Source organism: Streptomyces sp. NPDC058371, assembly GCF_042723265.1.
GTDB lineage: Bacteria > Actinomycetota > Actinomycetes > Streptomycetales > Streptomycetaceae > Streptomyces.
Window position 1 is genome coordinate 1 of record NZ_JBHXJC010000003.1, and the last position, 55,196, is coordinate 55,196.

Annotated in this window: 53 protein-coding genes and 1 rRNA gene (1 of these 54 running past the window's edge); 21 read left to right on the plus strand and 33 right to left on the minus strand. The window is 70.6% G+C overall.

The features are described 5' to 3' along the window. Together rrf and ACFWM2_RS11535 are read left to right on the plus strand one after the other, a co-directional pair. Positions 1–97, plus strand: a 5S ribosomal RNA gene (rrf, locus tag ACFWM2_RS11530); the annotation flags it as partial. Positions 98–228: 131 nt separating this feature from the next. Next, positions 229–774, plus strand: coding sequence for a GNAT family N-acetyltransferase (locus ACFWM2_RS11535; protein WP_383276547.1), 546 nt, complete (start codon positions 229–231; stop codon positions 772–774). Positions 775–804: 30 nt separating this feature from the next. On the opposite strand, the gene ACFWM2_RS11540 is transcribed toward ACFWM2_RS11535, so the two are convergent. The 10 genes from ACFWM2_RS11540 to ACFWM2_RS11585 all read right to left on the minus strand — a co-directional run bounded on the left by ACFWM2_RS11540 (position 805) and on the right by ACFWM2_RS11585 (position 12,408). Further along, on the minus strand, positions 805–2,367 hold the full coding sequence (locus ACFWM2_RS11540) for a type IV secretory system conjugative DNA transfer family protein (RefSeq protein WP_383276550.1): 1,563 nt from the start codon (positions 2,365–2,367) through the stop codon (positions 805–807). 96 nt (positions 2,368–2,463) lie between these two features. Continuing rightward, the gene (locus tag ACFWM2_RS11545; protein ID WP_383276553.1) at positions 2,464–3,888 is read right to left on the minus strand and encodes an ATP-binding protein; all 1,425 of its coding nucleotides are present in this window, start codon (positions 3,886–3,888) and stop codon (positions 2,464–2,466) included. 14 nt (positions 3,889–3,902) lie between these two features. Next, on the minus strand, positions 3,903–5,462 hold the full coding sequence (locus ACFWM2_RS11550; RefSeq protein WP_383276556.1) for an SCO6880 family protein: 1,560 nt from the start codon (positions 5,460–5,462) through the stop codon (positions 3,903–3,905). After that, positions 5,459–6,787 carry a hypothetical protein gene (locus tag ACFWM2_RS11555; RefSeq protein ID WP_383276559.1) on the minus strand — a complete coding sequence of 443 codons (1,329 nt, stop codon included), beginning with the start codon at positions 6,785–6,787 and terminating at the stop codon, positions 5,459–5,461. The genes ACFWM2_RS11550 and ACFWM2_RS11555 overlap by 4 nt, the downstream gene beginning before the upstream one ends. Continuing rightward, complete coding sequence (locus tag ACFWM2_RS11560) at positions 6,777–7,625, minus strand: hypothetical protein (RefSeq protein WP_383276562.1); 849 nt, start codon at positions 7,623–7,625, stop codon at positions 6,777–6,779. Before ACFWM2_RS11560 ends, ACFWM2_RS11555 begins: the two co-directional genes overlap by 11 nt. A 204-nt stretch (positions 7,626–7,829) precedes the next feature. Further along, a complete protein-coding gene (locus tag ACFWM2_RS11565; RefSeq protein WP_383276565.1) occupies positions 7,830–8,138 on the minus strand; it encodes a hypothetical protein in 309 nt (102 codons plus the stop codon). Positions 8,139–8,600: 462 nt separating this feature from the next. After that, the gene (locus ACFWM2_RS11570; RefSeq protein WP_383276568.1) at positions 8,601–9,905 is read right to left on the minus strand and encodes a peptidase S8; all 1,305 of its coding nucleotides are present in this window, start codon (positions 9,903–9,905) and stop codon (positions 8,601–8,603) included. A 372-nt stretch (positions 9,906–10,277) separates the two neighbouring features. After that, entirely contained in the window at positions 10,278–11,186 is a 909-nt protein-coding gene (gene bla / locus ACFWM2_RS11575) for a class A beta-lactamase (protein WP_383278265.1), read from the minus strand. Beyond that, positions 11,180–11,551: a DUF397 domain-containing protein gene (locus ACFWM2_RS11580; protein ID WP_383276571.1), complete on the minus strand. Its 372-nt coding sequence runs from the start codon at positions 11,549–11,551 to the stop codon at positions 11,180–11,182. Before ACFWM2_RS11580 ends, bla begins: the two co-directional genes overlap by 7 nt. A gap of 11 nt (positions 11,552–11,562) precedes the next feature. Beyond that, positions 11,563–12,408, minus strand: a complete 846-nt coding sequence (locus ACFWM2_RS11585; protein ID WP_383276574.1) for a helix-turn-helix domain-containing protein — start codon at positions 12,406–12,408, stop codon at positions 11,563–11,565. Between the two features lie 209 nt (positions 12,409–12,617). On the opposite strand from ACFWM2_RS11585, the gene ACFWM2_RS11590 reads away from it, so the two are divergent. Beyond that, the gene (locus ACFWM2_RS11590) at positions 12,618–13,067 is read left to right on the plus strand and encodes an ATP-binding protein (RefSeq protein WP_383276577.1); all 450 of its coding nucleotides are present in this window, start codon (positions 12,618–12,620) and stop codon (positions 13,065–13,067) included. Positions 13,068–13,300: 233 nt separating this feature from the next. Then, positions 13,301–13,882, plus strand: a complete 582-nt coding sequence (locus tag ACFWM2_RS11595) for a Uma2 family endonuclease (RefSeq protein WP_383278268.1) — start codon at positions 13,301–13,303, stop codon at positions 13,880–13,882. Between the two features lie 50 nt (positions 13,883–13,932). Here the strand turns inward: ACFWM2_RS11595 and ACFWM2_RS11600 are convergent, their stop codons facing one another. Together ACFWM2_RS11600 and ACFWM2_RS11605 are read right to left on the minus strand one after the other, a co-directional pair. Beyond that, positions 13,933–15,291 (minus strand): cytochrome P450, encoded by a 1,359-nt coding sequence (locus ACFWM2_RS11600; protein WP_383276580.1) that lies wholly within the window; start codon positions 15,289–15,291, stop codon positions 13,933–13,935. Continuing rightward, a complete protein-coding gene (locus tag ACFWM2_RS11605; protein WP_383276583.1) occupies positions 15,288–16,271 on the minus strand; it encodes a hypothetical protein in 984 nt (327 codons plus the stop codon). The genes ACFWM2_RS11600 and ACFWM2_RS11605 overlap by 4 nt, the downstream gene beginning before the upstream one ends. A 413-nt stretch (positions 16,272–16,684) precedes the next feature. On the opposite strand from ACFWM2_RS11605, the gene ACFWM2_RS11610 reads away from it, so the two are divergent. Next, positions 16,685–17,461 carry a trypsin-like serine peptidase gene (locus ACFWM2_RS11610; protein ID WP_383276586.1) on the plus strand — a complete coding sequence of 259 codons (777 nt, stop codon included), beginning with the start codon at positions 16,685–16,687 and terminating at the stop codon, positions 17,459–17,461. A gap of 16 nt (positions 17,462–17,477) precedes the next feature. On the opposite strand, the gene ACFWM2_RS11615 is transcribed toward ACFWM2_RS11610, so the two are convergent. Continuing rightward, positions 17,478–18,131, minus strand: a complete 654-nt coding sequence (locus tag ACFWM2_RS11615) for a hypothetical protein (protein ID WP_383276589.1) — start codon at positions 18,129–18,131, stop codon at positions 17,478–17,480. Between the two features lie 228 nt (positions 18,132–18,359). Between ACFWM2_RS11615 and ACFWM2_RS11620 the strand changes: the two genes are divergently transcribed. Together ACFWM2_RS11620 and ACFWM2_RS11625 are read left to right on the plus strand one after the other, a co-directional pair. Continuing rightward, positions 18,360–19,367: an NlpC/P60 family protein gene (locus ACFWM2_RS11620; RefSeq protein ID WP_383278271.1), complete on the plus strand. Its 1,008-nt coding sequence runs from the start codon at positions 18,360–18,362 to the stop codon at positions 19,365–19,367. Positions 19,368–19,591: 224 nt separating this feature from the next. Next, a complete protein-coding gene (locus ACFWM2_RS11625; protein WP_383276592.1) occupies positions 19,592–20,293 on the plus strand; it encodes a phosphatase PAP2 family protein in 702 nt (233 codons plus the stop codon). Between the two features lie 61 nt (positions 20,294–20,354). Here the strand turns inward: ACFWM2_RS11625 and ACFWM2_RS11630 are convergent, their stop codons facing one another. Continuing rightward, on the minus strand, positions 20,355–21,926 hold the full coding sequence (locus ACFWM2_RS11630) for an FAD-binding oxidoreductase (protein ID WP_383276595.1): 1,572 nt from the start codon (positions 21,924–21,926) through the stop codon (positions 20,355–20,357). 93 nt (positions 21,927–22,019) lie between these two features. Next, positions 22,020–22,364 (minus strand): cupin domain-containing protein, encoded by a 345-nt coding sequence (locus ACFWM2_RS11635; RefSeq protein ID WP_383276598.1) that lies wholly within the window; start codon positions 22,362–22,364, stop codon positions 22,020–22,022. Between the two features lie 72 nt (positions 22,365–22,436). Here ACFWM2_RS11635 and ACFWM2_RS11640 point away from each other — a divergent pair, with 72 nt between their 5' ends. Continuing rightward, positions 22,437–23,417, plus strand: coding sequence for a GlxA family transcriptional regulator (locus ACFWM2_RS11640; RefSeq protein ID WP_383276601.1), 981 nt, complete (start codon positions 22,437–22,439; stop codon positions 23,415–23,417). A 22-nt stretch (positions 23,418–23,439) separates the two neighbouring features. Here ACFWM2_RS11640 and ACFWM2_RS11645 read toward each other — a convergent pair whose 3' ends face one another. Next, the gene (locus tag ACFWM2_RS11645; RefSeq protein WP_383276604.1) at positions 23,440–23,610 is read right to left on the minus strand and encodes a hypothetical protein; all 171 of its coding nucleotides are present in this window, start codon (positions 23,608–23,610) and stop codon (positions 23,440–23,442) included. Between the two features lie 118 nt (positions 23,611–23,728). Here ACFWM2_RS11645 and ACFWM2_RS11650 point away from each other — a divergent pair, with 118 nt between their 5' ends. After that, positions 23,729–24,571 (plus strand): hypothetical protein, encoded by an 843-nt coding sequence (locus tag ACFWM2_RS11650; RefSeq protein WP_383276607.1) that lies wholly within the window; start codon positions 23,729–23,731, stop codon positions 24,569–24,571. A gap of 121 nt (positions 24,572–24,692) precedes the next feature. After that, the gene (locus tag ACFWM2_RS11655; RefSeq protein ID WP_383276610.1) at positions 24,693–24,878 is read left to right on the plus strand and encodes a hypothetical protein; all 186 of its coding nucleotides are present in this window, start codon (positions 24,693–24,695) and stop codon (positions 24,876–24,878) included. Positions 24,879–24,965: 87 nt separating this feature from the next. On the opposite strand, the gene ACFWM2_RS11660 is transcribed toward ACFWM2_RS11655, so the two are convergent. Beyond that, positions 24,966–25,322 carry a metal-sensitive transcriptional regulator gene (locus ACFWM2_RS11660; RefSeq protein ID WP_383276613.1) on the minus strand — a complete coding sequence of 119 codons (357 nt, stop codon included), beginning with the start codon at positions 25,320–25,322 and terminating at the stop codon, positions 24,966–24,968. 236 nt (positions 25,323–25,558) lie between these two features. Between ACFWM2_RS11660 and ACFWM2_RS11665 the strand changes: the two genes are divergently transcribed. Both ACFWM2_RS11665 and ACFWM2_RS11670 read left to right on the plus strand, forming a co-directional pair. After that, complete coding sequence (locus ACFWM2_RS11665; RefSeq protein ID WP_383276616.1) at positions 25,559–26,179, plus strand: DUF47 domain-containing protein; 621 nt, start codon at positions 25,559–25,561, stop codon at positions 26,177–26,179. Between the two features lie 7 nt (positions 26,180–26,186). Next, positions 26,187–27,185 (plus strand): anion permease, encoded by a 999-nt coding sequence (locus tag ACFWM2_RS11670; RefSeq protein WP_383276619.1) that lies wholly within the window; start codon positions 26,187–26,189, stop codon positions 27,183–27,185. Positions 27,186–27,434: 249 nt separating this feature from the next. On the opposite strand, the gene pstB is transcribed toward ACFWM2_RS11670, so the two are convergent. The 11 genes from pstB to ACFWM2_RS11725 form a co-directional block, all read right to left on the minus strand. Then, on the minus strand, positions 27,435–28,211 hold the full coding sequence (pstB, locus tag ACFWM2_RS11675; RefSeq protein ID WP_383276622.1) for a phosphate ABC transporter ATP-binding protein PstB: 777 nt from the start codon (positions 28,209–28,211) through the stop codon (positions 27,435–27,437). A gap of 47 nt (positions 28,212–28,258) precedes the next feature. After that, positions 28,259–29,323 (minus strand): phosphate ABC transporter permease PstA, encoded by a 1,065-nt coding sequence (gene pstA / locus ACFWM2_RS11680; RefSeq protein WP_383276625.1) that lies wholly within the window; start codon positions 29,321–29,323, stop codon positions 28,259–28,261. After that, a complete protein-coding gene (gene pstC, locus ACFWM2_RS11685; RefSeq protein ID WP_383276628.1) occupies positions 29,320–30,327 on the minus strand; it encodes a phosphate ABC transporter permease subunit PstC in 1,008 nt (335 codons plus the stop codon). Before pstC ends, pstA begins: the two co-directional genes overlap by 4 nt. A 100-nt stretch (positions 30,328–30,427) precedes the next feature. Next, entirely contained in the window at positions 30,428–31,555 is a 1,128-nt protein-coding gene (pstS, locus tag ACFWM2_RS11690; RefSeq protein WP_383276631.1) for a phosphate ABC transporter substrate-binding protein PstS, read from the minus strand. A gap of 338 nt (positions 31,556–31,893) precedes the next feature. Next, on the minus strand, positions 31,894–32,310 hold the full coding sequence (locus ACFWM2_RS11695) for an NUDIX hydrolase (RefSeq protein WP_383276634.1): 417 nt from the start codon (positions 32,308–32,310) through the stop codon (positions 31,894–31,896). A 71-nt stretch (positions 32,311–32,381) separates the two neighbouring features. Next, entirely contained in the window at positions 32,382–33,506 is a 1,125-nt protein-coding gene (locus ACFWM2_RS11700) for a CHAD domain-containing protein (RefSeq protein WP_383276637.1), read from the minus strand. Then, positions 33,487–35,853, minus strand: coding sequence for an RNA degradosome polyphosphate kinase (locus tag ACFWM2_RS11705; RefSeq protein WP_383276640.1), 2,367 nt, complete (start codon positions 35,851–35,853; stop codon positions 33,487–33,489). The genes ACFWM2_RS11700 and ACFWM2_RS11705 overlap by 20 nt, the downstream gene beginning before the upstream one ends. 287 nt (positions 35,854–36,140) lie before the next feature. Next, positions 36,141–37,106: a hypothetical protein gene (locus tag ACFWM2_RS11710; protein WP_383276643.1), complete on the minus strand. Its 966-nt coding sequence runs from the start codon at positions 37,104–37,106 to the stop codon at positions 36,141–36,143. Continuing rightward, positions 37,103–38,137 carry an ABC transporter permease gene (locus tag ACFWM2_RS11715; protein WP_383276646.1) on the minus strand — a complete coding sequence of 345 codons (1,035 nt, stop codon included), beginning with the start codon at positions 38,135–38,137 and terminating at the stop codon, positions 37,103–37,105. The genes ACFWM2_RS11710 and ACFWM2_RS11715 overlap by 4 nt, the downstream gene beginning before the upstream one ends. Then, positions 38,134–39,033, minus strand: coding sequence for an ABC transporter ATP-binding protein (locus ACFWM2_RS11720; RefSeq protein WP_383276649.1), 900 nt, complete (start codon positions 39,031–39,033; stop codon positions 38,134–38,136). Before ACFWM2_RS11720 ends, ACFWM2_RS11715 begins: the two co-directional genes overlap by 4 nt. Beyond that, entirely contained in the window at positions 39,030–39,416 is a 387-nt protein-coding gene (locus tag ACFWM2_RS11725) for a GntR family transcriptional regulator (protein ID WP_383276652.1), read from the minus strand. Before ACFWM2_RS11725 ends, ACFWM2_RS11720 begins: the two co-directional genes overlap by 4 nt. Before the next feature lie 152 nt (positions 39,417–39,568). Between ACFWM2_RS11725 and ACFWM2_RS11730 the strand changes: the two genes are divergently transcribed. The 6 genes from ACFWM2_RS11730 to ACFWM2_RS11755 all read left to right on the plus strand — a co-directional run bounded on the left by ACFWM2_RS11730 (position 39,569) and on the right by ACFWM2_RS11755 (position 44,900). Further along, on the plus strand, positions 39,569–40,162 hold the full coding sequence (locus tag ACFWM2_RS11730; RefSeq protein ID WP_383276655.1) for a hypothetical protein: 594 nt from the start codon (positions 39,569–39,571) through the stop codon (positions 40,160–40,162). Between the two features lie 63 nt (positions 40,163–40,225). Next, on the plus strand, positions 40,226–40,768 hold the full coding sequence (locus tag ACFWM2_RS11735) for an RNA polymerase sigma factor (protein WP_383276658.1): 543 nt from the start codon (positions 40,226–40,228) through the stop codon (positions 40,766–40,768). Continuing rightward, the gene (locus tag ACFWM2_RS11740; RefSeq protein WP_383276661.1) at positions 40,765–41,778 is read left to right on the plus strand and encodes a zf-HC2 domain-containing protein; all 1,014 of its coding nucleotides are present in this window, start codon (positions 40,765–40,767) and stop codon (positions 41,776–41,778) included. The genes ACFWM2_RS11735 and ACFWM2_RS11740 overlap by 4 nt, the downstream gene beginning before the upstream one ends. Next, positions 41,775–42,656 (plus strand): ABC transporter ATP-binding protein, encoded by an 882-nt coding sequence (locus tag ACFWM2_RS11745; RefSeq protein WP_383276664.1) that lies wholly within the window; start codon positions 41,775–41,777, stop codon positions 42,654–42,656. The genes ACFWM2_RS11740 and ACFWM2_RS11745 overlap by 4 nt, the downstream gene beginning before the upstream one ends. Continuing rightward, positions 42,653–44,194, plus strand: a complete 1,542-nt coding sequence (locus tag ACFWM2_RS11750; RefSeq protein WP_383276667.1) for an ABC transporter permease — start codon at positions 42,653–42,655, stop codon at positions 44,192–44,194. Before ACFWM2_RS11745 ends, ACFWM2_RS11750 begins: the two co-directional genes overlap by 4 nt. A gap of 31 nt (positions 44,195–44,225) precedes the next feature. Next, complete coding sequence (locus ACFWM2_RS11755; RefSeq protein ID WP_383276670.1) at positions 44,226–44,900, plus strand: ABC transporter; 675 nt, start codon at positions 44,226–44,228, stop codon at positions 44,898–44,900. A gap of 4 nt (positions 44,901–44,904) precedes the next feature. Here the strand turns inward: ACFWM2_RS11755 and mshD are convergent, their stop codons facing one another. Further along, the gene (gene mshD, locus ACFWM2_RS11760) at positions 44,905–45,831 is read right to left on the minus strand and encodes a mycothiol synthase (protein ID WP_383276673.1); all 927 of its coding nucleotides are present in this window, start codon (positions 45,829–45,831) and stop codon (positions 44,905–44,907) included. A gap of 188 nt (positions 45,832–46,019) precedes the next feature. Here mshD and ACFWM2_RS11765 point away from each other — a divergent pair, with 188 nt between their 5' ends. From ACFWM2_RS11765 to ACFWM2_RS11775, 3 genes are all read left to right on the plus strand, one after another. Beyond that, the gene (locus tag ACFWM2_RS11765; RefSeq protein WP_383276676.1) at positions 46,020–47,819 is read left to right on the plus strand and encodes a bifunctional metallophosphatase/5'-nucleotidase; all 1,800 of its coding nucleotides are present in this window, start codon (positions 46,020–46,022) and stop codon (positions 47,817–47,819) included. Between the two features lie 124 nt (positions 47,820–47,943). Beyond that, complete coding sequence (locus tag ACFWM2_RS11770; protein ID WP_383276679.1) at positions 47,944–49,167, plus strand: DUF2993 domain-containing protein; 1,224 nt, start codon at positions 47,944–47,946, stop codon at positions 49,165–49,167. 459 nt (positions 49,168–49,626) lie between these two features. Further along, positions 49,627–51,387, plus strand: coding sequence for an ABC transporter ATP-binding protein (locus ACFWM2_RS11775; RefSeq protein ID WP_383276682.1), 1,761 nt, complete (start codon positions 49,627–49,629; stop codon positions 51,385–51,387). Between the two features lie 6 nt (positions 51,388–51,393). Here the strand turns inward: ACFWM2_RS11775 and ACFWM2_RS11780 are convergent, their stop codons facing one another. From ACFWM2_RS11780 to ACFWM2_RS11795, 4 genes are all read right to left on the minus strand, one after another. Further along, positions 51,394–52,098, minus strand: a complete 705-nt coding sequence (locus ACFWM2_RS11780; protein ID WP_383276685.1) for a response regulator transcription factor — start codon at positions 52,096–52,098, stop codon at positions 51,394–51,396. 184 nt (positions 52,099–52,282) lie between these two features. After that, positions 52,283–52,642, minus strand: coding sequence for a hypothetical protein (locus ACFWM2_RS11785; protein WP_383276688.1), 360 nt, complete (start codon positions 52,640–52,642; stop codon positions 52,283–52,285). Positions 52,643–53,018: 376 nt separating this feature from the next. Beyond that, positions 53,019–54,485 carry a sensor histidine kinase gene (locus tag ACFWM2_RS11790; RefSeq protein ID WP_383276691.1) on the minus strand — a complete coding sequence of 489 codons (1,467 nt, stop codon included), beginning with the start codon at positions 54,483–54,485 and terminating at the stop codon, positions 53,019–53,021. Continuing rightward, a protein-coding gene (locus tag ACFWM2_RS11795; RefSeq protein ID WP_383276694.1) for a response regulator transcription factor crosses the window boundary here: on the minus strand, positions 54,482–55,196 show its 3' portion. The gene runs 17 nt beyond the window's last position; 715 of the gene's 732 nt are visible here — the last part of the coding sequence; its start codon lies off the right edge, out of view; the stop codon is at positions 54,482–54,484. Before ACFWM2_RS11795 ends, ACFWM2_RS11790 begins: the two co-directional genes overlap by 4 nt.

A 55,196-nucleotide genomic window follows, 5' to 3' on the forward strand; every position in this document is an offset into this window, starting at 1 on the left:
GGAAACGCCCGGTTACATTCCGAACCCGGAAGCTAAGCCTTACAGCGCCGATGGTACTGCAGGGGGGACCCTGTGGGAGAGTAGGACGCCGCCGAACAAATTTTGAAGAAAACCCCCGTACCGGGATTCCTGGTACGGGGGTTTTCTGCATTTCCGGGGGTATCCATGGCGTCGTGCCGGCCGTATATGAGGTGTGGGGTGCGGTAGTCGGGTATTACCGTGGCCTGCATGAACCACGTGATCCGGTCCATACGTGCCGAAGAGTGGGCCGAGGTGAAGGCGCTTCGGCTGGCCGCGCTCCAGGATCCCCTTGCGCCCCTCGCGTTCCTGGAGACGTATGAGGAGGCGGCGGCCCGGGCCGACGCCTTCTGGCGTGAGCGGGCGGCGGGGGCGGCCGTGGGGACGACCGCGCGGCAGCAGTTCATCGCCGAGGCGCCCGATGGGGAGTGGGCCGGGTCCGTGACCGTACTGGTCGAGGAGGCCGGCGGCACGGATCCCTTCGGAAATGCGGTCGAGCAGGCTCAGGGACATGTGGTCGGGGTGTTCGTGCGGCCGGAGCAGCGGGCAAGCGGGCTGATCGGGGCGCTGCTCGACGCGGCCCTCGAGTGGTCCTGGGGGCTCGGTCTGGAACGGGTGCGGCTCTTCGTGCACGAGCGGAACTCCCGGGCCGAGGCGGCCTATCGCAAGGTGGGGTTCGTGGCGTCGGGCGCGACCGTGCCGGTGCCGGGTGGCTCCGGAGAGCGGGAGCTGGAGCTCGTGTTCAAGCGGCCGTGACGGCAGGGCGCCGCGGTCAGGGTGCCGCGGTCAGACCGGGAGTTCGTACTGGGGCCAGCGGGCTCTGCCCTGTTCGTGGGAGCGGAGCAGGGCCAGGGTCGGGAGGCCTCGGTCCGCTCCGCGGGCCAGGAGCTCCGGGAGCTGGGGGAGCGGGGCAACTGCCGCCACGTCGTCGAGGACGAGGGCAAGTGGTGGGTCGAGGCGACCGGAGGATGACCGTTCGGCCATGCGCCGGCCGCGCTCGACCACGCTTGAGGCGAGGGCCGTCAGAAGCGGCATCGCGCCGGGATTTGTCTTGGGGTCTTCGATCGGTTCACCGACCACATAAAGCGTGCCCCCTTCGTTGACGAAGGAATCCAACGTGAGGGCATCAGTTCGGTTCGGGGTGCAGGACTCGCGGACGTTGACCGTGAACAGGGAGGACAGCGCGCGGGCCGTCAACTCCTGTGCGATGTCCCGGCGTTCGGGGTGCGAGGTGAGGGCGGCTTCGAGTTCGCCGGCTGAGCCCGACGCGGCCTTGGGGTTCGTACGGAGGGTTCGTACGGCGTCCTGGACCTGGGTGCCCTGGGCCCAGCGGTGGACGTGGCGGAAGGCGCGGCCCTCCACGGCGGCGGCGTGCAGGTAGCTGCGCAGGAGCGTTTCCGCGACGTCTGCCATTGCCTGGTCCACCTTTGCGGTGGGGCGGACGGGGGTGAGGAGGGCTGCCGCCCTTGCTGTGGCTGTTGCCCTGTCTTCGCAGCCTGCCGCGGGGTTCCAGTGGAGGCGGGCCGGGGTGTCGCACAGGTGCGCGGGGTCGTAGAGGAGGACGGGGCCCAGCTTGGCTCGGGCGTCCTTTGTGTCCGACCAGACGGTCGGGTTCGAGGTGATGACCAGGGCGGGGCCCTCTGCGTCGCGGATCGCCTGGGCGGCGAGGGGATGGCGGGTTTCGGCGGGGCCGAGGATCAGTGGGCCGCGTTGTGGGGGTACCGGGGGCTTCTCCCACGTGGGTGGGGGTTCCGGGGCGTTCTGCGGCTGCGCCGCCTGGGTCTGTGGGGCGCCCTCGGCGCGATTGTCGTCCCACAGACCCACCCGATCGGTCTGCTCCAGCGGCTGCGCCGGCTCCGTTGGGACGAGCGCGCCTCCGGCGCGATGGGTTTCCCACCCACCCACTCGTTCGATTGGCTGATCGGGATGCGGCTGCGGCAGCGGCAGCGGTAGCGATTTCGGCTCTGCCGCCTCCGCCCTTCGTCTCGCTCTGCCCGCTCGCCAGCGCGCCGTTGTTCCCAGCACGAAGACCGTCAGGACCAGGAGGACCATCAGCTGGCCGATGAACAGGCCCCAGAAGAGGCCGTATCCGGAGAGTTGGCCGGAGGGGGTGTCCGGCCAGGCGCCGGGGATGTCGTGGGGGCGGCCGATGAGGGAGCGCATGGCCAGGGGGGTGTGGGCGAAGGTGACGTGGGCGGGCCAGCTGCCGTGGGTGAACAGGCCGGCGAGGCCCGTCGCCGTCCACACCATCAGCGTCATGCCCAGCAGGAAGGCGAGGACCCCGACCAACAGGCCGTCGGGGATGCCTCCTTCGCTCCCGTGGCGGTGGTCGCGCTCGTCCTGTCTCATCTCACGCCACCGTTCTCGCATCATGTGTTCCCACATCATGCGTGCCCACGTCACGTCTCGTGCCGCAGCCGGCCACGACTGCGCTCATACCGTCGCTCATGCCACCGTGGACTCGGACGAGCCGTCCAGGTCGGTCAGGTGTTGTTCCATGAAGGCCGCCGCTCGTTCCTCGGCCTCCAGTTCGGCGGCGCGCAGGGCCTCGTCGGCGAGGTGGTGTTCGGAGGACTCGGTCATCGCGCGGTCGGTGAAGACGAGGGGGCGTTCGGTCTCCGTGATCAGGTGCTTGACCACCTGGACGTTGCCGTTGACGTCCCAGACCGCGATGCCGGGGGTCAGGGTCGGGATGATCTCGACGGCCCAGCGGGGCAGGCCGAGGACCCGGCCCGTGGACCGTGCCTCGTCCGCCTTCTGGGCGTAGATCGTCCGGGTGGAGGCCATTTTCAGGATCGCGGCCGCCTCCTTCGCCGCTGCTCCGTCCACGACGTCCGAGAGGTGGTGGACCACCGCCACGAACGACAGGCCGAGGCGTCGGCCGAACTTCAGCAGCCGCTGGAAGAGCTGGGCGACGAACGGGCTGTTGATGATGTGCCAGGCCTCCTCGACCAGGAAGATGCGCTTCTTCCGGTCGGGGCGGATCCAGGTGTGCTCCAGCCATACGCCGACGATCGCCATCAGGATCGGCATGGCGATCGAGTTCCGGTCGATGTGGGAGAGGTCGAAGACGATGAGCGGCGCGTCGAGGTCGATGCCCACGGTCGTCGGGCCGTCGAACATGCCCCGCAGGTCGCCGTCGACCAGCCGGTCGATGACCAGGGCCACGTCCAGGCCCCACGCGCGTACGTCGTCCAGGGCGACGTTCATCGCCTCGGCCGACTCGGGCTCGGGGTGGCGGAGTTGCTCGACGATGTCCATCAGCACCGGCTGGCGCTCGACGATGGTCTCGTTCACGTAGGCGTGCGCGACCTTCAGGGCGAAGCCGGAGCGTTCGTCGAGGCCGTGCCCCATGGCGACCTCGATGATCGTCCGGAGCAGCGCCAGCTGGCCGGTGGTGGTGATCGCGGGGTCGAGCGGGTTGAGCCGGATGCCCATGTCCAGGGCGGCGGTCGGGTCGAGCCGGATGGGGGTTATCCCCAGCTCCTCGGCGATGAGGTTCCATTCGCCGACGCCGTCCTCGCCCTGGGCGTCCAGCACCACCACCTGGCGGTCGCGGAAGCGCAACTGCCGTAGGACGTACGTCTTCTCCAGTGCCGACTTGCCGTTGCCGGACTCGCCGAGGACCAGCCAGTGGGGTGCCGGGAGCTGCTGGCCGTAGAGCTGGAAGGGGTCGTAGATGTAGCCCTTGCCGGAGTAGACCTCGCGGCCGATGATGACGCCCGAGTCGCCGAGGCCCGGGGCGGCGGTCGGGAGGTAGACCGCCTGGGCCTGGCCGGTCGACGTGCGCACCGGGAGGCGGGTCGTCTCGATCTTGCCGAAGAGGAAGGACGTGAAGGCGTCCGTCGCGGCGGACAGCGGATCCCGCATCAGAACATCAGCCCCTACCTGCGGATTCCGGTGGCGAACGGCAGTGTGTTCACGAAGGCGCGGTGGTGCTCGCGGTCGCACCACTCCAGCTTCAGATACGACTTGCCGGCCGAGGCGCGGATGGTCCGCTTGTCGCGGGCGAGCGCCTCGGGGTTGCGCGAGGAGACCGTGATGTAGCCGACGAGGTTCACGCCCGCCGCGCCGCTCGCGAGGTCCTCGCCGCGCTGGTCCATACGCCCGTGGGCGGCGACGTCGCGCGGGTCCACGGTCCGGTTCATCTTGGCGGCGCGGCTGGCCTCGGCGTCGTCGTTCGTCTTCTCGGTCAGCATCCGCTCGATGGCGACCTCGGTGGGTTCGAGGTCCATGGTGACGGCCACGGTCCGGATGACGTCCGGGGTGTGGACGAGGAGCGGGGCAAGGAAGTTGACGCCGACCGGGGTCATCGGCCACTCCTTCACCCAGGCCGTGGCGTGGCACCAGGGCGCGCGGGTGGAGGACTCGCGGGTCTTCGCCTGGAGGTAGGTCGGCTCCATGGCGTCGAGTTCGGCGGGCCAGGCGTTGCGCTTCGTCATCGCCTGGATGTGGTCGATGGGGTGGTCGGGGTCGTACATGGAGTGCACCAGCGAGGCGAGCCGTCCCTGACCGAGCGGCTGCCGTACGCGGATGTCGGCCTCCTGGAGCCGGGAGCAGATGTCCGTCAGCTCGCGCGCCATGACCACGGCGAGCCCCGCGTCCCGGTCGAGCTTGCGCCCGCTGTGCGGCCGGGCCGCCCGCGCCATGGCCTGGGCCTCGGCGGCGAGTTCACGGGAGTAGTGCATGCAGGCGACGAGGTAGGCGCGGTGCTGCTCGCTGCTGGTGGAGACCATGGACTGCAGCTGGTCGTACGACTGCTGGAGCCAGCCGGGTGCCCGCTCGTCACCGCGTACGGAGACGTCCTTGGCGTGCGCGTCCGGGTCGGCCGGGAGGGTGCGGGCGAGCATCTGGAGGCGGGTGACGAAGCCGTCACCGTTCGCGACGTGCTTGAGCAGCGTGCCGAAACGGTCGACGAGGGCCTCCTGGTCCTCGCTGTCCCGCAGGCCGACGCCGGGGCCCTCGATCTCGATCGCGGCCGTGACCGTGCGCCGGTCGGCGTGCAGGAGTACGGCGATCTCGTCCGGTCCGAAGGGGGCGGCGAGCCAGTTGATCCGGCCGATTCCGGGCGGGGGACCGATCTCGACCTCGCGGCCGTCCAGCCGGACGCCGGCCTCCATGACGCTGGAGCGGAAGGTGGTTCCCTGGCGCAGGGCCCGCTTGTAACTGCGGTTGATCTCGAACCACTTGTAGAACGTCCGCCGCTTGTAGGGGACGTACACGGCGGCCAGCGCCAGCAGCGGGAAGCCCATCAGCAGGACGATGCGCAGGGAGAGGAAGGGGACGAGGAGCCCGCACATCATGCCCAGGAACGCGCCCCCGATGATGAGCGCGATCTCGCCCGACTCACGGTTCCTGCCGACGATCGCGTTCGGCCGGGCGCGGCCGATCAGATATGTCCGGCGGGGCGTGACCGGATGGGACACGTGGGACTCGGTCGTCAACGCCCTTCACCTCCCGAGCGATTGGTACTGCTGTTGCGGGTATTGCCGGCGTGCGGGGTGTTGACCGGGCTCGAACGCGGCGGGGGTGCGGAGGCGGGGGCGGATCCGCCACCTCCGGGCGTACGGGTGCTGTGCGCGGCCACGCCGCCGGAGACGGGGTTGGCGGGCCGCGACTGGCCGCCGCCTCCGCCCCCACCTCCGCCGCTGTTGCTGTCGGCGCGGGTGCTGTGGGTCTTGATGCCCTGGGCGACGAGGGTGGCCGGGGAGCTGATCACCGCGGCGGCCTTGCCTTCGGCGCCTTGCATGATGCGGTTGTTGCGGGAGTGCGCGACCTCGTCGCCGAAGCCGGGGACGAAGCGGTAGATCATGGCGCTCGCGAAGATGGCGAGCAGGATGATGGCGAGGCCGGAGACCACGGCGGAGAAGGCGTCGGGGCCGCTGTCGGTGGACAGTGCGCCGGCGAGGCCCAGCACGATCACGATGACCGGTTTCACCAGGATGACCGCGATCATGATGCCGGCCCAGCGGCGGACGTGGCCCCACAGGTTCTTGTCGACGAGCCCCGCGTACACGACGGTGCCGAGGAGGGCGCCGACGTAGAGCAGCGCGGCCCGGATGACCAGCTCCAGCCAGAGGACGCCGGCCGCGAGGATCGACACCAGTGACACGACGATCAGCATGATCGGGCCGCCGCCGATGTTCTCGCCCTTGCTCAGGGCGCCGGAGAACGTGCCGAAGAACGTGTCCGTCTGGTTGCCGGTGGTCTTGGCGAGCACCTCGGTGACGCCGTCCGTCGCCGATACGACCGTGTAGAGGATCAGCGGGGTGAAGGCCGACGCGAGCACGGTCAGCCAGAGGAAGCCGATCGCCTCGGACAGGGCGGTGGTGAGCGGGACTCCCCGCACCGCCCTCTTCGCGACCGCCAGCACCCACAGCAGCAGGGTCAGGATCGTCGAGGCCGCGAACACGACCGCGTACTGCTGAAGGAACTTGGGGTTCGTGAAGTCGACGTTCGCGGTCGCCTTCACGGCCTCGGAGAGCTTGTCGACGGTCCACGCGGCGGCGTCGGCGCAGCCCTTTGCCAGGGAGGAGAGGGGGTCGAGGGTGGACCCGAGGCTGGGCGTCCCACCGCCGGAGGTTCCCTTGTCGCCGCTGTCGCGTTCGCAGTACTCCTTGGCCGCGCCGCGGATGAGGTCACACGGGTCGTTGCTCTTCGACGGCGAAGGTGTGGGGGCCGCGTAGGCGCGCGTGGTCAGCAGCACCGTGGTGGCCGGGACGGCCATGACAGCGGCGGCGACCTTGAGTACGCGATGGTTAGCGGGCATACGTGAACCCTCCGTACTCCTCGACAGCCTTGGTCATGTCGTCAGCGGTGGAGGCCTTCTGGTCGCGACCGACCGGCACGGGCCCGTCCTTCTGCGTGAAGTCGGTGACCTTCCAGTCGCCGCTGATCCACTTCAGCTCGTACGTGGTCGTGTACCAGCTCTCGGACACCGGGTTCGTGGAACCCTGGCCGGACAGGCCGAAGAGCGAGGTGTACCAGAGCTCGACGGTGGCGCTGTCGGCGGTGGCGGACGTGACCTTGGTCCCCACCGGGATGATCCGTGAGACGAACGTCTGGCCGTTGGGGGCCGCACCGTTCTTGTCCAGGCCGATGTTGGTCAGGAACTTCTCGTTGGAGTACGCCTTGTCGAGGTCCGACTGCCGTGCGGCGGCGCCTTCGGGCGCGTAGACGGAGTTGACGATGGCGTGCCGCTGGGCGGCGTCGAACATCCCGGTCGAGCCGAGCACCACACCGTAGTTGGTGGCCGCGCTCTGCGCCCCCTGCTCGTCATGGGCGAACCCCGACGGGATGTCCCCCGTCTTCGACTTGACCGGCTGCTGCCCGGACGCAGTCGTCGGCGCGGAGTTCGCCTTGTTGCTGTCGCCGCTTCCGGAGGAAGCGTCGTCCCCGCGGTTGGCGAAGGCGATCGCGGCGATGAGGAGGACGACGACGCCGACGACGGTGATCAGGCTGCGGGAGGAGGAACGGCCGCGCCGCGCCCCGCCGTAGACGTCGCCGGCGCGGTCGGGAAGGCGGGTGCGGGTCTGCCCCGAACCCCCGTATCCGCCGTCGTCACCGCGCGACGGGTCGCCGTATCCGTGATCGTCACCGAGACTCATGCCGCGCAGCCCCCTCGACCTCGTACCGAAACGCGTAGCAGTACGACGGTAGCCGTGCTGGTTCCCGCGCGGGCGCGGTGTGGTGACTCGACATCAGGGAAACGCAACCTCAGCCGGTGGGCACGACGGATGGATGAGTCGGAGGGGAACCGGGCGGGCCCGGCCGGGACTGACGAAGCGCCAGGCCGGGCGGCCCGGCCGGCCCTAGACAGCCATGCCGTACACGATGGTGAAGAGTGTGCCGAGGGAGCCGATGATGAAGACTCCCGTCAGGCCCGCGATGATGAGGCCCTTGCCCTGTTCGGCGCTGAAGGTGTCCCGCAGTGCCGTCGCGCCGATGCGCTGCTTCGCGGCACCCCAGATGGCGAGGCCGAGGCAGAGCAGGATGGCGACCGCCATCACCACCTCGATCATCACCTTCGCCTCGTTGCCCAGGCTGCCGAAGGGACCCCAGTCCGGAGCGATCCCGCCGATGATTGTGGTGATGTCGCCCTTATCGGCTGCGAAAAGCATGTAAGTCACCGCCCCTAGTGGGTAGTTCTCTCCACCCTCTGCCACTGCGCAGAGGTCAGCTCATTCTCGCCGACAATGACGCTGCCGTATGTCGACTTGACGTCATTGGTTGGCGGGATTCGTACGAATCCTCTGCCGCCGGTTCGCGCGGAGCCCGGTCGGGGGCGCGAAACGGTATGCAAGGGGTCGTATGGTCACTCTGTGTATCACGGCAGGTCACGCCGGGCAATGAAGTCGAACCGGAACCTGTCGTGTGGTTCGGTCGTTAACCCCTTTTACGCCGTGAGGACCCTCTCGGGTCGCTCGCGCCGCCGACGCCTCCGGCCCGTTCCGTTCCGTTCCGGGCGGTACCTGTCTGCCGTGAAGGTTATCGCCGGATTCGGCGTCACATGACAACGGGCCGCGGCTGGTTGCCGCGGCCCGCTGGTGTTGCAGGTGGTGTTCTCCGGTGGTGTTCGCCGGTCAGCCGGTGAAGGCGGTGAGTCCCTCCGGGGTGCCGACGCCGGTCGGGCCGTCGTAGCCGGCCGCGGCGGTGCACAGGTAGGCGGTGGTGCAGGTGCCGTTGCTGCCGCTGGTGACGTCGTTGAGGGCCGAGGTGCCGGCCGCCGTGTACGGGAACCTGGCCGGGTAGGAGCTGCTGGAGGGCGTGCCGGCGAGGGCGTACACGCCCGCGATGATCGGGGCCGAGGCGCTGGTGCCGCCGAAGGTGTACCAGCCGGCGGTGATGCCGTAGGAGTCGTAGACCGAGACGCCGGTCGCCGGGTCGGCGACGGCCGAGACGTCGGAGATGGTGCGCTTGGCGCAGCCGGTGTCGGTCTGCCAGGTGGGCTTCGCGTCGTACGCGGAGCAGCCGGAGCCGGTGCCCTCGGTGCTGCTGGTGTGCCAGACGCTCTCGGTCCAGCCGCGGCTGTTGGAGGCGGCGGAGAGCGCGGTGCCGCCGACCGAGGTCACGTACTGGGAGGCCGCCGGGTATTCGGCGCCGTAGCCGGAGTCGCCCGCGCTGACGGTGATGGCGACGCCCGGGTGCTTGAAGTACGAGGTGTCGTACGAGGAGTCGGAGGACGACTCGGAGCCGCCGTAGCTGTTGGAGACGTACTTCGCGCCCAGGGTGACCGCTTCGTTGACCGACTTGCCGAGGTTGGCCATGGAGGCGGAGGTGGCCTCGACGAGCAGGATCTTGCAGTTCGGGCAGATCGCACTGGCCATGTCGACGTCGAGGGAGATCTCCTCGGACCAGCCGGAGTCGCTGGTGGGCAGGGACGTCGTGGAGCCGGTCTGGCCGACCTTCTTGAAGCAGCCGTTGGCGGTGGTGCAGGCGGAGAGGCCGTAGTACGAGCGGTACTTGGCGAGGTCGGCCTCGGCGTTCGGGTCGTCGTAGGCGTCGACGATCGCGATGGTCGAGCCGGCGCCGTTGGTGGAGGCGGCGGAGGTCAGGCCGTATGCGTTGCGGAGGTCGGTCGGGCCGTAACCGGACGGGGTACTGGCGTCGGCGGCCTTGGGGGTGACGCCCTTGGCCGCGGCCTTCTTCAGCTGGAAGGCGGTGGTGCCGCCGGTGACGCGCAGGGCCTTGCAGGCCATCTCGCCGGCCTTGGCCGGGGTGCCGCAGGCGCGGCTCCAGGTCACGTGCGGGGTGGCCGGGTTCGGGGCTGCCGCGCTCGCGTGGGCGGCGGTGCCGAGGCCGGTGAGGACGAGGGCGGCGGTGGCGGCGGAGCCGATACGGCGCCATCTACCGCGTATGTCCGGTCTGTTGAGCGTGGGGGTACGCAACGTACAGCCTCCTGGGAGTGGTTGACAGGGGCAGTGCGGGTGCCGCCGCCGGTGCGGAGTCCCCGGCGGGCAGGGCCGAGCGGCCCGCGGATGACCATCCCCTTGTTGAGTACGCGACAACAAGAGGCATCTGGAATCCTGACTTCCGCCTTACTGAACGCGGGCTTGTGCGTGACCGGCCGATGGTCGCCGGATGGTTTCCGGCCGACCGTGGCTTGACCTGACTCACAGGAAACGCACGGTGTTACGCGCGTTGAGCGCGGCGGCGTGGCCGCTCGGAACGGCCGCCGCCCGCGCACGCCGCGGACCGGACCGTCGCGGCGTGCACGGGAGTTGCGTCGCGGTGACGCTCGGATGCTCCGGTGGCCGGGGTCAGGCCATCGCGGACGCCAGGGCCTTGGCCGTCTCCGCGACCAGGGCGTCGACGGGCAGGGCGTCCGGGGCGCTCCTGGTCGTCAGTACGGCCAGGACGACGGGGGCGCCGGACGGGGTCCAGGCGATGCCCACGTCATTGGCGGTGCCGTAGCTGCCCGTTCCCGTCTTGTCGGCGATCGTCCAGTCCGCGGGCAGGCCCGCGTGGAAGCGCTTGGCGCTGGTGGTGTTGCCGAGGAGCCAGGTCGTCAGCCGGGTGCGGTCCTCGTCGTTCAGGGCGTTGCCCAGGGCGAGTCGGGCGTACGTGCGGCCGATGGCCGCCGGGGTGGTCGTGTCCTCCACCCGCCACGGCTCCGCCGTGTTCAGCTCCGGCTCCCAGCGGTCGAGGCGGGTCGTCGGATCGCCGAGCGAACGGCAGAGCCGGGTGACCGCCGCGGGGCCGCCGAGTTCGCGGAGCAGCAGGTTGGCCGCGAGGTTGTCGCTGAAGCGGATCGCCGCGTCGCACAGTTCCTCGACGGCCATGCCGGCGGCGAGGTTCTCCGGCTTGACCGTGACCGAGCCGCCGCCGGCGGCCGTCCACTCCGCCTTCGTGTAGTGGATGCGCTTCGCGAGCGTCTCCCCGTGCCGGTCGAGATCCCGCAGTACGGCCGCGACGGCCAGCGTCTTGAACGCAGAGCACATCGGGAACAGTTCCGACGCCCGGTAGCGGGCGGTGGCGCCGGTCGCCAGGTTGTGCGCGAACGCACCGACCCTGGCGCCGTGTTGCTCCTCCAGCTCCCGCAGACGGGCCCGGGTGTCCCGGTCGCGGGTGTCCGCGTACGCCGGTCCGGCGGCCAGTGCGAGGGTGGCGGCGGCGCCGGTCGTGAGCAGGGCGCGGCGCGTCGGGGTCGACTTCCTTGAACCTAAGATCGTTCTTCCTCCAGTCCCGCAACGAAGTGGTCGAACTCACCTGCCCGTACACCGAGTACGAAGGCGTCCCACTTCTTCCGGGTTGTAGTGACGACGGTGGCGGGGTCGCCGGTTTCACACAGCTGTACGGAGTCGTCCGTGCCGAAGGTGAGCTCGATCCGGGGTCCGCGCGTCACGGGGTTCCCCGGCGCCTCCTTCAGCAGGCGCAGGAAGTCGTGGAAGGTGTCGGGGGTGGCCCCGAGTATGGCGCGACGGGGGTCGCTGCTCTCCGTGAGACGGATCGTTCCGGCGCCGTCGCGGGCTACGTGTACGCAGGAGTTGCCCTCAGCGCAGTAGGACGACTTCTGCCAGGGGGATGTGAGCATCGTGAGCTCCCTCAGAGGTCCTTGATGATGTTGTGGATGAAGCTCGCCGACGCCTCAGGGTCGAGGGCGGCGGACTCCATGCGGTCCAGCAGTACGCGGTACTTGTTCAGCTGCGCCTCGGCGTCGAGGAACACCGGGCCGTGGGACTGGTCGAGGTTCACGGTGTCGAGTTGCGGTACGGCGCCCTCGACGTAGTAGATCGACTGGCCGGAGCCGGGGAAGACGCTGGCGTCGAACGGGATGACGTGAATCGCGACGTGCTCCCGCTCGTTCAGGTCAAGCAGGTACTTGAGCTGGTCGCGGGTCACGCGGGGGCCGCCGAACTTCATGCGCAGGGCGGCCTCGTGGACGATGACCTGCTGCGGGGTGGGTGGATCCCGGAAGAGGATGGCCTGCCGTTTGACCCGGAAGGACACCCGGTGTTCCACGTCCGGGGGCGGTAGCTCCGGCACGGCCTGGCGGAAGATCTCGCGAGCGTATTCCGTGGTCTGGAAGAGACCCGGGATGTGGACGGTCACGGCAGTTCGCAGCCGCGTGGCGTGGTGTTCGAGCTCGGCGAGGTCCAGCATTCCGGTCGGCAGGATCTCTCGGTACTCCTCCCACCAGCCACGTCTGCGATCCGGGGTCAGGGCGGCGAGGGCTTCGACGAGGGGCTTGTCGGAGCAGTCGTAGTGACAGGCGATGGTGCGCAGGCGGTCGGGGCTTACACCGTGGCGACCGGCCTCCATGTTGCTGACCTGGTTCTGCTTGATGCCAAGGAGCTGCGCGGCTTGCGTCGACGTCAGACCCGCCCGCTCACGCAGCTTGCGCAGTTCGGCACCCAGCCGTAGTTGACGCCCGGTGGGGGTGCTTCTCATGGCCAACGCTCGACTCCCTCGGCACTGCTGTGTCACCCACAAGCGTGAATACTGAAGCAGTTCATGCATATAGGTCTAACAACTTACAACTTCGCGCTACTTTCTTCTCGAGGCGCCTGCCCCAGAAGCACCCCGCTCGACGGAGCGGCCGCGGTCACTGGGCACCGTAACCAAATCACCCAACTCCCCTCCGAACCGGGAGACTTCCGATGGCAACCGTATCCCCGTCCTGGGCCTACACCCTGCAACTTCCGCATGATCCCCGCGCCCCGGGCATCGCGCGGGCCACCCTGCGGACGATCCTGGCCGCCCATGGTCTGCACGACCTCACCCCCACGGCGGAGCTGCTCGCGTCCGAGCTGCTCACCAACGCGCACCTGCACACCAGCGGCCCGTACGCCCTGCGGATCCGCTCGACCGCGCCGGAACGGCTCGTGGTGGCCGTATGGGACACGGACCCGAAGGTGCCGCCCGGCTTCACGGAGGGCGCCTCCAGCGACGTACTGCCGCCGCAGAACGCCGAGAACGGGCGGGGACTGCACCTCGTACGGGCCTGCGCGGACGCGTGGGGCGCCTCCGTGCTGCGGGAGCTGGGCGCGTCGAAGGGCGGGAAGCTGCTGTGGGCCGAGTGCGCGCGAGCCGGACTGTCAGCGGTGTGACCTACAGTGAAAGAGCGTCAACGGAGCGTGATGTGGGGGTAGGGATGACAGACGTCGAGCAGCGTGCCAGGGGCGCGGTCCGCAGGGCTGCCGGGTGTGGAACAGAGGCGGCAGCTGAGGAGGCGGCACAGTACGGTGGATTCACTGCGGAGCGGGATGTCGGGCCTCCCACCGATGTCGCTCGCGCAGCCGAGGAGCCGGAGCCGGAAGGGCGGAGGTCGCACGTCGTGACGATGTCGTCGGTGCCGCCGATCCGCCCCAAGCCCCGCCCGGGGAACCTGCGCGAGGTCGCCGAAAAGATCGAAGAAGCGACGGGTCTGCGTGTGCAGGTTCTGGGAGGAAATCTCGTGATGTCCCCGACCCCTCGTGGCAAGCACGCGGGAGCAATCAGGTACCTGCGCCGCCAGATCGAACAGGCCCTGCCGGACGGGCTGGGAGCGTACGAGGTGTCGTCCGTGATGATGCCGGACGACCGTGACGACTACGCCACACCCGATCTGGTGGTGCTGCCTGAGTCGTGGGACATCGACGACGACTGGCTCGCCGACCCTCTGGACGTCGCGCTCGCCGTCGAGGTCATCTCTCAGTCCGAGAAATCCAAAGAGATCAGAGACAAGGCCGACTGGTACGCCGTCGCGGGGGTGGCCGTTCTGCTGGTCGTCGACCCCCGGAAAGGCACCTGGGCCCTGCACACCCATCCCGACAACGGCGCCTACCGTGACGTGCTGCCCGGCAAGTACGGAGAACCCGTACCCCTGCCCGATCCGCTCGGTCTCGAAGTCGCGACGGACGGATTCCCGGTGTACGGGCGCTGAGTTGCCGGGTGAGCCCCGGCGCCGTGGGGCCGGGGCTCACTGGTGGGGCGTCAGCTGTTCTGCGTCAGTGCCGTATGCGGGGTGAGGGTCATGGTGACGTGGTCCAGGCGTGAGATCACGCGGTACAGGTGCTTGGGGTCAGGCCCCGGTGCCGGCGTCAGGTTCCAGCGGGACAGGATCGCGGCGAGGATGACGATCATCTCGGCCCAGGCGAACGTGTTGCCGATGCACTGGCGGGCGCCCTCTCCGAACGGGAGATAGGCGCCGCGGGGGAGGTCCTTGACCGAGTGCCGCAGCCAGCGGTCCGGATCGAAGGCGAGCGGCTCGTCATAGACGGCAGGATCGCGGTGCAACGTCGAGATGCTGAACAGGACCTCGCTGCCGGCGGGCAGTTGAGTGGTGCCCAGCGTGACGTCGGCCGTGGTGCGTCGCATCAGCAGCCAGGTCGGGGCGTGCAGGCGCAGGGCTTCGGTCAGCACGCGGCCGGTGTACTCGAGCTTCGGCAGATCCTCGGCGGCGACCGGGCGACCCTGGAGTACGCGGTCCAGTTCGGCGCGTACGCGGTCCTGTACGTCCGGGTGGCGACCCAGTTCGTGCAGGACCGAGCCGACCGAACTGCCCACGGTCTCGGCACCGGCGAGCATCAGCGTGACCAGCTCGTCGCGTACCTGCAGGTCGGTCATGCCCTGTCCTGTCTCGGCATCGCGAGCGGCGAGGACAAGGGAGAGGAGGTCGTCGTGGTCGGTTCCGTCGGCGCGGTACGCGGTGATCACCTGGTCGATGACCTCACGGATCCGGTCGTGGGCGTTGTTGAAGCGCCGGTTCGCCGGAGTGGGAAGCCGATGCAGGCCATCGACCGGCAGGAGAGTCCGCCGGGTGACGCCGTCCACCACGATCGGCAGGCTCTTCTGGATCTCGTCGACCGCCTGCCGGCCGAGGTCGGTGGTGAACAGAGTGGCGGTGACGATGGCCAGCGCGAGTTCGTCGAGACTCCTCATGAGCTCGACCTTCTGTCCGGGTTTCCAGCTCTCCGCGAGTTCCTGGGCCTTTTCGTCCATCACGGTGAAGTAGTGGCTGATCTTTTGCCGGTGGAAGGCGGGCTGGAGAAGACGGCGCTGGCGGCGATGGAATGCACCGCCGGACGTCATGATGCCGTTTCCGAGGAAATGCCGGGCCTTGTCGAACAGTTGACCCTTTTCGAAACTGTCGGCCTTGGTGACGAGGATTTCGTGCAGGAGTTCGGGCCGGGTGATCACATACACGGGCAGCGGCCCGAGGTGGACCTGGACGACGGAGCCGAGTTCTCCCAGTTGGGCGAGGAACCGAATGGGATCCCGCTGAAGAGGTACGGCATGTCCGATCAGGGGGAGCCGTCCCGGGGCGGTGGGTACGACGGTGGTTGCGGTCATGCCGGCCTCACTTCGTCGAGCATGTCGACGGCGTTGTAACGGCGCGTCTCCAGGGACCAGTCGAGGTTTCCGGTCATCCAGAACCTCAGGTCGTCGAGATAGCGGTGCAGCTGCGGACTGGCGTGCGCCCGGGCGGCGGCTTCCTGTTCGAGGTACTGGCGCACCGCGTGGTCGTGCATCTGCCCCGCGCGGAGCAGCGCCTCGGGCATGTCGATGCCGTACTGCGCGGAGAGAATGGGAGGCAGGCTGTGCACGCTCCGGCTGCGGGCCACTTCCTTGGGATAGGAGAGGATGTCGTTGGCCCAGCACGCGATGTTCGTGGCCTGCTGGGCCAACGACATCACGTGGGGATTCGCGAAGTCCTCCTGCGCCAGGACGAACCCTCCCGCCACGTCGATGAGAGCCATGCAGGTGGGGACGGCGCCGCTGTGGCGACGCATGTGGAGGTATTCCACCAGTGTCGGAGCGGTCCGCCGGCTTCGGTTCGCGGCCTCCCAGCACTGGGAGAGGAAGTAGCCGGTGACCGAATGCACGAAGCGCATCCACTGCATGGGTGTCGCGTGGGCGAGGAGCCGGTCCCTGAGATCGGCCAGTGCTCCCATGAATGGATCGGCGTCGTCAGGCCCTTGGCGGGGATCCTCGATGATGCGCAGGTAGTCGACGACGGTCCGGGCGAGCAGTTCGGGATCCTCGCCCGTGGAGGACTCGTCGCAGTAGGCGTCGTCGAAGGCGAAGAGCCATAACTGCCAGTCCGCGAGCAGTTGGAGGCCGACCGGTTCGCTGCGCGGGCTGGTGCGCCCTGCTAAACGCCCGACGCGCAGCCCCGAGTACTGCGCTGTCATCGCGGAGTCGAGGATGTTCATTTGCTTGGCCCAGCCGAAGGCCTGAGCGTCGACCTCGTTCGCGTAGGGGCTGATTTCCGATGCGAACGGGTAGCTCAGGTGGGGCAGGGCGAGGGGGGCCCGCAGTTTTCCTTGCATGAGTTCTCCACACAGATCGTGGGCGAGTGGGGGGCAGGATGTGCCGTCGGCACGCCAAGTCGGGTCGTACGGGCTGCCGGTGGCTCTGTGCTGCGGGAGTGGGGAAACGGAGGCCGGAACGCCGCACGCTCCGTTGGCAGTTCCGGCTTTGCCGACCAATATCTGCGGGATCGCCATGGCGCCATCCCGGCGACTTGATGATCACACGCCTTCACGAATCGCCACAACGGATCTTCCATTAAGTAGGGGGTCAGTACACTTAAAAGTTGATAGGCGATCGGTAAAGAATCGATTCATGGCACACGTGACGGCGGCCGGGACGGGTTCGAGGTGCCCGGGCAGCCTCGTACTCATAGGCTTTTCCCAGTGTGCTCCCAGGATTTTTCTCGGATCCGGGGGAAAGGTGTCAGCTGATGAAGCGCACCCCGCGTCCCCTCGGCACCCTGCGCCCGGCCCTGCTCGCCGTGGCCCTGCTGCTGGCTGCCACCACGTCCTCGGTGGCGGCAGCGGACGACGGACCGGGCCCGCTGGGCGTGACCGTGCCTGCCGCCGCCACCGCGGGGAGCGCCCGGGTGGGCGCCCTCTTCAGCGGCGGCAGCGACAGCGGCAGCGGTGGCCTGGAGGGCGGGCACTTCTGCACGGCGTCCGTGGTGCACAGCGCGGGACGGAACCTGATCGTCAGCGCCGCGCACTGTCTGGACGGCGGCGGAACGCTCCGGTTCGTGCCCGGCTACCGGGACGGCACGGCGCCGTACGGGATCTGGGAGGTCAAGAAGACCTACGTCGCCGACGCGTGGACCACGGGCCAGGACGAGGACAGCGACGTCGCCTTCGCGGTGGTCGGCGATGTGGGCGGGAAGACCGTCGAGGACGTCGTGGGCGGGGACACGTTCGCCACCGGGCGGGCGACCGGGGCGACCGCCGTGACCGTCACCGGATACCCCAAGTCCCTTGAGGCGCCGATCACCTGCACCAACAAGCCCACCGTCCAGAGCCCCACCCAGCAGCGCATCGAGTGTCCCGCCTTCACGGGCGGGACCAGCGGCAGCCCGTGGGTGAACGGGGACGGCGAGGTCGTCGGAGTGATCGGCGGCTTCGAGCAGGGCGGGAACACCGCGGACATCTCGTACAGCGCCGTCCTGGGCGACGAGGCCGCCGCGCTCTACCGCACGGCGACCGCCGGCTCGTGAGCCCCCCCGACACCCCCTAGCTGGTGAGCCCCACGGCGAGGACGGTGACGAGCCAGCCCACGGGGATCAGCGCCAGATAGGCGAGCGGGCGGTGCAGGACGGGCTTGCCCGGGTCGACGGCGATCCCGGTCGGGGACGGCATCGGGTGCGGGAGCTTCTTGAGCTTCGTGTGGGCGTACAGGTTCCACAGGAGCGTCAGCGGAGTGAAGAGAACCAGGGACACCGGGCTCCACCAGCCGCCCGCCAGGGTCTTCGTCGTCATGTCCCGGTGGATCGCGGTGGCGCAGTTGCGGCACAGCGGGCCCTCCATCTTGGAGAACCGCATCGCGATGAGCATGCCCGTGTGCTGACGGATCGTGACGTCGCCGGCGGGCTGCGCGCCACAGGTCCGGCACCCTATGTACGGGCCCTGGCCGTGCTGGGGGACCGGGGCCTGGCCGGGCTGCCCGTACGCGGAGTTCTGGGCGCCGTACGGGTTCTGGCCGTACGACGGATCCTGGGCGTACGGGTTCTGGCCGGGGGCCGGATTCGGTGCCGCGTAGCCGGGCTGGGGAGCCGCGTACCCGGGCTGAGGGGCCGCGTAGCCGGACTGCGGAGCCGCGGCGTAACCGCCTTGCGCGGCAAAGGGGTTGCCGCCGGGCTGGTTCGGATGCTGGGGCGGGGTCGCCACGTGGGGATTCTCCTTGTACGTGTTCATCCCGCCGCGCCGGGGCCGCCGCTGCACTGACGCCGGCGGACTCCTGGGCGGCGAGGAGCGGTTGACGTGCGTAGGGCATGGATCGTAGCGACCGCCGCCGACAGGGCGGGGCGCGCCCGTCTCTCTTTGTGTGTGATCATCCCGTCGCGCAGGGTGCGCCTCTACACTGACCTCGGCGGACTCCTGGGCGGCGAGGGGCGGTTGACGGTGCGTAAGGCATGGATCGTGGCGACCGCAGCCGCCGGGACGGGGCTCGCCTTCGTGATGCTGCTCGTCGTCGGCGTCTACATGGTCGCCGGGAACCTCGCCAACGGCATCGGGGGAGGGGCGGTCGGACTCGCCAAGGGGGCCGTTCCCGCCGCGTACCAGCCGCTCGTACAGAAGTGGGGCAATCTCTGCGGTGCCATCAATCCGGCACTGCTGGCCGCTCAGCTCTACCAGGAGAGCGGCTTCAATCCGAAAGCGAAGAGCCCGGCCGCGGCCGAGGGAATAGCGCAATTCATTCCCGGGACCTGGGCCACGCACGGAGTCGACGGTGACGGCGACGGCGACCGGGACGTCTGGGACCCGAATGACGCGATTCCATCGGCCGCGTCCTACGACTGCAAGCTCGCCTCGTATGTGAAGGACGCGCCGGGAAACGTCACCGAGAACATGCTCGCCGCGTACAACGCGGGGGCTTACGCGGTCATCAAGTACGGGGGCGTTCCGCCGTACAAGGAGACCCAGAACTATGTGAAGACGATCACCACCCTGGAGAAGAGCTTCGCCCGGCCCGTGGACCGGGTCGACCCCTCGAAGCAGGCGGCCGTGGCCATCGACTACGCGCAGAAGAAGCTCGGCACGCCCTATCTCTGGGGCGGCAACGGCACCGCTGACCAGGGCGGACGGTTCGACTGCTCGGGGCTGACGAAGGCCGCGTACGACAGCGTCGGGGTCAGCCTGCCGCGGGTCGCCAACGACCAGTACAACGCCGGCGCGCACCCTTCGCGGGACGAACTCCTGCCGGGGGATCTCGTCTTCTTCTCGGACGACCTCACCGATTCCCGGGCCATCCGGCACGTCGGAATCTATGTGGGTGGCGGATACATGATCGACGCTCCGCGGACGGGGGCCGTGATCCGTTTCGACCCCGTCGACACCCCGGACTATTTCGGGGCGACCCGGGTCACCGAGGATGGCGCGAAAGCATTGCCCACCTCGGTGTGAAACCCTCTTGAACCCACCCCTGAGCTGGGGCGATGGGTCTCTCTTCGATAACGTCTGAGTGATCATTCGGTGGAGGGTGGAACGTACTGAAGGGGAGTGTGCGTTCCTGTTGATGTAGCCCGGACCGAAAAAGCGGAACGTGGTGCGACCACCACGGGGGTGGCACTGAGCGGCGCACGAACATGTGCGGTCGCGGGAAATGACGACGAAGGGGCCTCAGCGCAATGGCTGGACTCGCCGAATCCGGTTCCAACCCCGACGTCGGTCTGCTGTACGACATCAATGGCCTGGCCAAGGACGCGCCGCAGTGGTTCGACCGCGGCATGGAGTTCGTGGGTGAGTACGGGCTGCTGCTCGCCATGGTGGTGCTCGTGCTGTGGTGCTGGCGGGGCGTGCGGCAGCGGGGCGGCGAGGACGCGGCGCCGTCCGTGGCCGCGCTGGTCTGGGCGCCGCTGGCGGCCGGAATCGCCGTGCTGGTGAACGTGCCGATACGCGGCTTCGTGGAGCGGCCCCGGCCCTTCGTCGACCATCCGGGGCTCGACGTCCTGGTGTCCGGCAAGAACGACTTCTCCTTCGTCAGCGACCACGCGACGCTCACCATGGCGATGGGCGTCGGTCTCTTCGTCGCCAACCGCAAGTTCGGTCTCGCCGGAATCGGGCTCGCGCTGCTCGAAGGCTTCTGCCGGGTCTACATGGGCGTGCACTACCCGACGGACGTCATCGGCGGCTTCGCCCTCGGCACCGCGGTCGCCCTGCTGCTCTCCCCGCTCGCCATGGCGCTGCTGACGCCGGTCACCAAAGCGGTGGAGCGGTCGGCTCGGGCGGGGTGGCTGATCCGGGCCCGGGGTTCGGTCCCCGCCGAGCGGGACCTGCTGATCCCGGGCACCTCGACGGAGCTCCCGGAGGACCGGGACCTGGCGGCGTAGCCTCCGGCGCCTGCGGGACGGCTACAGCGCCTGCGGGACGGCTACAGCGCCTGCGGGACGGCTACAGCGCCTGCGGGTACGTGAAGAAGTGGTTGGGGTCGTACTGCTTCTTCAGCGCGGTCAGACGGGTCGCCGCATCGCCGTAGTACGCCTTGCGCCAGTTCGTGAGCGTGGGGTCGGTGTAGTTCTGGTACGCGGCGCCCGAGGCGTGGCCGCGCATCGCCGTGTGGGCGGAATTCAGCCAGGACTGGGCCGTCGTACCCGAGGTACCCGCCTGCCACGAGGCGATGTACTGGGCGAGCATCCGGGAACGGCGGTGGACGAAGGCCGTCGCGGTGGGCGAGACCCGGTTGACCGCCCCGCCGAGCGCGGTGAGCGCGATGCTTCCCGCGCCGCCGCGGACCCCCGACATCTGGTGCAGGAGCGTCTGGATCCCGGCGGCCGAGATCGACCGGTCGAAGAAGTCCGAGCGGGCCGCGTAGGTCTCCCGGCCGAGGGCGCCCTGCGGGGAACGGCCCGGAGTCGAGCCCGGCAGATGGCACTGGGCGTCCGTCGCGAAGGACGAGCAGCCCGCGTACACCTCCATCGAGTCCTCGTACGACCGCCTCTTCAGCGACACACTGCGCGCGGGGGCGCCGATCCGGTCGGCGAGCCGGTCCACCGCGTTCTGCAGCTCGCCGTAGGTGCCGAGGGAGAAGGCGGCGACGGAGATCGTGGGGGTACCGCCCGCCGCGTTCGCGAGATGGCACGAGGACCAGATCTCGTCCGGCTGGTCCGGGCCCCACTCCTGCCACGCCTTCACCATGGCGGCGGCCTTGGACCAGGGCCAGGACATGTACGCCGAGACGGCCTGGGGCGCGGGGTGGGTCTTGAACTGGAGCTCGGTGACGATACCGAAGTTGCCGTTGCCCGCGCCGCGCAGGGCCCAGAAGAGGTCCTTGTTCTCCGTCGCGTTCGCGGTGAGCTGCTTGCCGTCGGCGGTGATCAGCGTGGCCTGGGTGAGGCTGTCGCAGGTCAGGCCGTACGCGCGGGAGACCACGCCGTGGCCGCCGCCGAGCGTCAGACCGGAGACGCCGACGGTCGGGCAGGAGCCGGCGGGGATCGTGACGCCCTTCGCGGCGAGCGCGCGGTAGACGTCGATCAGCTTGGAGCCGGCGCCGACGACGGCCGAACCGCCGGAGGAACGGATCTTGTTCAGCTTGGAGACGTCGATGACGAGGCGGCCGTTCCCGGAGGACCAGCCGGCGTAGGAGTGGCCGCCGTTGCGGATCGCCACGTTGATGTGGTGCGCGCGGGCGTAGGAGAGCGCGGTGCGGATGTCGTCGGTGTGCGACACATAGGCGACCGCGGCGGGCTTCAGGGAGTCGAAGCGGGTGTTGTAGAGCTGGTGGGCGGCCGCCCAGGAGCGGTCGCCCGGGCGTATCAGGGCGCCGTCCAGATCCCGGCCCAGCGCGGCCCAGTTGGCGGCCGCCCGGGTGCCGGTCGTGGTGGCGGACCGCAGATCTGTCGCCGTGGACGCGGTCTCGCCGGCGCCCGGGGCGGCGGCGGTGCCGTCGCTTCCGCCGCTGCACGCGGACGTGGCCGCCGCCGCGAGTGCGGCGGTCGCCGAGCCGATGAACGTACGCCGTTGCATGTGCGCCTCCCGTTGGTTCCCGTGGAACGAGACGGGCGTCCGGGCCCGAGGGTTCCACGGGGGCGCCGACGTGACCAGCGGCGGACGTAACCGCTACAGGACCGTGATCCCGAGCATGCGGGCGCCGGTCTCGGTACGGGGGCGGTGGCTGCTGCCGGGCGCGAAGACCACGTACGTGCCGGGGCCGTGGCGCTCCGGACCCTCGACGACCTCGCCGGAGAGGACGAAGTACCGCTCCTCGGAGGCGTGGACGTCGACCTCCGGCCACTCGGTGCCGGGCGCGAAGTCGATCAGCCAGGCGCGGGCTCGGTCGGTACGGGGCAGGCGCCGCCGGAGGATGCCGGGGGCGACCTCGTCGGGCGCTATGTCGTCCATGTGCACGACGGTCGCTTCCGGAGTGCCTTCGTGCGTGCGGGAGTTCACGTGGTGGTCGGTCATGGTGCCCACTCTGGCCGGGGCGGACCGGGGTGCGCGAGAGTCTGGAATGACACCCCTGGGTATATTCCTGCCATGCCACCGCACCGGGTCGTCGCGCTGCTCAACGAACCCCAGTCGCCCTTCGAACTCGCCTGCGCGGCCGAGGTGTTCGGTGGCGTACGGCCGGATCTGCCCACGCACTACGACTTCCGGATCTGCGCGCAGCGGCCCGGCCCGCTGCGCACGACGGTGGGGCACGCGCTGGTCGCGGAGGCCGGCCTGGCCGCCCTGGAGGACGCCGACACCGTGGTGATACCGGGATGGCAGCCGCCCGGCGCGGACGTCCCGGCGCCCGTCCTGGACGCGCTGCGGGCCGCGCACCGGCGCGGGGCGCGGATCGTCTCCATCTGCACCGGGGCGTTCGTACTGGCGCGGGCCGGACTGCTCGACGGGCGGCGGGCCACCACGCACTGGCGGCGCACGGAACAGTTCGCGGCCGCGTTCCCGGCGGTCGAGGTGGACCCGGACGTGCTGTTCGTGGACCACGGGGACGTCGCCACGAGCGCCGGGACCGGCGCGGGGGTGGACCTGTGCCTGCACCTCGTACGGCGTGACCACGGCGCCTCGTACGCCGCCGCGGTGGCCCGGAGCATGGTGCTCCCGCCGCGCCGGGAGGGCAGCCAGCTCCAGTACGTGGCGCCGCCCACCGCGCCCGCGCCGGCCGACGTCTCCCTGGGGCCGGTCCTGGAGTGGGCCCTCGGGCGGCTCGACGGTGCGCTGACGGTGGACCGGCTCGCCGAGCGGGCCGGCGTCTCGGCGCGCACCCTGGCCCGCCGCTTCGCCGAGCAGCTCGGGATCAGCCCCGGCCAGTGGCTGCTGGCCCGCCGCCTCGACGCGGCACGGCTGCTCCTGGAGGAGACCGGCCTGCCGGTCGAGACCGTCGCCCTGCGGGTGGGCCTGTCCTCCGCCGTCAATCTGCGCCGACACTTCCGGACGGCCCTGGGCACGACACCGGGGGCGTACCGACGGGTGTTCGGCCGGGACGGGGCGGACGGGGTCCGAGCGGCCGGGTGAACGAGCCTGCGGCGGCTCGGAACTAGGCGAACGGGCCGGCGGTGTGGGTTGTTGCGTCCGTGCGGGCCAGGCTGCGGGCCCGTCTGGCCGGGCCCCGCCAGCCGCAGGTACAGCGGGCCAGACAGAAGCGGCCCTGCTCGGTCGTCGTCGTGCGGTGTTCCTGGGGAGGGTTCGCCTCGTCCTGCTGCGCCACCCTGACAACGTTACCCAGCCCAAGTGAACGCCCGGTGTGCGCGTGACGGGGACTTCCAGCCGTCGTTAAGCGGCAGGGGGCCCGTGGACGGACGGACCGGCTTGGGGGTAGGCAGGCGATGGTGGAGCGCGAGCACAGGCGTACCGGGCCGACGGTCGTCGCCGTCGTCACCGCGCTGGGGGTCATGGTCGGCGGCACGGGGTGTGCGGGCGGCGGGGCCGCGGCCGAGGACGGGCGGACCGGCGCCGACTCGATCGAGGTGGTGCGCCAGTCCGCCGCCGCATTGCAGCGGGCGGGCAGTTCCAAGGCCCGTACGTCCATGGAGATGGCCACCGGCGGCACCCGGGTCACCATCCGCGGCGAGGGCGTGTACGACTACGAGGAGCGCCTCGGGCAGCTGAAGGTGATGCTCCCTCAGGACCCGGCCGGCGCCGCCGAGCACCGGCCCATCACCGAACTCCTCGCCCCGGACGCCCTGTTCATGAAGAACCGCGGCGCCGGTGTGCCCGCCGACAAGTGGGTGCGCGTCGAGACGGCGACGCTCTCCGACGGGAACCTCGTCACGGGCGGCGCCACCGACCCGTTCACGGCGGCCGAGTTGCTGCGCGGCACGCGCACCGCGGCATACGTCGGCAGGACCGAGGTGGCCGGGACTGCGGTACGGCACTATCGAGGCACCGCCGACCTGGACCTCGCCGCGCGGCGGGCCTCGGCCGGCCACCGGGACGCGTTGAAGGCGGCGGCCGAGGGGTTCGCCACCGCCGACGTCCCGTTCGACGTCTACCTCGACGACCAGGGGCGGATCCGCAAGGTCCGGCACCGGTTCAGCTTTGTCAACGGACAGCGGAAAGGTACCGTCGCGGTCGCCTCGACGACCCTGCTGTACGACTTCGGGGCACCCGTCGACGTACGGCTTCCGGGGGCCGCGGACATCTTCGCCGGCAAGATCGCCGAGCCGTAGAGCCACGGTCGAGGGGGCGGGAGCGGCCGGAATGTGCGGGGCCGGAAATGGTCCGTTGGTGCCATGCGCGTCGTGCAGGGCGCTCCCTACTCTAGGAAGTCGGTGACGGCAGGAAGAGGTGATGCACGTGGCTCCGCTCGGCGGTACGGCAGTCCAGGACCACGTGGCGCTCGCCGAGATCGAGCTGTGCGGGGACCTGATCATCGCCGCGTCGGCCGCCGGCGAGGACCGGCTCAGCCTGGAGAGCATCGACGAGGTGCTGAAGGTGGCCGAGGAGCGCGGGCGGGAGCGGGACGCGCACGCGTAGTCCGGTGCCCTCGACTCCGGTTCGGTCCGGTGATCCGCGTCGGGTGCCCGGCCGGCTGGGGTTCGCCTCGGTCCGGTGTCCGGACCGTCAGGTGCGGAGCAGGCGGCCGATCGCCTTCGTGGCTTCTTCGACCTTCGCGTCGATCTCCTCGCCGCCCTTGACGGCCGCGTCCGCCACGCAGTGGCGCAGGTGCTCCTCCAGGAGCTGGAGCGCGAAGGACTGCAGGGCCTTGGTGGAGGCGGAGACCTGCGTGAGTATGTCGATGCAGTACACGTCCTCGTCGACCATGCGCTGCAGACCGCGGATCTGGCCCTCGATACGACGCAGCCGCTTGAGGTGCTCGTCCTTCTGGTGGTGATACCCGTGCACGCCGCGGTCGTGGTCCGTCACGATCTCCTGCGGCTGGCCGGAGGGCGCCGTCGCGCCGGCCTCGGTGGTCGTCATCGCGTCCTCCTGCTGATCCGGTCGGCGAACCTGTCGGGTTCGCCGGTTACATATACCCCTGGTGGGTATATGGTATCGAATTTCGCTGGGTATAGGGCCCTTGCCCGTTGCTGGGGCCCGACCCTGTGCTGAGCACTGTGCCTGATGGGCGACACTGGGAGACGGCCGGTTAGCCGTGGCCGGATGATGCGCCTAGCATCAGCCTGACCGAACCAAAAGGACCCCGAGGACCCCACGTGCGCTTTCGTCTGACCCCCAGGGAGACGAGCTTCTACGACATGTTCGCCGCATCCGCGGACAACATCGTCACGGGCTCGAAGCTCCTCATGGAACTGCTCGGGGCGGACACCGCCGGCCGGGCCGAGATCGCAGAGCGTATGCGGGCCGCGGAACACGCCGGCGACGACGCCACGCATGCGATCTTCCACCAGCTGAACTCCTCGTTCATCACGCCGTTCGACCGCGAGGACATCTACAACCTCGCCTCGTGCCTCGACGACATCATGGACTTCATGGAGGAGGCCGTCGACCTGGTCGTGCTGTACCAGGTCGAGGAGCTTCCCAAGGGAGTGGAACAGCAGATCGAGGTGCTGGCCAGGGCGGCGGAACTGACCGCCGAGGCCATGCCGAACCTGCGGACCATGGACAACCTGACCGAGTACTGGATCGAGGTCAACCGCCTCGAGAACCAGGCCGACCAGATCCACCGCAAGCTGCTGGCCCAGCTCTTCAACGGCAAGTACGAAGCCATCGAGGTGCTGAAGCTCAAGCAGATCGTGGATGTGCTGGAGGAGGCGGCGGACGCGTTCGAGCACGTGGCGAACACGGTGGAGACCATCTCCGTCAAGGAGTCCTGACCCCTTCATGGACACCTTCGCTTTGATCGTGACCATCGCGGTCGCGCTCGGATTCACGTACACGAACGGCTTTCACGACTCGGCGAACGCCATCGCGACCTCGGTGTCCACGCGGGCGCTGACCCCGCGGGCCGCGCTCGCCATGGCGGCCGTGATGAACCTCGCGGGTGCCTTTCTCGGCAGTGGCGTCGCTCACACCGTCAGCAAGGGTCTGATCCAGACACCCGAGGGTTCCAAGGGAATGGGGATCCTCTTCGCGGCGCTGATCGGTGCCATCGTCTGGAACCTCGTCACCTGGTACTTCGGTCTGCCGTCGTCCTCCTCCCACGCGCTGTTCGGCGGCATGGTGGGCGCGGCGCTCGCGGGCGGCACCACCGTCTACTGGTCCGGTGTCCTCGACAAGGTCGTCATCCCGATGTTCATCTCGCCGGTGGTCGGTCTGATCGTCGGCTATCTGGTGATGTGCGCGATCATGTGGCTCTTCCGGAAGTCGAATCCGCACAAGGCCAAGCGGGGGTTCCGGATCGCGCAGACGGTGTCGGCGGCCGGGATGGCGCTCGGGCACGGTCTGCAGGACGCGCAGAAGACGATGGGCATTGTGGTGATGGCGCTGGTCATCGGGGATGTCCAGGGCTCGGACGACCCCATTCCGGTGTGGGTGAAGATCGCCTGTGCGCTGATGCTGTCGCTGGGCACGTATGCCGGTGGATGGCGGATCATGCGGACGCTGGGGCGCAAGATCATCGAGCTGGATCCGCCGCAGGGCTTCGCCGCGGAGACGACGGGGGCGTCGATCATGTTCGCCACCGCGTTTCTGTTCAAGGCGCCCATCTCCACTACGCACGTGATCACTTCCGCGATCATGGGCGTGGGGGCCACGAAGCGGGTGAACGCGGTGCGGTGGGGTGTTGCCAAGAACATCATCCTGGGGTGGTTCATCACGATGCCCGCGGCCGGGATTGTGGCTGCCGTCAGCTTCTGGATCGTGAACGTGGCGATTCTGTAGGGCGGCGGGTTTTCGCCCCCTCCGCCCCTGCCCGACCCGATTCTGGGGGCTGCGCCCCCAGGGCCCCCATCGCCCTGACGCGCTTGTCCTCAAGCGCCGGGCGGGCTGAAACGAGGGCTTCGTGCTCGTCCTCGAGCGCCGGACGGGCTGAAATGCAGCTGGGCCCGCCCCCGTAGTCGGGGGCGGGCCCTTTTTCCTCGCGGTGGCACCGCCATGCAGCACCGCGAGGAGTATGGGGAGGCGGTGGGCTCAGCCGAAGCGGCCCGAGATGTAGTCCTCTGTCGCCTGGACCGACGGGTTGGAGAAGATGCGCTCCGTGTCGTCGATCTCGATGAGCTTGCCGGGGCGGCCGACCGCGGAGAGGTTGAAGAAGGCGGTGCGGTCGGAGACACGGGCGGCCTGCTGCATGTTGTGCGTCACGATGACGATCGTGAAGCGCTCCTTGAGCTCCCCGATCAGGTCCTCGATCGCGAGGGTGGAGATCGGGTCGAGGGCCGAGCAGGGCTCGTCCATGAGGAGGACCTGGGGCTCGACCGCGATGGCGCGGGCGATGCACAGGCGCTGCTGCTGACCGCCGGACAGGCCCGAGCCGGGCTTGTTCAGCCGGTCCTTGACCTCGTTCCAGAGGTTCGCGCCCTTCAGGGACTTCTCGACCACGTCGTTCAGCTCGGACTTCTTGTACGAGCCGTTCAGGCGCAGGCCCGCCGCCACGTTGTCGAAGATCGACATGGTGGGGAAGGGGTTCGGGCGCTGGAAGACCATGCCGACCGTGCGGCGTACGGCGACGGGGTCGATGCCCTGGCCGTAGAGGTCCTCGTCGTCCAGGAGGACCTTGCCCTCGACGCGACCGCCGGGGGTGACCTCGTGCATCCGGTTCAGGGTGCGCAGGAACGTGGACTTGCCGCAACCGGAGGGGCCGATGAAGGCCGTCACCGAGCGGGGCTCGACGGTCATGGAGATGTCTTCGATCGCCTTGTGGGCGCTGTAGTAGGCGGTCAGCCCGCTTACGTCGATTCGCTTGGCCATGTCACTCACTGCTTCTTTCAAGGGGTTCGGGTCGCTGAGTGGCCGCTTCAGCGGCCCGTCCTCGGGGCCTTCCAGCGGGCGATGCCGCGGGCCGCCAGGTTCAGGATCATGACGAAGGCGATGAGGGCGAGTGCCGCCGCCCAGGCCCGGTCGTAGGCGGCGCCGGAGCCAGCGCTGTTCGCGTACTGCTGGTAGATGTACAGCGGCAGCGAGGCCTGTGGATCCTTGAACGGGTTGGTGTTGATGAACCCGGTACCCCACACCAGCAGGAGTACCGGAGCGGTCTCACCCGTGATGCGCGCGACCGCGAGCATCACGCCCGTGGTGATGCCGCCGATGGAGGTCGGCAGGACCACCTTCACAATCGTGCGCCACTTCGGGACACCCAGCGCGAGGGAGGCCTCGCGCAGCTCGTTCGGTACGAGCTTGAGCATCTCCTCCGTGGAGCGGACCACCACGGGCATCATCAGGATCGACAGGGCCAGCGAACCGGCGAAGCCGGAGTAGCCCATGTCCAGGATCAGGATCCAGAAGCTGAGGACGAACAGGCCGGCGACGATCGACGGGATGCCCGTCATGACGTCGACGAAGAAGGTGACGGCCTTGGCGAGCCTGCCCCGGCCGTACTCGACCAGGTAGATCGCGGTCAGGACACCCACCGGCACGGCGATCACGGTGGCGATGCCGACCTGCTCCAGCGTGCCGATGATCGCGTGGTAGATACCGCCGCCGGGCTCGGTGTCGGCGACCACGCCCATCGAGTGGGTCAGGAAGTAGACGTCGAAGACCTTCACGCCGCGCTTCGCGGTCTCCCAGATCAGGGAGGCCAGCGGGACGATGGCGATGAGGAAGCAGACCCAGACGAGGCTGGTCGCGATCCGGTCCTTGGCCTGCCGGCGGCCCTCGACGCGCGCCGCGATGACGTACGTACCGAAGACGAAGAGAAGCGCGGCGATCAGGCCCCACTGGACGTGGCTGTCGAGGCCGCCGGCCAGGCCGATCCCCACGGCGAGGACCACGGAGCCCACGGCGATCGCCCACGGCCCCCACTTGGGCAGGCGCGCGCCCTGCAGGGCGCTGGGGCGCTTTTCGGTGACGGCTGCGTGGCTCATGCGTTGGCCCCCGAGTACTCCTTGCGGCGGTTGATGATGATCCGCGCCGCGCCGTTGACCAGCAGCGTGATGACGAACAGGACGAGACCGGAGGCGATCAGCGCGTCCTGGCCCAGCTCGGTGGCCTCGCTGAACTTGCTCGCGATGTTCTGGGCGAAGGTGCCGCCGCCCGGGTCGAGCAGGCTCGCGTTGATGTCGAAGGTCGGGGAGAGGACCGTGGCGACTGCCATCGTCTCGCCGAGCGCGCGGCCGAGGCCGAGCATCGAGGCGGAGATCACACCGGAGCGGCCGAAGGGCAGCACCGACATGCGGATGACCTCCCAGCGCGTGGCGCCGAGGGCGAGGGCCGCCTCCTCCTGCGTCTGCGGGACCTGGCGGAAGACCTCGCGGCTCACGTTGGTGATGATCGGGAGGATCATGATCGCGAGCAGGATGCCGACGGTGAGCATCGAGCGCGGGGCGCCGCCCTGCCACTCGAAGATGCCGGTCCAGCCGAAGTAGTGGTCGAGCCAGCCGAAGAGGCCGTTCATGTGCGGCACGAGGACGAGGGCGCCCCAGAGGCCGTACACGATGGACGGCACGGCGGCCAGCAGGTCGATCACGTACGCGATGGGCCCGCCGAGCTTGCGCGGAGCGTAGTGCGTGATGAACAGGGCGATGCCGACCGCGACCGGGACCGCGAGGGCCATGGCGATGATCGCCGAGACGACCGTGCCGAAGGCCAGCACCGCGATGCCGAAAACCGGCGGGTCGACGGTGGTGGTCCACTCGAAGGTGGTGAGGAAGTTGCCGTGGTCCTTGCTGATCGCGATGGTCGCGCGATAGGTGAGGAAGACCGCGATGGCGGCCATGATCACCAGCAGGAAGATGCCGGAACCGCGGGAGAGACCGAGGAAGATCCGGTCTCCGGGGCGGGTGGCGCCACGGCTCGCGCGCTTCTGCTGGTCGGCGGAAGGCGCTGGTGCGGGGGGAGGTGCTTCAGGGTTCTGTGTCGATATGTCCATCAGGAGTCTCCGGTCTGCGGAGCCGTGGTGGGTGGCGGCTCCAGGCGGCGGTGCACCGGACGGTGCGGCCCGCCTCGGCGAGGCGGACCGCACGCTCAGGTCAGCTCAGGCCCGAGATGGTCTCGCGGACCTTCGTGATGATCTCGTCGGGGATCGGCGCGTACTTCGCCGTGGCCAGCTGCTGCTGACCGTCCTCGCTCGCGATGTAGGTGAGGAAGGACTTGGTGGCGGCCAGGGTGTCGGCCTTGTTGCCCTTCTCGCAGACGATCTCGTAGGTGACCAGGGTGAGCGGGTAGGCGCCCTCCTCGGTCGGCTTGTAGTTCAGCTCCAGCGACAGGTCCTTGCCGGTGCCGGCGACCTTGGCGGTGGCGATCGCCTTGGTGGCGTTCTCCACGGTGGCCTTGACCGGCGTGGCGGCCTCGGTCTTCAGGTCGACGGTGTTGACGCCGTCGCCGGCGTAGGAGAGCTCGAAGTACGAGATCGCGCCGGTGGTCTGCTTGACCTGCTGCGCCAGACCGGAGGAGCCCTGGGCGGACTGGCCGCCGGAGGCCTGCCAGGCCTTGCCGCCCGAGTACTTCCAGTCGGACGGGGCGACGGCCTTCAGGTACTTGGTGAAGTTGTCCGTGGTGCCGGAGTCGTCCGAGCGGTGGAACGTCTGGATCTTGGTGCTGGGGAGCTTGGCGCCCGTGTTCAGCTTCTTGATCGCCGCGTCGTCCCAGGTCTTGATCTTGCCGTCGAAGATCTTGGCGATCGTCGAGGCGTCCAGGGTCAGGCTGTCCACGCCCGGCAGGTTGTAGCCGATCGCGATCGGGCCGCCGACCATGGGCAGGTCGATCGCCTTGTTGCCGCCGCAGGCCTTCTCGGCAGCGGTGACCTCTTCGGGCTTCAGCGGCGAGTCCGAGCCGGCGAACGCGGTCTGGCCCTGGGTGAACGCCGTGACACCGGCGCCGGAACCCGTCGGGTTGTAGTTGATCTGCACGCCCTTGCAGGAGGCGGAGTACGCCTTGATCCAGGCGTCGATCGCGTTCTTCTGCGCGGAGGACCCGGAGGCCTGCAGCTGCCCCTTGGCGTTGTCGCACTTGATGGCGCTGTTGGCCGGGGCCGAGCTGGAGCCACCGTTGCTGTTGCCGGTGTCGTCCGAGCCGCACGCCGTGAGGGCCAGGGCGCCGGAGACGGCGACCGCGCCGAGCGAGAGGGCGCGAAGCCGGTTCGTGCGCTGAAGCTTCACTTTCGGGAGTTCCTTCCAGGAGCCGCCGTCGGGGGGCGGCGTGCGAAGTCGGTGTCGTGTCGTGCGGGCGCCACGTCCGTGAAGCGGCCCGCACCGCGTAAGGCCGAAATTAGGCAGAACAGGTGAAGGCGCCGATGGACGAAGGTGAACGGGGGGTGAACCCCTGCGGACGGTGCGGTGAGGTCACGGAACGCTCACGTCGAGGACACGGGTCGGTTTCCGACAACTCGGATCACACGGGCAACTCTAGGCAACCGGGCGTAATCGCTCAGGTTTCCACGCGAGGGGGCAAGAGCCGTATGCGGCCGGGGGTCGCCGTACGGGGTGGACGAGGCGCTCTAGGCGAGGTGCAGGGCGCTGAGCAGGGCGCCGACCAGATCCCGGTCCCTGGGCTGGGTGAGGCGGTGCCGGGCCGCCGAGGGGGTGAGCCACAGCACGCGGTCCACCTCGCGGTTCGGCGTGAAGTGACCCTGCGTGGCCTCGGCGGCCCAGTAGCGGACCTCCTTCGGGCGGCCGCCGGTGACATAGCCGAGGGTGGGCAGGACGGCACCGGGCGTGGCCGCGTACCCCGTCTCCTCCCCGACCTCGCGCAGCGCGCCGGTCAGGGCGTCCTCGCCGGGCTTGAGCTTGCCTTTGGGATGGGACCAATCGTCATATTTAGGGCGATGGACCAGACAGATCTCCAGCTCCCCGTGGACGGGGGAGCGGCGCCACAGGACGCAGCCGGCGGCCAGGATCGTGGTCTCGTCGGTCATGAGACGCCTCCCTCCATGTGTGGCCGGATCTCGCGGTGGGGCGCCTGCCGGTTCACCGGGCCCCCGACGGTTCACGGGGCGTGCACGGTCTCCTTCGCCCAGGACTGCTGGAAGGCGAACCGGGCCGCCTCGACCTCGTGTCGCTGGTCGGCGTGGAGCACTCCGAGGGCGTACGCCGTCGCCGGGGCGATGCGGGGGGTGCGGGCCGCCGACGCCGCGGCCGACGCCGCCTCCGCCGCGTCCCGGTGCCGGTGCAGGGCGCGGCCCGCGTGCAGCAGGTGGACGTCCACGGGGGCCTCCTCGCCGTACAGGACCTCCCGGGCGTAGCGGTGCAGGCGCAGCAGCAGGCGGACCTGGTGCCAGGGGGCGTCCTGCGGCTGGGGCGCCGTATCCGCGGAGAGGCCGTGCACGAGGGCCTCCGCGTTGTAGGGGTGGCCCGCGGTGATCAGTGGCAGGGCGGCGACCGCGTCGCCGAGGCGCTCCTCGGCCGCGGCGGCCGGCGGGCGCAGGTCGGCGGTGGTCGCGGCGGGGGCCAGGGGGACCTCGCTGGCCAGTACGGCGACGCTGTCGGCGACCGCGTGGAAGCGGGAGGAACCCAGCGCCTGGAGGGCCGCCGAGTGGGCCCGGGTGCGGGCCAGGGTCAGCTGGCGCTCCAGCAGTGCGCCGGCCTTCGCGGCGCCCACGGTCAGCTGGCCCCGCTCGGGGATGCCGCCGGACCGGTCGCGCGGGCCGGCGCCGGGTTCGGTCGTGCCGAGCGACCCGGCCGCGCGGCCGGGCATCGCCGACTGGGCCGGGAAGGCGGACGAGCCCGAGAGCCGGTGCAGGGCCAGCAACAGCCGTTCCTGGCGGGCCGCGTACGCGTGCTCCCGTGCCAACGTGCCGGACAGCCACGCCAGTTCGGGGCGCATGGCCTCGGACCAGTCGGGGTCGAGCAGGGGCCGGAAGGTGTGCAGGGTGCCGCTGATCCGGCGGGCCGAGCGGCGCAGGGCGCGCGCCGCGTCGACGGCGGCCGGCGAGGAGTTCTCCCCCGGCCGCGGTTTCGTCCGGGCGGCGGGACTTCCCTCGCCGCCGGTCTCCCGGTGCCGGCGCAGTGCGCGGAGGAACTCCGTTGCCTGGGCCCGCAGGTAGCCCGCGAGGGCGTCCCCGGACACCGGCCCGGCCAACGGGTCCGTGGGGTCAAGGTGTTGCTGTGCCACGCCGGCGCCTCCGCGCGTCTATGAGCATCTCCTGGACGTTGCGCAGGGGCTGGCCGTCCGGGTCGGTCGCGTGCCGGGTCCACTCGCCGTCGGAGCCCAGGTGCCAGGAGGAGGTGGTGTCGGACATGCCGGTCTCCAGGAGCCGGCTGAGGGCGGCCCGGTGGGCCGGGTCGGTGACCCTGACCAGTGCTTCGATCCGGCGGTCGAGGTTGCGGTGCATCATGTCGGCGCTGCCGATCCACACTTCGGGTTCGCCGCCGTTGCCGAAGGCGAAGAGCCGGGAGTGTTCGAGGAAGCGGCCGAGTATCGAGCGGACCCGGATGTTCTCGGAGAGGCCGGTGACGCCGGGGCGGACCGCGCAGATGCCGCGGACCCACACGTCGACCGGGACACCGGCCTGGGACGCGCGGTACAGGGCGTCGATGATCGCCTCGTCCACCATGGAGTTGACCTTGATGCGGACGTAGGCGGGGCGGCCCGCCGCGTGGTGCTGGGCCTCCTTGTTGATCCGGGCGATCAGGCCGTCGCGCAGGGACTTGGGGGCGACCAGGAGCCGGCGGTAGGTCTCGCGGCGGGAGTAGCCCGAGAGTCGGTTGAACAGGTCGGAGAGGTCCGCGCCGACCTGCGGGTCGGCGGTCAGCAGCCCCAGGTCCTCGTACAACCGGGCGGTCTTCGGGTGGTAGTTGCCCGTCCCCACGTGGGAGTAGCGCAGGAGGGTGTCGCCCTCCTGCCGGACCACCAGCGACAGCTTGCAGTGGGTCTTCAGACCGACGAGCCCGTACACGACGTGGCAGCCCGACTCCTCCAGCTTGCGGGCCCACTTGATGTTGGCCTGCTCGTCGAAGCGGGCCTTGATCTCGACCAGCACGAGGACCTGCTTGCCGGACTCGGCCGCGTCGATCAGCGCGTCGACGATCGGTGAGTCGCCCGACGTCCGGTACAGGGTCTGCTTGATGGCCAGTACGTCCGGGTCGCCCGCCGCCTGCTCCAGGAAGGCCTGGACGGAGGTGGAGAAGGAGTCGTACGGGTGGTGGAGCAGGACGTCCCGCTCGCGCAGGGCGGCGAAGATGTCGGGCGGCGACGCCGACTCGACCTCGGCGAGATCGCGGTGGGTGCCCGCGATGAACTTGGGGTACTTCAGCTCGGGGCGGTCCAGGGCGCCGATGCCGAAGAGGCCCGTGAGGTCCAGGGGACCCGGCAGCGGGTACACCTCGGCCTCGCTGATCTTCAGCTCGCGGACGAGGAGATCGAGGACGTACCGGTCGATGGACTCCTCGACCTCCAGGCGCACCGGCGGTCCGAGGCGGCGGCGCATGAGTTCCTTCTCCAGCGCCTGGAGCAGGTTCTCGGCGTCGTCCTCCTCGACCTCGAGGTCCTCGTTGCGGGTGACGCGGAAGGTGTGGTGCTCCAACACCTCCATGCCCGGGAACAGCTCCTCCAGGTGTGCCGCGATCACGTCCTCCATGGGGACGTAGCGGTTCGGGGCGGCTTCCAGGAAGCGGGAGAGCAGCGGCGGGACCTTGACGCGCGCGAAGTGGCGGTGGCCGCTGACCGGATTCCGTACGACGACCGCGAGGTTCAGCGAGAGGCCCGAGATGTACGGGAAGGGGTGCGCGGGGTCGACCGCCAGCGGGGTCAGCACCGGGAAGATCTGGTGGCGGAAGAGCGTGAAGAGGCGGGCCTGCTCCTTCTCGGTCAACTCGCTCCAGCGGACCAGGTGGATGCCCTCCTCCGCGAGCGCGGGGGCGACGTCCTCCTGATAGCAGGCCGCGTGCCGGGCCATCAGCTCGCGGGAGCGGGCCCAGATCATCTCCAGCACTTCCCGGGGCTGGAGCCCCGAGGCGGACCGGGTGGCCACGCCGGTGGCGATACGGCGCTTCAGGCCCGCCACCCGGACCATGAAGAACTCGTCCAGATTGCTGGCGAAGATCGCCAGGAAGTTCGCTCGTTCGAGGAGGGGCGTGTTCGGGTCCTCGGCGAGCTCCAGCACTCGTTCGTTGAAGGCCAGCCAGCTGCGCTCCCGGTCCAGGAACCGGCCCTGCGGCAACTGGGGGCCGTCCTGGTCCGCCTCCTCGTACGCGTCGAGGTCGGCGTCGATGTCGGGTTCCAGGTCGGAGACCGCCGCCGCCACGGTGTGCGGGCGGTGCGCGGCTATGGAGCCCACGGAGGGCTGCGGGTGCTGGACCTGTGCCTGAGCGCTGGGCTGGTTCATTCCCCCATTCTTCCGCGCCGGGGGCGAGACAGGCGCGTCGGACAGGGCGGGCGGGAGGGCGGTGACGAAGCGACCGCTTCCCCCGGCCTTCCCGTTCTCCGGGGGCGGCGAGTGCTCGGGCACGGCGGGGTTCATTCGCCGAGGGTCGCAAGCTCGTCTGAATCGATGGTTACGGCGACATGACGTGCGGGATATCGGGGGGCGGCTCCCGGGGGTCCAGCCGGACGGGGGAGGGAGCGGCTCCCGGGCGTCCGGCCGGACGGAGAGGGGCTGGCTTCCGGTGTCCGGCTGGACGGGGAGGGGCGCTCCAGGGTGTCCGGCCGAAGCGCCCGTACGTGCGGTGCACGGCCGGGAGCCGGTACGTCCCGACCCCCGCGCGGGACGTACCGGCCGGGGGTCGTGCCCCCGAGCGGCGGCCGGGATCAGGCCGTCCGGCGCCTCAGCACGGCGTATGCGGCGAGCGCGGCCGACACGGCGAGGGCGAGGACGACGCCGGACTCCACCAGCTGGAGCGGCCAGAAGTGGGACCGCGGGTGGTAGTCGGCCCAGAAGTCGCTGATGTGGCCGTCGGTCATGCAGCGCTTGATCTCGGCCGCATCGGCGCGCTCCACACAGGCCGTGTTGTTGCCGATGCGGATGCCGTCGGTGGTGATCACGCCGTGCTGGAGCGTGAGGGCGTCCTCCGGCGGGTTCAGGGCCCTGGCGCCGGTCACGGTGACCGCGGGCCACAGGCTCGGGCGGTACTCGTTGCCCAGCACATACACGACGAGCAGGGCGGCGAAGGCGGCGCCCAGGGCGGGCAGCGAGCGGCGCAGCAGCAGGCCGGCGAGGGCGCCGAAGGCCAGGCCGCACAGGGCGTAGGCCACGGTGACCGGGCCGTCGGCGTGGTAGACGTCCGCGTCGTACCAGGGGGCCCAGACGAGATCCTGGCCGCCCTGCCACATCAGCCGGTGCAGCGGGACGAGGACGGCGGTCCCGGCGGTGACGAGCAGTGCCGGGACGGCCAGCTTGGCGGTGAGCCAGCGGGCCGGTGAGACGGACTGGGTCCAGGAGAGCGCGGCCGTCCCGCTCTCCAGCTCGCGGCCGGTCAGGGTCGCGCCCGCCCAGACGGCGACGAGGAACGGCAGATGGGCGACGACGAGGGTGCTGAGCGCCACCACCGAGCCGTACTGGTCCTGCCAGGGGCCCGAGACGGTGTCGCAGTTGTCCGTGCTCACGGGGCAGTACGTGCGCGAGTTCGCGATGTCGAATCCCGGCCCGTACGCCCACAGCATCGCCGCGGAGGCCACGACGACCAGCGCCAGCCAGAACCGCAGTGCGGGGCGGTGCACGCGCAGCACGGTCCAGGTCAGGCCCCGGACGGTGCCCTTGACGGCGACTGCGCTCATACGGCGGCCTCCTTGGCGGCGGTGCCCGCGCCGCCGGTGCCCGTCGTGTGCCGCTTGAGCACCCGGAAGGCGGCGAGAGCCGTGAGCGCGGTGAGGGCGAGGACGGCCCCGGTAGCGGTGAGCTGGAGGGGCCAGTAGTGGGAGGCGGGCTGGATGTCGCTGTAGAAGCCCGTGAGGTGGAGCCGGTCGAAGGTGTCGGCGCAGGCCGTGGACGGGCCCCAGGCGCTGCCGCAGCGCGGGAGGGGCAGCTGGTTGCCGGTGGCGTCGACGACCCCGCGGTCGGTGGCGAGGCCTCCGTACCAGGGGCCTTCCTTGAGGGGGGTGATGGTGGTGACCGCCGGCCAGAACCAGGCGCGGTACCAGTTGAGGACGAACGCGAGGGCCCCGGTGAGCAGGAACGTGACGGCCAGGGCGGGCAGCGGGCGGCGCAGCAGCAGACCGGTGAGGGCGCCGGCGGCCAGGCCGAACAGGGCGAGGGCGACCGTGGTCGGGCCGTTGGCCTGGAAGACCAGGATGTCGCTCCAGGCAAGGCTGTTGGCGCCCCGGCCGGCGTCCCACATCAGGTGGTGCAGTACGACGAGCAGGGCGGTGCCCGCGGTGATCACGGCGGCCGGCACCGCGAGCTTGGCGGCCAGCCAGCGGGCCGGGGAGAGCGACTGGGTCCAGGCGAGCTGTGCGGTGCCGGTCTCCAGCTCGCGGGCGGTGAGGGTGGCGCCGGCCCAGAGCGCGACGAGCAGGGGGACGAAGGTGACGGCGTAGTGGGCGTACAACGAGTAGTCCTTGAAGGCGACGTACGCGCCGTTGTCGTACGCGCAGGAGTAGTCGCAGGCCTTGAGGCGCTGGTACGCCGTGACCGCGGGGTCGGCGAGCGAGCCGTACGCCCACAGCATCAGCGCCGCGACGGCGGCCACCGCGACCGCCCAGACGTACAGGGCGGAGCGGTGCAGTCGCAGCATCGCGCGCAGGGTGCCGAGGCGGACGGGCGTACCGCCGGCCGGTGCCCGGGTGTCGGTGGCGCTGAGCGTGGTCATACGGCGGGCTCCTGGGCCTCGGTGCGGGCGGTGTCGTCGAGGATCAGGTCGGGGGCGTCGGGGCTGCGCAGATGCGCGAGCACCAGCTCTTCGAGGGAGGGGGCGGTGGTCTCGCCGCCGTCGGTGAGCGGGCCCCGCGGCCGGACGAGCGCGGTCACCTGCCGTCCCGTGGTGCGGGATTCGACGACGGTGTGCGGGGCGAGGTCGCGGCTCGGGCCGGTGGTGAGGGTGTGCGCGGCCAGCAGGCCGTCCAGGTCGCCGGCGAGGCGCACCCGTCCGCCGCCTATGAGGATCAGGTGGTCGCAGGAGTTCTCCAGCTCGGCGACCACGTGCGAGGACATCACCACGGTGGTGCCCCGCTCGGCGGCCTCCGCCAGCAGGATCCCCATCAGTTCGTGCCGGGCGAGCGGGTCGAGGTCGGCCATCGGCTCGTCCAGGAGCAGGAGTTCGGGGCGCTTGGCGAGCGCGAGGGCGAGCGCGACGCGGGTGCACTGGCCGCCCGAGAGGGAGCGGATCCGGGCCTTCGGGGGGAGCTGGCCGGCGGCCACGATCCGCTCGGCGGTGGCGGTGTCCCAGCGGGCCGGGTTGAGTTCGTGGCCCAGCCGCAGGGTCTCGGCGACGGTGAGGTGCGGGTAGAGCGGCTTGTTCTGGGCGACGTACGCCACGCGCTCGCGGGCCGCGCCAGGGTTTCTGCCGAGCACGGTGAGCCTGCCCTCGGTGGGCGCCAGCACGCCGGCCGCGAGGGCGAGCAGCGTGGACTTGCCCGCGCCGTTCGGCCCGACGACGGCGCAGACGCGTCCGGCGGGGAGCCGGAACCCGCACTCCCGCAGGGCCCAGCCGCCCCGGCGTCCGAACCGCTTGCCGAGCGCGGCCGCCTCCATGGCGGTGTCCGTCATTCCGTGTCTCCCTTGAACTGTTCGTCGAGTACGGCGGTGAAGAGCGCGGCCACGTCGTCCCGGTCGAGCCCGGCCGCACGGGCCCGGGACGCCCACGCGACCAGCTCGGCCTGCAGCGGCGAGTCGGCCGGGGCGGCGCCCAGCGACTTCCGTACGAAGGTGCCGAGGCCGCGTCTGGCCTCGACCAGGCCCTCCCGCTCCAGCTCGCGGTAGGCCTTCAGGACGGTGTTGGGGTTGATGGCGGTGGCCTCCACGACCTCGCGGGCCGTGGGGAGCTTGTCGCCCGGCTCGAGCAGACCCAGGCGGAGGGCCTGCTTCGTCTGCTGGACGATCTGGACGTAGGTGGCGACGCCACTGCGCCGGTCGATGCGGTACTCGACCACTCGGACAACCACCCTTTCACTAATTGAGTAGTGAAAGGGTGGTGCAAGGGGGTGGGAGGTGTCAAGTGCCTGGGGCGGTGGCCACAGAGGTGCGCGGTAACCTCCGTGGTTCGCCGTTGAGTTGACGTGCGCATGTGAAGAAGGGGGACTCCGTGTCCACGCCTCCGCCGCCGCAAGGTGGCTATCCGCCCTATGGGCAGCAGCCGTACCAGGGCCCGCCGCAGCAGCCGTACCAGGGGCAGGCCCCGTACCAGGGGCAGCCTCAGTTCCAGGGGCCGCCGCAGTACCAGGGTGCGCCTCCGCATCAGGGTGCGCCTCCGCATCAGGGGCAGCCGCCGTACGGTCAACAGCCGTACGGGCAGCCGCAGTTCCATCAGCAGCCCGCGCCGCCCGCCCGGCCGCGGTCCGCGTTCAACTCGCGCTCGCCGCTGTTCAAGGTCGCCACGTTCGCCGTCGCGGCTCTCGCCGTGGGCGGCTACTACCTGGTGAACGGCTTCGACCACAAGACGCCCAGCACCTCCGCGGACACCAGCGAGTGGACCGCGTCCGTCGGCGACTGCCTGACGAACAACGGCTCCCAGTCCAGCCCGGACATGGAGGTCGTCGGCTGCTCCAGCAGCAAGGCGGAGTACCGGATCGAGCAGACCGGTTCCACCAGCGAGTGCGAGGACGGACAGCTCAAGTACACGAAGACGCGGCGCACCACGACGCTGCTCACGATGTGCATCTCGGAGATCAAGAAGTAGATCTCCCGCACCGTCGACGAGCCCCCCGTGAACCGATCCGGGGGGCTCGTCCGATGATGGGGCGTGAGGGATAAGAGAAGCGACGGGGAGCTGCTGCGGGTCATCGCGGCGGACGGGGACCGGCGCGCCTTCGAAGAGCTGTACCGGCGGTACGCGCCCTGGCTGACTGCGCGGCTGCGCGGCCGCTGCGCCGACGCCGGGGTGGTCGACGACGTGGTGCAGGAGACGTTCCTCGCCGTGTGGCGCGGCACCGCCCGCTACCGCGAGGAGGGTGACGCGGCCGGCTGGCTGTGGCGCATCGGCTCGCGCCGGCTGATCGACGTGCTGCGCGGCGACGGGGCGCGCGGACGGCTGCGCCAGACGCTGGCCCGGCTGCGGCACCGGGACGAGGCGTCCGCCGAGGAGCGGGTGCTGGCCGGTGTGGAGCACGGCGACCTGGCCGGCGCGCTGACCCGGCTGTCACCCGAACTGCGGGCGGTTCTCCAGGCCACGGTCGTCGAAGGCCTCACCACCCGGGAGGCGGCCGTCCTGCTCGGCATTCCGCCCGGCACGGTCAAGACACGGGCCTCACGCGCCCGCAAGCAGCTGCGGGAGGCGTTGGCATGAGGACGCACGAGAACGACGGACGCGACGGATGCGACGGGCGGGACGGGCACGGGCGCGACGGGCGCAGCGGGCGGGTCCCGGATCCGGCTTCGGGCGGAGCGGCGGATGCGGCCGGTACGGGCGGCCCGGGCGGCCGGGGTGCCGCCGACGGGGGTCGGGAGGGCGCGGGTGCCGGCTGGCACCTGGACGAGGACGACCTGCGCGCCTACGCGCAGGGCAAGTTGACGGTGCCGCGGCTGTGGTCCGCCGACACCCACCTCGCCGCGTGCGCGCCCTGCCGGGAGGGGCTCGCCGGTGTCAGCGATCCGGTCGCGCTGGACTCGGGATGGGCACGGCTGGACGCCGAGCTCGACGCGCCGCGGCCGGGGTTCCTCGAGTCGGTGCTGGTGCGGACCGGGGTCGCCGACCACACGGCGCGGCTGCTCGCCGCCACGCCCGTGCTGCGGCGCGCCTGGCTGGGTGCCGTGCTCGCCGTCCTGATGATGACGGTCGCGGCGTCCTACGCGGTCCAGGGCGCCGAGTCGCCCACGCTGTTCCTCGCCCTCGCGCCGCTGCTCCCGCTCGCCGGGGTCGCGCTGTCCTACGGGCCCGTGCTCGATCCGACGTACGAGATGGCCGTCGTCTCGCCCACGCACGGCTTCCGGCTGCTGATGATCCGCACGGTCGCCGTGCTGGCCACCGGAATCGGGCTCAACGGCCTGGCCACGCTCGCGCTTCCCGCGTACGGGCTGCGCGCGGCCGCCTGGCTGCTGCCCGCGCTCGCCCTCACCGCGCTCGCCCTCGCGCTGACCCCCCGGCTGGGGCCGGTCCTCGCACCCGCCCTGGTCGGCGGGGCGTGGCTCGGGCTGCTGCTGGCGGCCGACCACAGGAGCGAGGGGACCCTTGTGCCGTTCACCGCGGCCGGACAGGGCGTCGCCGCGGCGGTGGCGGTGCTCGCCGCCGCGCTGCTGTACGCCGTCCGGGACCGCTTCGACTCCACCACTGCCTTCATCGACAGGAGCGCCGCATGACCTCCGCCTTCCCGGGGGCCGCCCCCACCGTCTCGGCCGCCGGACTGACCCTCCGCTACGGCGGCACGCCCGCCCTGGACGACGTGTCACTGCGTCTGCAGGACGGTGTGACCGGTCTGCTGGGGCCCAACGGCGCCGGCAAGACGACCCTGTTGCGGGTGCTCGCGACCGCGCTGCCCGCCGACCGCGGGGCCTTCACCGTGCTCGGACACGACCCGGGCACGAGCGCCGGACGCCAGGACGTACGGCGTTCGCTCGGCTATCTGCCGCAGACTCCCGGATTCCACCCGGACTTCTCGGCCTTCGAGTTCGTCGACTACGTGGCGATCCTGAAGGAGCTGACGGACCGCGGTGCCCGGCACGCAGAGGTGCGCCGGGTGCTCGCCGCCGTCGACCTCTCCGACGTACGCGGCAAGCGCATCAAGAAGCTCTCCGGCGGCATGCGGCAGCGGGTGGCGCTCGCGGCCGCACTCGTCGGCGACCCCGGGTTCCTCGTCCTGGACGAGCCGACCGTCGGACTCGACCCCGAACAGCGCATGCGCTTCCGGGAGTTGATCGCCCAGGCGGGTGAGGGCCGGACCGTGCTGCTCTCCACCCACCAGACCGAGGACGTGGCGATGCTCTGCCACCGGGTGATCGTCATGGCCCACGGGCGCATCCGCTTCGAGGGCACCCCGGCCGAGCTGACCGCGCGGGCGGCGGGCCGGGTGTGGAGCAGTGGCGAACGCGACCCGGGCGCGAAGGCCGGATGGCGTACGGGCGCCGGCACCTTCCGCAACGTCGGCGACCCGCCCCAGGGTGCCGACCTCCTCGAACCCACCCTGGAGGACGGCTACTTGCTCACCCTCGACGGCGAGTCCGCGGAGGTGTCGGCATGAGCGGCACGGTCATGACCGCCCCCGTGGACAGAGAGCTGTCCCCCCAGGCGGACCGGCGGCCCCGAGCGGCGGCGATGCTCGCCCTCGCCCGCTTCGAGGCCCGCGAACTCACCCTGCACGTACCGGTGTTCGTCTTCTTCACCCTGTATGTCGCCTACACCTGCTGGGGGCTGTGGTCCGGCCGCGAGGGCATGGACGCCTTCCCGGCACTCCAGGATGCCGACCGTGCCACCCAGGACCGGCCGATGCTCGTCGGCATAGCGCTGTTCGTCTGCGCCAACCGGGCCGCCCTGCGCTCCCGCCGGCGTGGCACCGACCGGCACTTCGACACGCTGGTCATGGAACCGTGGCGGCGCACGGCGGCGCACGCGCTGTCGGCCGTGCCGCTCGCCGCGGCCTGCGCCCTGGTCGTCGTCTTCGACTTCACCTGTACGGCGCTGAAGCCGGGCGCGGTCGGCCACGGCTCGGTCGCCGAACTGGCCGTGGGCCCGCTGGGGGTCCTGCTCTCCGGTGTCCTCGGCGTGCTGATGGCGCGGCTGATCCCCTCCGTGTTCGCCGTCCCGCTCCTCGCGCTCGGCGGCTTCGTGTTCGCGATCTTCGTGGCCAACGGCACGAACAACGCGCGCTGGGGGCGGTGGCTGTGGCCGGCGGTCAACGAGACCCGGAGCGATCCGCTGCCCGCCGACCTGATCGGCCGCCCCGCCGCGTGGCACGTGCTGTATCTGATCGGGCTCATCGGCCTGCTGGTCGGTACGGCGGTCCTGGTCAGCGGCGGACGTACCCGACTGATCAAGGCGGGCACCGCGCTCGCCGTCGCCGCCACCGTCGCGGGGATCGCGGGGCAGAGCGCCGGTGACCCGGCCGGGCTGGCCGACGCCCGCGAGACGGCGTCCGTCACGCCCGAGAAGGTGCAGTCCTGCGTCCCGCACGGGCGGTCGACGTACTGCGCCTACCCCGAGTGGACCGACCGGACGGCCGACTGGGCCGCGGTCGTCGGACGCGTCCAGTCCCTCGCGGGAGGCTCCGCCGGGGGTGCGCGGCTGACCGTACGGCAGCGCGTCGACGCCCGGCACGGGCTGAGCGGGGACGCGGCGCTCGAACCGTCCGGTACGCCGGGACAGGTGACCGTCGGTACACGCTGGGGCGGCAACCGGGTCCCGGAGTTCGCGGTCGCCGTCGCCTCCGTCCTGGTGGCGGGCGACGAGCGGAGCGCCGACGAGGCGTGCGGGGCCCGCGGAGTGACGATCATGTGGCTCGCGCTGGGCACGGACGCCGACCCGATGGCCACGCTCCGCCAGGTGCGCCTCGACGACAGCATCAGCGGTTCGGCGATCGCCATCACCCCGACGGACTCCGTCTGGATGACCGCCCGGCAGACCACGGTCGTACGGCAGCTCCTCCAGCAGCCGCGCTACGGCGTCACCGCCAAGGTGAAGGCCCACTGGACGGAGCTGACCTCCCCGAGGACGACCACGGCACGGGCCGCGGAACTGCTGGACCTGCCCGTGCCCAAGGGCGAAGACCAGTGCGGTGAGTGAGCCGGGGCGAGGGGGCGGGGCGGTGCGGGGCATGACCTGGGACGTGATCCGGCCCGTGTGGCGGTCGTTGCCGTGGGGGGCGCTGGGTACGGGGGCGGGCGCGGGGCTGCTGCTCGCGGGCGCTCCGCGGGGGCTCTTCGGACAGCCGGATCCCTGGCTGACCCTCAACTTCCTGCGGGCCGCGGCGCTGGCCGGTGCGCTGGGGCTGACGTTTCTGCTGGACGATCCGGCGCGGCATACGACCGCTGCCGTGCCGGTGCGGCGGCCGGTGCGGGTCGCTCTGCGCGTGGGGCTTGTCGCGCCCCTGGTCGTGGGTTGGTGGGCGGTCGCCCTCGCCCTCGTGCCGGCCGGGGCGCGTCCCCCGGTGGGGGCGGTGTCCCTCGAGGCCGCGGCCGTCGTGGTCCTCGCGCTGGCCGTCGCCGCGGCGGGCGTCCGCTTCTCGGACGAGGCCGAGCCCGGGGCGGGGGCGGCTGCGGCCCTTCTCGGCCTCGGGGTGTCGGCACCGCTGCTGGTCCCCGAGCGGTGGACTCCGTTCGTCGCCGTGGACGACGCGCGCTGGGGGGCGGCGCATCTGCAGTGGGCGGCGCTGCTGATCGCGCTGGCCGCGGCCGCCGCGACCTGCACGCTCGAACCGTGCCGGCGGCGGCCCCTCTATTCGACCGGGGGGACGCCCGTCGGCCCCGGCGGCGCGCATGCCCGCAGTTGAGACGTCACGTCTCCGTGCGGTACATCAAGTCCGTCTCGTACGTGCGGAAGCCCAGGCGTTCGTACACCGTGACGGCGGGCAGGTTGTCGGCGTCGACGTAGAGCATCGCGGTCGGCAGGCGCTGCGCGGCCAGGTGGCGGAGGCCGATCGCGGTGAGGGCCTTGCCGAGACCGCCGCCCTGGGCGCCGGGCCGTACTCCGACGACGTACACCTCACCGAGCCCCTCCTCGGCATGCACCTTCGTCCAGTGGAAGCCGACCAGTTCCTCGCCCCGGAAGGCGAGGAAGAAGCCGGCCGGGTCGAACCACGGCTCAGCCATCCGGTCGTCCAGATCCCGCTGGGTGAGGGACCCCTGCTCGGGGTGGTGCGCGAAGGCCTCCGCGTTCGCCGCGAGCCACGCCGCGTCGTCCCGCCCCGGCTCGAAGGAGCGCACGGAAACCCCGGCAGGCAGCACCGGCTCCGGCAGCTCCAGATCGGTCAACGACCGCCGCATCTGGCGCAGTTCACGGAAGAGAGCCAGACCGAGCACCTGTGCGAGGTGGCGCGCGGCGGAGTGCCCGCCGTGCGCCCAGACCCGCAGCCGCTTGCCGGAGGCGGCCAGCAGCGCCGAACCCAGCGCCCGCCCGTGCCCGTGTCCGCGATACGCCGGGTGCACCACCAGCTCGGCGGCCGGCGCCTCCACGGGGTCGGTGTCCTCCAACTGCGCATATCCCACGAGCGTCTCGCCCAAGGTCAGCAGCAGATGCCGTACGCCGGCGCGCTCGCCGCCGCGCAACTGCAGCCGCCCCTGCTCGGAAACCGCCTGCTGCCCGTCGGTCCGCGCGGCGTCCGCGAGCAGTTCGAGTACGGCCTCGGCCTGGTCGGGGGAGAGCGCGGAGCGGGTCTCGACGGAGCGGGAGATGGCGGCGGGTGCGGTGTCGTCGCTGGTCATGGATACGAGAGTACGACGCGACGATTTCCGGACAAGGAGCCGGGCAGGACCGACGCGTCTTCCTTCGGGGCGCCCCGCGGAAGTGATGGCAACCAGTCCGTAACCCGGAACCCCCTGTTGCGCTACGCGCGTTGATTCTAGGCTGCGCGCAAGCCACAGCCGTAGCACAGCTCCCACAGGGGGGAACCATGCCGCCGACGCCCCGGCACAGACGTACCCAACGACTTCTCGCCACCGCCGCAGGCCTCGCCACCGTCGGTGCGCTGGCCGCCGCGCTGCCCGCGAGCGCGGGACAGGACACGGCGACCGCCCGCCACCACCACGGCAGCGGCCGCTACCAGGACGTACAGCTGCTGTCGTTCAACGACCTGCACGGCAACCTGGAGCCGCCGGCCGGCTCGTCGGGCCGGGTGACCGAGCAGCAGGCCGACGGCACGACGAAGACGATCGACGCGGGCGGTGTGGAGTACCTCGCCACGCACCTGCGCGACGCCCGCAAGGGCAACAAGTACTCGATCACGGCCGCCGCGGGCGACATGGTCGGCGCCTCGCCGCTGATCTCCGGCCTGTTCCACGACGAGCCGACGATCGACGCGCTGAACAAGCTCGACCTGGACGTGACGAGCGTCGGCAACCACGAGTTCGACGAGGGCGCCACGGAACTGGCCCGCCTCCAGAACGGCGGCTGCCACCCGAAGGACGGCTGTTACGACAGCAGCGAGAAGTTCCAGGGCGCCGACTTCCCCTACCTCGCCGCGAACGTGACCAAGGAGAAGACCGGCAAGCCGCTGCTGAAGCCCTACTGGGTCTGGAAGAAGAACGGCGTCAAGGTCGGCTTCATCGGCGTGACGCTGGAAGGCACCCCGAACATCGTGTCGGCCGACGGCGTCAAGGGCCTGAAGTTCGGCGACGAGGTCGAGACGATCAACAAGTACGCCAAGGAGCTCCAGCGCCAGGGCGTGAAGTCGATCGTCGCGCTGATCCACGAGGGCGGCGCGCCCGCCTCGCAGTCGTACAACTACGACTGCGACAGCCCCGGCGCCGGTGACGGCATCTCGGGCCCGATCGTCGACATCGCCAAGAACGTCACGCCGGCCGTGGACGCGCTGGTCACCGGCCACACCCACCAGGCGTACGCGTGCACCATCCCGGACCCGGCGGGAAACCCCCGCATGGTGACGTCGGCCGCGTCCTTCGGCCGTCTCTACACGGACACCACGCTGACGTACGACCGCTGGACCGGCGACATCGCGCGGACGGCAGTGAAGTCGGCGAACCACGTGGTCACCCGTGATGTGGCGAAGGCCGCCGACATGACCGGCCTGATCGCGCAGTGGAAGACCCTCTCCGCCCCGATCGCCTCGCGCCCCATCGGCTACATCGCGGGCGAGATCGGCAACACCGGTACGGAGTCCCCGCTCGGCGACATGATCGCCGACGCGCAGCTGTCGTACGCCAAGTCCCTCGACCCGGAGGCCGACCTCGCGCTGATGAACCCGGGCGGCATCCGCGCCGGGCTCACCTACACCGCGAGCGGCAGCGAGGGCGACGGGGTGGTGACGTACGGCGAGGCGTACACGGTCCAGCCGTTCGCCAACACCGTCAATCTGGTGAACCTCACCGGAGCCCAGGTGGTCACCGCACTCCAGCAGCAGGTCAGCGGCGCGAACGAGGCCGCGCCGAAGATCCTGCAGATCTCCAGGGGTCTGACGTACACCCTGGACCTGACCAAGTCGGGCGCCGCCCGGGTGGTGGCCGGTTCCGTCAGGCTGAACGGTGCGGCGATCGACCCGGCCGCCACCTACCGCGTCGCGATGAACTCGTTCCTCGCGGGCGGCGGCGACGGCTTCGCCGAGCTCGGCAAGGGCACGAACGTGCTGGTCGGCGGGGACGACCTGGCGGCGTTCGAGGGCTATCTGACGGCCGGCTCGTCCGCCGCGACGCCGTACCCGGTGCCGGCCGCGGACCGGATCACGATCCTGAAGTAGGGAGCGCCGTTCGGATCGGCCGGGGCACTGACCGGTCCGAACGACACCCCTGGGGCCGTGAGGAAGATCGCATACCTGCGATAGCGGTTGCGGTCAGGGGCGGTGCGCATGGTCGGATGAGACGATGCGTACCCCCCACCGCATGACAACGCATCCCCCTGCCGACCCCCACCCCTACATCGATCCGTACGAAGAGCTCGGCGCGCTGGACGACGGCCCGCTGGAGGAGTTCCTCCACGAGGACCTGCCGCAGGACGAGGCGGCGGACGAAAACGCGGAGGAGTGGGCCCCGCCCAACCACCGCCGGGGCTCCCGGCGCCGCCGCAGGCGCTTCGCCGGCCTGCCCCTCGCGGCCAAGGCCCTCGTCGGTGTCCTGGTCCTCGCCGCCTTCCTCACCCTCGCGGACCGCTGGGCCCTGCTCTACGCCGAACACAAGGCGGCGGACGGGCTCAAGGACCAGCTGCGGCTGAGCGCGGCACCCGAGGTCGACATCGTCGGCTTCCCCTTCCTCACCCAACTCGCCGACCAGCGTGTCCACTCCGTGCGGGTCACGGTGCCGGACGTCGCCGCGGACCGGGTCTCCCTGGCGAAGGTGTCGGCGACCGCCACGAACGTACGGCTCATCGGTGGCCCGACCTCCCTGCGCGGTGCCCGGATACCGGAGCTGCACGGCGAGGTGCTGCTCGCCTTCGACGACCTCAACCGTGAACTCGGCGCCTCCCAGGTCACGTTCACCGGTCACGGCCGCGACCAGGTGCGGGCGCGCGGCACCCTGCCCGTCGCCGGCCACGACCTCAAGCTCCGGGCCGACGCCAGCATCCGGCGCGACGGCGAACGCGGTATCGCCACCCGGATCGGCGGCATGCGCCTGGACATCGGGGACCTGGCGACGTACCGGCCGGGCGTCCGCGCCTCCGAGGGCCTGCACCTCACCCCGAGCGCGGCGGCGCGGCTGAGCAAGGAGCGGCGCAATGCGCGGGCGCTGCTGTCGGTGCCGGCCATCGTGCGCCGGCTCGGCGTACCGGACGCGGCCGTCCAGGGCGCGCTGCGGGACGACACGAAGCTGGCGAGCCTGACCGGGTCGGCCCGCTTCGCCCGTCAGGCCATGGGGCTGAACCTCCTCGACGTGGCGGTCGGTCACCCCGAGCTCCTCAAGCTCCTCGGCCTCGACCCCGCGCTCCTCGACGGCCTCACCCGGCTCACCCGGCCGGTCCTCGCCGATCAGCTCTCCCTGGGCTTCCGGCTGCCGCGTCCGGCGGAGGGTGAGCTGCGACTGCGGGACGTGCGGGTGGAGAAGGACGGCATCCGTGTCCGGCTGACGGGCTCGTCCCTGTCGGTCGGGCATTGACCGTGCACCGACCAATTCAATATACCTGGCAATTGACTTGGTGAATTACAGGTGAGTGGCGTAATAAATTCTGTGTGAGGCGGGGTTCGGTTCCGGGGTCGGCCTGAATATTTGTCTTACTCGCAATTCATCGAGGTCTCAGATGAATTGGCCATTTCCGGGTTCCGCTTCCCGTAGTGTTTTTCTTGTCGAAAGCGAACAGCGCACACGACAAAGGGAATCCACCCGCAGGGAAGAGGAGAACGTCATGAGCTTCCACAAGGTCACCCCGGTCAAGAAGAGCCACAAGCCCGCGAAGCCCGCTCCGAAGCAGGAGAAGAAGAAGGCTCCGAAGCGTCCGGTGAAGCACGGTCGCTAGTCGTCCGCCACGAGGCGGGGCCCCCGGATCTGTTCCGGAGGCCCCGCCTCGGCCGTGTTCGGACGGATTCTTCAACTCGGGTTCCGGAAAGGGGAATTGACATGCAGGACGTCCGGGAGGCGTTCGCACGCTTCTGGCCGCTGACGCGCGGCGACCGCGGATGGCTGGTGCTGATCATCGGCTGTGTGGTCGTGGCCGCCCTCGCCGAGACGGCGTCGATCCTGCTCTTCGCGGAACTCACCGACCATGCGCTCAGGCACGGTGTGCTCGCCGCGTTCTGGCGGCCCGCCGGCGCCTGGCTGGCAGTCGCCGTGCTCGGCGCGGTCGTCGGCTATCTCGGCAATTCACTGGCCGTGTGGACCGCCGAGAGATTCGTGCTGCGGCTGCGCGCCAGTGTGTTCCGTCATGTCCAGGACCTGCCACCGCACTTCTTCCAGAAGCACCGCCAGGGCGATCTGGTCGAGCGGCTCACCGGCGACGTCGAGGCCATCGAGCAGATGGTGGTCTCCGGCGTCGTCGGCACCGTGTCCGCGGCCTTCTCGGCCGTCTTCTACGCCGTCGCCGCACTCTGGCTGCGCTGGGACCTCGCCCTCGCCACCTTCGTCCTCGCCCCGCTCTTCCTCATCGCCGCCCGCCGGTTCGCCGGCCGGATCAAGCAGGCCTCGCAGGACGAACGGACGGCCGACGGCGCGATCACCTCGGTCGTCGAGGAGTCCCTCGGCAACGTCGTGCTGACCCAGGCGTACAACCGCCGGCGGGCCGAGGAGAAGCGGCTCGACCGCGAAGCACGCGCGTGGATGCGGGCGTCGGTGCGCGGGGCGCGGACCAGCGAGCTGTACGAGCAGTTCGTCGAGGTCGTCGAGACCCTGTGCGTGCTCGCCGTGATCGGCCTCGGCGTCTGGGAGATCTCCCGGAACCGCATGACGCTGGGCCAGTTGCTCGCCTTCGCGGCCTTCCTCGGCTACCTCTATCCACCGATCCGCAATCTCGGCCAGCTGGGCCTGACCCTCTCCGCCGCCACCGCGGGCGCCGCCCGCATCCAGGAGATCCTGGGCGCGGAACCGGCCGTGCGCGACCCCGCGCACCCCGTGCGGCCCTGGCCCGTCCGCGGCTGGGTGAGCTGCCACGACGCGTCCTTCCGCTACCCCGGCGCCGCGCGCGAGTCCCTGCACGACGTGACCTTCACGGCGAACCCCGGCGAACTCGTCCTGGTCACCGGCCCGAGCGGCGCCGGAAAGTCGACGCTCGCCAAACTCCTGACCCGCTTCTACGACCCGACCGCGGGCGTCCTCTGCCTGGACGGGGTCCCGCTGACCCACGTACGCCTGGAGTTCCTGCGCGAGAACATCGCCCTGCTGCCCCAGGAGACGCTCATCCTGCACGGCACGATCCGCGAGAACATCGAGTGCGGCCGGCCGGGCGCGAGCGACACCGAGATCGAGCGGGCCGCCCGGGACGCGGCGGCGCACGAGTTCATCGACGCGCTGCCCGAGGGCTACGCCACCGAGATCGCCCCCGGCACCGCCACCCTCTCCGGCGGCCAGCTCAAGCGCATCGCCATCGCCCGCGCCATGCTGCGCGCGGCCCCCGTCCTCGTCCTCGACGAGCCGACCGCCGGCCTGGACTCGGTCGCCGCCCGCCGGATCGTGCAGCCGCTGCGGCGCCTGATGGCAGGCCGTACGACGATCATGATCACCCACGATCTCAGCCTCGCCCCGGACGCGGACCGGATCCTGGTGGTGGACGGCGGGCGGCTGGTGGAGACGGGCACGCACGACGAGCTGATGGCGCGCGCGGGGACGTACGCGCAGCTGGCGATGCCCGGTCCGGCGAGCGACCTGCTGCTGCCGACGGCCGGGTAGCCGCGCCTACTTGTGGGCGCGGAGCGTGTAGCCCAGCCCCCGTACGGTGTGAATGAGCCGGTCCTCGCCGTGCCGCTCCAGCTTCCGCCGCAGATACATGACGTACACGTCGAGGGTGTTGGACGTCGGCTCGAAGTCGAAGCCCCAGACCTCCTTGAGGATCTGGGTCCGGCTGAGCACCTTGCCCGGGTGGCGCATCAGGTACTCCAGTAGCGCGTACTCGGTCTTGGTGAGGTCGAGGGGCCGCCCGGCGCGGGTGACCGCGCGGCTCCGCAGATCCATCGCGACCTCCTCGAACCCGAGCCGGGCCCCCGCCGCGCCGCTGCCCGGCCGCACCGGCGGACTGCGGCGCAGCAGGGCCCTGACCCGGGCCAGCAACTCCTCCGCCGCGAAGGGCTTCGTGAGGTAGTCGTCGGCGCCGTTGTCGAGCGCGACGATGCGGTCGCCCACGGCATGGCGTCCGGTGATCATGAGGATGGGCACCGTGTGGCCCGACGCCCGGATCCGCCGGGTCGCGGCCAGCCCGTCGAGCCCCGGCATGGTCACATCCATCAGCACCAGGTCGGGCCGCCGTTCGGGGCAGGCGACCAGGTCCAGGGCCTCCCGCCCGTCCCCGGCGAGAACGGTCTCGTACCCCTCGAACCTGAGCAGCCGACCCAGCCCCTCACGCACAGCCGTGTCGTCATCGGCCAGCAGAATCTTCCGCGCCATCCGTCCAACGTGTAACGCGCGCCTGTGGCACGGCTTGGAGAGGCGTGTGCGGAGACTGGGGAGCCTGGCCGCCCGCTCCGCTTCGTCCTCTCGGGCGGCAACGCCAACGACTGCGCCCGCCTCGAGCAGGTGACAGAGCTTGGTTCGAGAGCTGTAGTCCTTGTCGGCGACTACACGGCGATCTCTAGGACTCGGCGGTTCGCGCCGCTGCCGCGTAGTCCTGGAGCATCGCTTCGAACTCGTCGGCCGCGATGTCGCAGTCCTCGAACTGCCCGTACAGATCAATGAGCCTGACGAGTTCGGGGCTGACGCGTTGTGCCGCAGCAGAAGCGGTCGCCAGACCGAACCCCGAACCCCAGCGCCGCGAGTCGGCGCGCCATGCTGCCAGGTACGTCTCCGCAGCCCCGGCTGAGGCGATGCCCATGAGCAGGGTCTCCACTGCCCGACGGAGGTTTTCGTCTCCAGCGGGCTTTCTGAAGGGGACCCAGTCATCGTCCTCGTCCAGGGTGAAGGTCCATGTGGCCTCGGCGACGGACCTGGTCACGTTTTCCCCTTCCCTGGGCCGGAACAGCTTGGCCACGGCTTCCATGATCTCATCAGCGGCCTACCGCCGCCGCAACGTCGTCGACTGCTGCTTCCACCGTCTCAAGCAGTGGCGCGGGCCGGCCACTCGCTATGACAAGGCCCGAGAGTCTGCCCAAGCTGCCGTCACCCTTGCCTCGATCCTGCTCTGGACCTGGCCTCCGACGGCAAGGCCTAGGGGATGTCGTTCGGATCAGTCCGGGTCCGCGACGCCTGGCATGGCACCTCGCCGCGTTGTCGCATCACCCGAGTACACCCAGTACGCGGGTCATGCTCCGCCTTGCGATGCACCGCACCAGGCGCCGCGGCCTGATCCGGACTGATCCAAACGACACCCCCTAGTCCAGAGCGGGCGGCGGGGTCGGCGCGCCCGGCAGGCGGATCGCGGCGAGGGTGCCGCCGCCCTCGGCCCGGGTCAGGGAGATCTCGCCGCCGGACTGCTGGACCGTGCGGGCCACGATCGACAGGCCGAGGCCCGAGCCCGGCAGGGCCCGCGCGGACGGGGAGCGCCAGAAGCGGTCGAAGACGTGGGGGAGTTCTTCGGCGGGGATGCCGGGGCCGTGGTCGCGGACGGTGAGGACGCCGTCGTTCAGCGAGACCTCGATGGTGCCGCCCTCGGGGCTGAACTTCACCGCGTTGTCCAGGATGTTCACGATGGCCCGCTCCAGCGCCGAGGGCTCGGCCCGGACGAACCAGGGCTGCAGGTCCGCCGAGATCGTCAGCTCCGGCCCGCGCAGCCGGGCACGGCGCAGCGCCGCGTCCACGGTGTCCTGCAGCGCCACCACCTGGACGCGGTCGCCCGACTGGCCCGCGTCCGACCGCGACAGCGTCTGCAAGTCGCCGATCAGCGCGGCCAGTTCCGTCATCTGCGCGGTGACCGACGAGAGGAGCGCCTTGCGGTCCGCCGGCGGGATCGCCCGGCCGGTCTCCTCGCTGCGCGCGAGCAGTTCGATGTTGGTCCGCAGGGAGGTGAGCGGGGTGCGCAGCTCGTGACCGGCGTCCGCGATGAGCTGCTGCTGCACCTCACGGGAGTTCGCCAGCGACGTGGTCATCGAGTTGAAGGAGCGGGACAGCCTCGCGATCTCGTCCTCGCTGTCCTCCTCGACCGGGATGCGGATGGTCAGGTCCTCGGTGCGGGCCACGTGCTCCACGGCCTCGGTGAGCTTGTCGACCGGGCGCAGACCGGCGCGGGCCACCCAGAGGCCGGTGGCACCGGCGCCGACCACTCCGATGCCGGAGACGAGAAGGAGGATGAGTGCCAGGTCGTTGAGGGTGGACTGGGTGCTCTTGAGCGGGACGGCGATGACGAAGGCGGCATCGCTGATCAGCACACGGCGCTCGGGATTCGGGCCGGGGATGCCGGTGACGACGAGCGGCGTCGTCAGCACCCGTACGGCGGTGCCGTTGCTGTCGGTTCCGTTCCGGAACTCGTTGACGTTCGTGTCCGGGGCCGGGTTCTTGGCCACGTCCGTGTCGTCGGACGTGACCTTCACCGTGCCCGCGGAGCCGTCGAAGGCACAGATCGTGCCGTCCTCCAGGACCACCTGCGCATAGGACTCGGAGTGCCGGTAGGTGCTGGCGTCGGACTTGGGGTCCTTGCCGCAGTTGCTGCGCGCGTCCTCGTACAAGGGGTACGCCACGGCACCCTTCTGTGCCGCCAGGTCGTTGTTCAGCTCGTCGTACAACTTCCCCTGCACGATGAACCAACAGGTCACCGAGACCGCCGCCACCGCGAACGCCACCGCCGCCGCGACGAGCAGGGCGAGCCGGGACCGGATCGGCAGGGACCGGAACCGCTTGATCACTCCGCGCCGCCCGAGCGCAGCACGTACCCCACGCCCCGCACCGTGTGGACGAGGCGCGGCTCGCCGCCCGCCTCGGTCTTGCGGCGCAGATACATGACGTACACGTCGAGGGAGTTGGAGGACGGCTCGAAGTCGAAGCCCCACACGGCCTTCAGGATCTGCTCGCGGGTGAGGACCTGGCGCGGGTGCGCGAGGAACATCTCCAGCAGGGTGAACTCGGTGCGGGTCAGTTCGACGGGCCGCCCGGCCCGGGTGACCTCGCGGGTCGCCAGGTCCATGCGGAGGTCGGCGAAGGTGAGCGCGTCGTCCTCCTGCGCGCCGATCGCCGTCGCCGCGTACGAACTGCGCCGAAGCAACGCGCGGATCCGGGCGAAGAGTTCGTCGAGCTCGAAGGGCTTGACGAGGTAGTCGTCGGCACCGGCGTCCAGGCCGGTGACCCGGTCGCCGACCGTGTCGCGGGCGGTGAGCATGAGGATGGGCGTGGTGGTGCCCGCGCCCCGGATCCGGCGGGCCGCCGTCAGGCCGTCCATACGGGGCATCTGGATGTCGAGGACGACCAGATCGGGCTGGTAGGCCGTGGCCTTCTCCAGCGCGTCCGCACCGTCGACGGCGACCTGGGTGTCGTACCCCTCGAAGGCGAGACTGCGCTGGAGTGCTTCGCGTACCGCGGGCTCGTCGTCGACGATCAGGATGCGCTGGGTTTCACGGTCG

What these genes read in the sequence shown, in the direction of transcription:
- ACFWM2_RS11755 (WP_383276670.1), top strand. Translation starts at nt 44,226, where the DNA reads ATGACCTGGGACGTGATCCGGCCCGTGTGGCGGTCGTTGCCGTGGGGG.
- ACFWM2_RS11750 (WP_383276667.1), top strand. Translation starts at nt 42,653, where the DNA reads ATGAGCGGCACGGTCATGACCGCCCCCGTGGACAGAGAGCTGTCCCCC.
- ACFWM2_RS11670 (WP_383276619.1), top strand. Translation starts at nt 26,187, where the DNA reads ATGGACACCTTCGCTTTGATCGTGACCATCGCGGTCGCGCTCGGATTC.
- ACFWM2_RS11630 (WP_383276595.1), bottom strand. Translation starts at nt 21,926, where the DNA reads ATGCAACGGCGTACGTTCATCGGCTCGGCGACCGCCGCACTCGCGGCG.
- mshD (WP_383276673.1), bottom strand. Translation starts at nt 45,831, where the DNA reads ATGACCAGCGACGACACCGCACCCGCCGCCATCTCCCGCTCCGTCGAG.
- ACFWM2_RS11705 (WP_383276640.1), bottom strand. Translation starts at nt 35,853, where the DNA reads ATGAACCCCGCCGTGCCCGAGCACTCGCCGCCCCCGGAGAACGGGAAG.
- ACFWM2_RS11660 (WP_383276613.1), bottom strand. Translation starts at nt 25,322, where the DNA reads ATGACGACCACCGAGGCCGGCGCGACGGCGCCCTCCGGCCAGCCGCAG.
- ACFWM2_RS11545 (WP_383276553.1), bottom strand. Translation starts at nt 3,888, where the DNA reads ATGCGGGATCCGCTGTCCGCCGCGACGGACGCCTTCACGTCCTTCCTC.
- pstC (WP_383276628.1), bottom strand. Translation starts at nt 30,327, where the DNA reads ATGGACATATCGACACAGAACCCTGAAGCACCTCCCCCCGCACCAGCG.
- ACFWM2_RS11650 (WP_383276607.1), top strand. Translation starts at nt 23,729, where the DNA reads ATGGTGGAGCGCGAGCACAGGCGTACCGGGCCGACGGTCGTCGCCGTC.
- ACFWM2_RS11590 (WP_383276577.1), top strand. Translation starts at nt 12,618, where the DNA reads ATGGCAACCGTATCCCCGTCCTGGGCCTACACCCTGCAACTTCCGCAT.
- ACFWM2_RS11555 (WP_383276559.1), bottom strand. Translation starts at nt 6,787, where the DNA reads ATGCCCGCTAACCATCGCGTACTCAAGGTCGCCGCCGCTGTCATGGCC.
- ACFWM2_RS11765 (WP_383276676.1), top strand. Translation starts at nt 46,020, where the DNA reads ATGCCGCCGACGCCCCGGCACAGACGTACCCAACGACTTCTCGCCACC.
- ACFWM2_RS11695 (WP_383276634.1), bottom strand. Translation starts at nt 32,310, where the DNA reads ATGACCGACGAGACCACGATCCTGGCCGCCGGCTGCGTCCTGTGGCGC.
- ACFWM2_RS11715 (WP_383276646.1), bottom strand. Translation starts at nt 38,137, where the DNA reads ATGACCACGCTCAGCGCCACCGACACCCGGGCACCGGCCGGCGGTACG.
- ACFWM2_RS11595 (WP_383278268.1), top strand. Translation starts at nt 13,301, where the DNA reads ATGTCGTCGGTGCCGCCGATCCGCCCCAAGCCCCGCCCGGGGAACCTG.
- ACFWM2_RS11560 (WP_383276562.1), bottom strand. Translation starts at nt 7,625, where the DNA reads ATGAGTCTCGGTGACGATCACGGATACGGCGACCCGTCGCGCGGTGAC.
- ACFWM2_RS11585 (WP_383276574.1), bottom strand. Translation starts at nt 12,408, where the DNA reads ATGAGAAGCACCCCCACCGGGCGTCAACTACGGCTGGGTGCCGAACTG.
- ACFWM2_RS11655 (WP_383276610.1), top strand. Translation starts at nt 24,693, where the DNA reads ATGCACGTGGCTCCGCTCGGCGGTACGGCAGTCCAGGACCACGTGGCG.
- ACFWM2_RS11720 (WP_383276649.1), bottom strand. Translation starts at nt 39,033, where the DNA reads ATGACGGACACCGCCATGGAGGCGGCCGCGCTCGGCAAGCGGTTCGGA.
- ACFWM2_RS11625 (WP_383276592.1), top strand. Translation starts at nt 19,592, where the DNA reads ATGGCTGGACTCGCCGAATCCGGTTCCAACCCCGACGTCGGTCTGCTG.
- ACFWM2_RS11600 (WP_383276580.1), bottom strand. Translation starts at nt 15,291, where the DNA reads ATGACCGCAACCACCGTCGTACCCACCGCCCCGGGACGGCTCCCCCTG.
- ACFWM2_RS11745 (WP_383276664.1), top strand. Translation starts at nt 41,775, where the DNA reads ATGACCTCCGCCTTCCCGGGGGCCGCCCCCACCGTCTCGGCCGCCGGA.
- ACFWM2_RS11780 (WP_383276685.1), bottom strand. Translation starts at nt 52,098, where the DNA reads ATGGCGCGGAAGATTCTGCTGGCCGATGACGACACGGCTGTGCGTGAG.
- ACFWM2_RS11610 (WP_383276586.1), top strand. Translation starts at nt 16,685, where the DNA reads ATGAAGCGCACCCCGCGTCCCCTCGGCACCCTGCGCCCGGCCCTGCTC.
- ACFWM2_RS11605 (WP_383276583.1), bottom strand. Translation starts at nt 16,271, where the DNA reads ATGCAAGGAAAACTGCGGGCCCCCCTCGCCCTGCCCCACCTGAGCTAC.
- ACFWM2_RS11580 (WP_383276571.1), bottom strand. Translation starts at nt 11,551, where the DNA reads ATGCTCACATCCCCCTGGCAGAAGTCGTCCTACTGCGCTGAGGGCAAC.
- ACFWM2_RS11565 (WP_383276565.1), bottom strand. Translation starts at nt 8,138, where the DNA reads ATGCTTTTCGCAGCCGATAAGGGCGACATCACCACAATCATCGGCGGG.
- ACFWM2_RS11740 (WP_383276661.1), top strand. Translation starts at nt 40,765, where the DNA reads ATGAGGACGCACGAGAACGACGGACGCGACGGATGCGACGGGCGGGAC.
- ACFWM2_RS11540 (WP_383276550.1), bottom strand. Translation starts at nt 2,367, where the DNA reads ATGAGACAGGACGAGCGCGACCACCGCCACGGGAGCGAAGGAGGCATC.
- ACFWM2_RS11640 (WP_383276601.1), top strand. Translation starts at nt 22,437, where the DNA reads ATGCCACCGCACCGGGTCGTCGCGCTGCTCAACGAACCCCAGTCGCCC.
- ACFWM2_RS11775 (WP_383276682.1), top strand. Translation starts at nt 49,627, where the DNA reads ATGCAGGACGTCCGGGAGGCGTTCGCACGCTTCTGGCCGCTGACGCGC.
- ACFWM2_RS11710 (WP_383276643.1), bottom strand. Translation starts at nt 37,106, where the DNA reads ATGAGCGCAGTCGCCGTCAAGGGCACCGTCCGGGGCCTGACCTGGACC.
- ACFWM2_RS11535 (WP_383276547.1), top strand. Translation starts at nt 229, where the DNA reads ATGAACCACGTGATCCGGTCCATACGTGCCGAAGAGTGGGCCGAGGTG.
- pstA (WP_383276625.1), bottom strand. Translation starts at nt 29,323, where the DNA reads ATGAGCCACGCAGCCGTCACCGAAAAGCGCCCCAGCGCCCTGCAGGGC.
- ACFWM2_RS11635 (WP_383276598.1), bottom strand. Translation starts at nt 22,364, where the DNA reads ATGACCGACCACCACGTGAACTCCCGCACGCACGAAGGCACTCCGGAA.
- pstB (WP_383276622.1), bottom strand. Translation starts at nt 28,211, where the DNA reads ATGGCCAAGCGAATCGACGTAAGCGGGCTGACCGCCTACTACAGCGCC.
- ACFWM2_RS11770 (WP_383276679.1), top strand. Translation starts at nt 47,944, where the DNA reads ATGCGTACCCCCCACCGCATGACAACGCATCCCCCTGCCGACCCCCAC.